Source organism: Arthrobacter sp. NPDC093125 (genome assembly GCF_044754225.1).
Classification (GTDB): Bacteria; Actinomycetota; Actinomycetes; order Actinomycetales; family Micrococcaceae; genus Arthrobacter.
This window is the reverse complement of record NZ_JBIVOQ010000003.1, coordinates 174,283-229,823: the sequence shown is the minus strand read 5'-3', so window position 1 is coordinate 229,823 and position 55,541 is coordinate 174,283. Positions and strand designations below refer to the sequence as shown.

Genomic DNA, 55,541 nt, shown 5'->3' with positions numbered 1-55,541 from the left:
CCTACGCCTGCCTCTGGCGTGAGCAGCGCACAGGCGTCGGACACTCGCCAATGCTGTTAGCGCACGACGGGGCAGCCACTAGCGATGAATTCCCCAGTGACATGGCGGAACCTCCCTATCAGGCAGATCGGCCTCCAGTTCCACCATTGGCACCTGTCGGCACCCATCTGAACGTGAGGCTCGCCGTACCGCGGTTCCGTGGAGAAACCGTCGCGCGTAAAGTGTTGCTATCCGCCGTGACCAGCTGCAGACGAGACGCCGAGCGGACGACGATTCGTCCTTCTGGACGTTCGGCCGTCACGGCGGCTGATCAATGCGTACTATCGGGATGCCACGGTAAGACAATGGAATCATCGAGCCCCACGCAGGGAAAGAAAGCTGAACAGCCGCACATTGCGATCCTGGGGGCTGGGCCGTCGGGACTGGTCTTGGCGATTGCACTTGCCCGCCGCGGACTGCACTCAACAGTCTTCGAACGTGACACACATCCCGGTGTTGCCCCGCGCTTCAACCCCGACCGCTCCTACACAATCGACATCTCCGGCCACGGGTTGAAGGCTCTCCGCTACATTGATGCGTGCTCCGAGTTCGACGAAAGAATGATCCGGTTCAAGGGCTTGAAGATCCCAGGGAGGGGAACCGAAGAATGGACCCTTCCGGGATGGACTGGATCAAGGGGGGACATTCTCCGGGCGCTCATGGCGGCTATTGAAGAAAAGCACGGCCGCTGGGTGGACATGGAGTTTGAAAGCCACGTCGACGTCGCTGACGCGCAAGCGGGAACCCTCACTGTTTCGGCGAGGTCCGGACCCGCGACCACTAGAAAGTTCGACCTCATCATCGGTGCAGACGGCGCCGGTTCCACGATACGCACCGCGCTGCAGGAGCAAGTGCCGGGATTCAGCGTCGAGGCCAAGTCCTTCCCCAACTACTGCACCATGATCGAACTGGACAGGGTGGGTGACCGGCTGGACAGGAACTACCTGCACGGATTATCCACCCGCCCGTTCTGCGTTGCTGGAGCCATCAAGGGAGACGCCGGACCCGAATCGTCCAGGTGGTTCTGCGCCGTCGGAACCAAGGACCCCCTGACATTCGCTTCAGCTCAAGAGGCCCGGCAGTTCCTCCAGGAACGCTGCCCGCGGGTGTTGGAGTTCGCCGGCGACGAACAGGTGGATGCCTTCGCCAAACGTACGTGCTACCACATCGGCCGCAGCCTGAACTGCTCACAGTTCCACGGCGGAAAGGCGGTACTGATTGGAGATGCGGCCGCCCCGTATCCACCGATTGGCCAGGGGGTAAACGGTGCCATGGAATCAGCCATGACACTCGACCGGTGCATCGGCGAAGCCGGCAACCAGCCGGGCCAGCTGGCGGAGGCGGCGCGACGCTACAGCGCGACTTGGAAGCCCGAGGCGGACGCCGTGTCATGGATCAGCGAACGAAGCCTCTTTGAAAACCGCTTCCACACAATCCGTGCCCTGGCGACGTCGAGGCTTGGCCTGAGCATCTTCGATCAGGCCAAAAGCGCGGACGTTCCCTACTCGGAGGTCAGACGCAAAGCTGAACGCCTCTGGCCGTTATGGGCCCGTTAGTGCACGGAGGTAGTCCAAGGGGCAGGAACCTACGCGATTTCGAAACTTCCCTCTTCGTGCAGACCGGAACGATTGACCGAACCTGGACTGCTCCAATGCCCACCACAAACCGAACTGGACGGTTGGCGCCCAGTTCAGATTGTGTCCCCGGCCCTGGCCGGTACTAGCGGAAGATGTTGTAGGGACTCCAGCCTGAGCCGACGATGGCCCGGGGACCCCAGATGCCCCGGCTGAAGGGGTAGTGGGCCAGCCGGCCGTCGCTGAGCCGGCTCATGAGCCCGGAGCTTCCCGCCGTGAATCCCGCCATGCTGGTGATGCTGGTGACGATGTTCCAGCCGTTGCCCACCCTGCGCCTGGATTCGGGGACGAAGCCGCCGGCCCCCGTGGAGCGGTACAGCACCATGCTGCCGTCGGTGCGCTTGGCCAGGATGTCCTGTGCCCCGTCCTGGTCGAAATCGACCATGGTGTTGTACAAGCCTCCCCAGCCGACACCGGTCTTGATGCGGGGCGAAAGCGATGATCCGCTGCCGTTGCCGTAGTACCAGAGCGTCCCGGCGCCGTCGTAGGCCAGAATGCCCGGGTACCTGTCCGTCTTGCGCCAACGGCCCACCGTCACGTGGTAGCTGCCCCAGCCGATGCCGATGGCCCGGGCGGCGGCGAAGCCGCCTCCAGAGCTTCCGGCGTAGTAGCTCAGGCGGCCGTCCCGCCACTGGGCGATGAGGTCGAAGACACCGTCGCTGTTCCAGTCCGTTACAAACCCCCGAGCCAGGGCGGACCAGCCGGAGCCGATCTTCTCCCGGGGCTGGAACCCGCCCCTGCCGTTTGCCGGGTAGTTCCACAGCACGCCGTCGGATGCGGCAGCGACCACATCGGCCCCACTGTGGATGGACGGCCTGGAGACGGGCGGAGTGGAGATGGGTGGAGTGGTAGTGGTGAAGGTCCATGTCTCGTCCGACGCCAAGGCGTTCCCGGCAACATCCTTCACCCCGTCGGAGCCGCCCTTGATCGTCGCCGTGTACGTCGTATCCGCCGCCAGGTCCGCATCGGGGTTCAACGTCGCGACCCTGTCAGAGCTGTTGTACGCCACAGATGCCGGCACCGTCGTCGTCCCCGCCGTTGTCCCCTCCGTCAGCGTGAACGTGCCCGGCGTGAGCGTCGAGGCATCCATTGCCTCCGAGAACGACCCCGTCACATTCGCCGTCACCGCCACATCAGTCGCATCAGCAGCCGGAGACGTATCGGTCACCTCCGGAGCCGTCGTATCAGCATCGTCGTCATCATCGCCGCCGCCGCCGCTGGGGTCGTGAAAGTGCCAGTACCGGCTTGTGGCGTTCACATCGGCGAGCACCAGTAATCCGCTGTTGGCCGTGCCCCGCGCCGCACTGTTGAGGTTCTGCTTTGTCGACGTCACGTTGTGGACATATTGGTCGGCGTCCACGATTTGCGCCGTCTTCGTGGTGGTGAAGCTGATGTCATCCAACGGCGTGGACTTCTCGTAGATCGCACCCCCCGAGTTACTGCAGACATCCGCGTCCGTCGTGCCGCTGGGCTTCGGATAGGTCGCGAAGGTACGCAGCCTCTGCGTGCTCTCGTCAATCATGACGATCACCCGGTTCGGGCACTCCGCCACGGTCGCGATCGTGTGCGTCGACCAGTTCGACGTCGCACCATCCAATGCCAACAGCTGGATCAGCGGCTGGGACGCCGACGTGAACGACGTCTTAATAGCGGCGAAAACCCGGCCACCCGAGGAGTCCAGCCACTTCAGGTTCATATGGTCATCACCGCTGCGCTGCCCGTCCACCGCGGCCACTGGAGCAGTCCACTCGGTGTCCGACGCTCCATCAACGTGGTAGCTCCAGTACATGCCGTCGGTGGCGTCACCAACCTGCCGGCTCCACATCACACCGATCTTGCCTGGTCCGAACGCGAGCACAGCCGAATTGTCGTCCACAGACACGTTGCTCAACGACGCAGGATGCGGGAACGGCGTCCCCCACGTCTCGCCATCCTCCTCAGTGGCGTTCAGATAGATCTGGTTATCCTGCTGCCACGTGGCCCATACCCGGCCAGTCGAGTCCTTGTCGATGGACAGGGCCTCAACGCGTTGGTTGTTGATGGTTTCAGAATCCAGCAGCGAGTAGGTCTCCTGATCCGAGTCGTAGCTGTAACGCCGCATCGTCGTCGGGAAGTTCGGCTCAGCCGGCAGGCCGTCGTTGACGAACCGGTAGCTCGCCACATGCAGCGTGGTCCCGTCCCACAGCACGTCATGATGGGTGTTCGCCCGCGTGTCCGTCGCCACACCGGTATCGGCCCACGAGCTCGTGGCGGCATCGAACCGGAAGATATGAAATTCCGAGCTGGCAGTGTCCCACAGGTTCCCCCACCAGACACCGTCGTTGAACCACAACGCACTTGTCGCGCGCTTCGAACCCGTCGGCGTCCCCGTCCCCTCATGCGACGGGCCCTCAACCCCAACATCGCCCTCAGCAGCCGAAGCCGTAACCGGCACCACCAGAACACCACTCAGCGCCAGCAGCAACGCTGTCAGCAGTGCAGGGAGCCGCAGATTCCGCGACCCCCGGAGTTGAACGTGCGTCTGTATAGGGTTGGTCACTAGCCTCACCACTCTTTGAAGTTGTTTGCCTATGCCAGTCCCGAGCAACCTTCCGGCTGAATACGAGAAACCAAAGCGCATGCTGCTGCAGTCCTGACAACCTGCGTACACTCCCCCACCGGAACATGTTCGGCTGAACAACTTGCAAAAAGGTTGCTGGGATTTTTTGAGCTGGCCCCAGTTTTAGGGGTTTAGGACTGTGATCCTTGAGACCGCTTACGGTTCGGTGAGCCCGGTGCGGATGGCAAACCTTGTGAGGTCCAGCCGGTCTCGCAGCCCGAGCTTCTGCAGGACATTGGCCCGGTGGCGATCGACGGTCTTCACGCTGATCCTGAGGATCTCGGCGATCTCCTTGGCGGAGTTCCCCTCTGCGATTAGCTTCGTAATCTGCTCCTCGCGGGGTGTGAGGATGCTGTCCGGCATCCGGTCGCCTCGGCGGTCGCGCTCCAGATAGTCGCGGATGAGCGCGGTGACGGCGCCGGGGTAGAGGAACGACTCCCCTCGCATCGCTGCGCGGCACGCCTCGATGAGGTCGCGGTCGGCGACCGACTTGAGCACATACCCGGAAGCTCCTGCGCGCAGCGACTCGAAGAAGTACTGCTCGTTGTCGTACATCGACAGGATGAGGATCCGCACGGCGGGTGCGCTTCGCGATATCTGCCACGCCGCCTGGATACCGGTCATCTGGGGCATTGCGATGTCGAGGACAGCGAGGTCCACCCCGCCCGCGGTCGCGGCGGCGACGGCCTCTGTGCCGTTAGCGGCCTCGGCCACGACGGTGAGGTCGGGTTCCGCATCGAGAATCAGGCGAAGGCCTCGGCGGACCAGGGCGTGATCGTCGGCGAGCAGGATGCGCGTGGGTTCGGCCACGGGCTCAGCTCTCTGCCGCGGTGCCGGGAACGACGAGGCAAACGTCGGTCCCACCGCTCGGCCGGGCTGCGACCGTCAGGTTGGCATCGATGAGCAGGGCGCGTTCGCGCATCCCGCGGATGCCCGCGCCCTCACGGAGGTCACCGCCCCGGCCGTCGTCGAGAATCCGCAGAGTCAGCCCAGTCGTTGACGAGGTGAGCGCGAAATCGACTCGTGTCGCATGCGCATGGCGGGCGACATTGGTGAGCGCCTCCTGCGCGATGCGGTAAAGCACCAGCTCGACCTCCCCGCGGAGCTCGGGGAGTTCGTCATCGAGCTCCCAAATCACCGGGACCCCGCTGGAGCGGGAGAACTCCAAACCCAGTGAACTCAGTGCGCTCAGCAGGCCGAGGTCGGCGAGCACACCCGGGCGCAGGCGCTGCGCCACCTGGCGGACCTCCTCCAAGCTCGCGCGGACAGCCTCCTGGGCGAGGAGGCTCTCCTCGCGGAGATCGTCGGGAGATCGGTCGACGACTCGCTTGAGACTGAGGAGAGCGACGGTCAGGCTCTGGCCTATTTGGTCGTGGAGTTCCCGCGAGATCCGTTGGCGTTCCCCCTCCTGAGCGGCCAGCGCTAGAGCGCTGCTCGCGCTGTTCTCTGCCTCCAGCCGGTCGAGCATCTCATTGAACGTGCGGATGAGGTGCTTGAGGTCGCCGTTGCCGGCCTCGGTGGCCCGATCACCACCGCGTCGCAGCAGGCCCACCCGGCGCATCACGGTCGTCATCGCGTCGAGCGGCGCCAAACTGGCCCGCACCAGGGCGGCGTTCGCGGCGAGGATGAGGGTCAGTCCGATGAGCAGGACCGGCACCTCGGTGAGCAGGACGGGCGACGACACGGTCGCCGGTGAGAGCGCCAGCACGAGCGTGCCGATCGCGAAGAGCAATCCGTTGATGATGAACAGTCGCCAGAACAGCAACTGCGCCGGTCCTTTCGGAGGCAGGCCGGGTGTGGTTCCGGCGGCCCTGGTTTCGGGCGGGGTCCGCATCCGACTAGCCTTACGCGCCCCGCGTCCTTTGTCCATGAGGGCTGGCCCCCATGGGCGGCACCGGCCCCGGGGCACGGCGCTCCGGAAATGGGTGCCATCCCCGATGGCACCTCTTTAACCGCGGACGGAGACTGAATGTACACCCGAGAATCTACGGAACGGAGGGCCCGATGGAGATTACCCAGTCCACCGTTGTCGGTGCCGGGGTGCTGCACGATTGCCTGACCCGCGACGGTCAGCAATTCCGGATCTTCGTCGCGCGTCCCTGCGGACGCGAAATCTTCGTTTACGGCTCCGCGGAACCCGATCGGGCTGTGGCGACGATCGTGCTCGAGGAGGACGAGGCCGATCAGATCGCCGAGCTCCTGCACAGCCGGCCGATCACCGATCGGATCGCCGAACTTGAACGCCGGGTCGCGCAGCTCGCGGGGAGCGGGCGATGACGATCGGGTACGTCCCTCCACTCATTCGCGTGTCGTCGATTCACACCGGAGCCTCGGTTGGTAGATGCGACTGGGCTGGACCGGCAAACTGAAAGGCCAGGTACTCGCAGGATCATTCCGGGAGAGGACCCGATGGAGCACCTCCACCGATTCGCCAGCGAATTCCTTAAGGCGCTCAGGAACCTTCTGCCCATCGTTTTCGTCGTCGTGGTGTTCCAGCTGCTTGTGTTCCGCTCCATGCCCGATGACCCATTGGAGCTGGTGGCGGGGCTCCTGATCGTGGCTGTGGGCATTGCCCTGTTCCTGTATGGCCTGGATCTGAGTATCTTCCCGGTCGGCAAGAACCTGGCGAACCAGTTTGTCCGGAGCGGGGCCCTGGGGTTGTTGCTGCCCTTTGGGTTTGCCATCGGCTTCGCTGCCTCCGTCGCGGAGCCGGCGGTGATCGCTGTCGCGGAGCAGGCCCAATTAGTCAGCGATGGTCGGATCAATGCGCTGGTGCTGCGCTTCGTCATCGCTGTGTCGGTGGGGCTGGTCTTGATCCTGGGCATCCTGCGTGTCCTGCGGGGCTGGGCGGTGTACAAACTGCTGATCGCGGGCTACGCGGTGGCGCTGGGACTCACGTATATCGCCCCGCCGGAGATCATTGGTCTTGCCTACGATTCGGGCGGGGTCACCACCAACATTGTCAGTGTCCCGCTGATCGCGGCGATCGGTCTCGGCCTGGCCAATTCGATCCGGGGACGCAGCCTGCTGACGGACGGTTTTGGGCTGGTGGCCCTGTGCGTGATGGTGCCCATGATCGGGGTCCAGCTCTACGGCATCTGGGTCTACACCTTCGGCGACGCCTGGCCGGCGCCGCCGGTCACCGACGCAGGGGAGGACCCGACGGATTGGGTGGTCGGCATGATCCTTGGCCTCGCCTCAATGGTCCGGGAGGTCCTGCCTATTGTGGTCGTCGTCCTTTTCTTTCAATGGGTCGCTCTGCGGCGCAGGCTGCCCCACCCCCTGCGGGTCATCATCGGCTTCATCATGGTCCTGGTGGGGCTGTATGCCTTCGTCGTAGGGCTCAAGCTCGGGCTGTTCCCACTCGGGACCCTGATGGCGGAGCAGCTAATCGAGCAGGGAGTCCCGGCCCTGATCCTGCTCTTCGCGCTGCTCATCGGCTTCGCAGTCACCATGGCCGAACCTGCCTTGGTGGCCATCGGAGAACAGGCGCAGGACGCATCTCCGGGCAAGATCAGCGCATTCGCCGTCCGCGTCATTGTCGCCGTTGGTGTCGCCCTCGGGATCGGTTTCGGTGTCTACCGCATTCTGGTGGGAGGGCCGTTCCACTACTTCATCATGGTCGCCTACGCCGTCGCTATCGTGCTGGTGTTCTTCGCCCCGAAGTACATCATCGCGCTGGCCTTCGACCTGGGCGGGGTGACGACGTCGGAGGTCACCGTGCCGCTGGTGACCGCCCTGGGGATCGGCCTTGCGGCCGCCGTGGAGGGCAGGGACGTGCTGATCGACGGGTTTGGCCTGATCGCGTATGCCTCCATCTTCCCTGTCATCTCCGTCATCGTGTATGCCATGGTGATGGAGAGATTTCCCCTTCTGAGGAGGGAACCGGCATGAAATTCACAGCGGTTATAGTGATCGCCCCGGACGAGCTTGAAGACAAGGTGATCGACCATGCGCAGCGGGCAGGGGCCACGGGTGTGACCATCCTGCCGGGCAAGGGCATCGGGGGTGAGGCCAGGAAGACGTTTTTCGGCCTCACGTTCGAAGGGACGCAGTCGGTGCTGCTGATGGTCGTGGGGGCTCACCTGACCGCGCCGATCCTGAAGGAACTGCACCAAGTCCTGGTCAGGGGGACCGAATCCCGCGGCTTGGCCTTTGCGATCCCGATCGAGCACCTGACCGGGATCGACATGCGGCAGGTCGTCAGGTTCGAGGAGCATCTGCGCCGTGAGGGCTCCTGAAGCAGGCCCGGAAACGTTAGAAGGAGGAAAGAGATGCTCACCGTCAAAGATGTCATGGTCCCCCAGGTCGTCACGATATCCCCCTACAGCACGCTGCGTGAGGCGCTGTCCATGATGAAGGAGCGCCAGGTGAAGAGCCTGGTGGTGGAGCGGCAGCACGCCCACGACGCCTACGGCATGCTGAGCTACAGAGAACTCCTGGACACCGTCGTTGCGCAGGACGGCGACGTGGACCTGCTGAACGTCTATGACGCCGCCACCATTCCCGCAATCACCGTGAACCAGGACCTGTCGGTCCGGCAGGCCGCGGCCCTGATGAGTCGCTATCACCTCAGCCGGCTCGTCGTGGTGGAAGGCAATCAGCTCGTCGGGCTGCTCGCCATGAACGACATCCTCGCCCGGCTCATGGAGGAACTCACGTGACATTCACCCGGCAGCGCTGACCAGAACTCTTCGCCCGGCGCGTGGCACACTTCGTCACCGTCAAGCGCGCCGTCAAGGTGCTCAACGGGCAGGAAACGGCCACCTACGTGGTGGACGGCGAGCTCTTCTTCGCCTCGTCCAACGACCTCTACATACCCAGATGCGCGAACGCCTCGCCGGTAAACTCAGCGGCCACTAGGAAGCGAGCTCGTTAAGACGGCAAAGTTACAGATGGATGTCGGGCAATCACTGCCAAGCAGCTCGGGTCCTTCGCCGAAACCGTAGCGCCCCCGATAGCGGTGATCTTCTCGGCGCTACTTCATGGCGCGGAATGTCGTCGTCTTCTCTTTGGTTACCACCGAGCCGATCGTCGCGGAGAACGACGACATGCCCCGCGAAACTACTTTCTGGGCGCCAAGGGTCACAGTGCCGGTGGCAGAGACAGGCCGGCTCTTGGTACCTTGCGACGATACAAGGCGGATGCCCTCGGAAGGGAATCTGGACATTGCAAAAGTCGTGGTCGCTTTAGCCGTAGCCCGGAAAGACACGTCTGCCGTCATCGGCGAAACTACTGGGTTGTCGGGGTCGGCAAAGTTCGTAAATTCCATGGACATCCTTAGATGCCCTCTAGCCAACTCGTCCGGAACGGCCAAGTTCAGGGTGCTCGTAGTCTCCCCAAACCCGTTGATCAGTGTTGTGCCGGTGCATATGTCAACCTGTGTGACAGATACAAAGCCCAGCTTGTCGCGCGCAGTCGATCCGCGGCTGGTGAAGACGCTGCCGAACACGCTGACCGTGGTCTGGATGCACCCATCCGTACGGTCGAATTCGGCGGTCAACCCCTCGCCCCTCGTTACGGTTTTCGTTACGACGGGCCGCTCCGCCGCGGTGCTCGGTCCAGCGCCAGCGAGTTGAAAGAAAAGTGTTCCGGCTAGTGCCAGTCCTCCGAGTGCTGTCTTTTTCATGGCACTTCTCTCCTTCGTAGGGCCGCGAGTCCTCAAGGTCATCGGATCGTAAGCGGGCGAAGTTGGGAAAACGGTGGAACGGCCGCCTTGGGCGCAGCAGCCCTCCGCCGTCGACGTGTCCGCTGATGCGGCAGGTGGGAGCCGGACGAGCTTTCACCACCCGCTGATCGACAGTTCACAGGGCCCTAAACAGCGCCGGCCGGCTGCTTCTGAAGAGCAGCCGGCCGGCGGTTCTGGACAACCGGCCCGATGCGGGCCGGACGGGATGAAACTAGCCGAGGTCCGGTATCAGCAGTACCTTGCAGGCGTCCCCTGTCAGCAGTTCGATGGCTTCGTCGATCTGGCTCAGTTTCATGCGGTGGGTGATGAGCCAGTCGAGGTCCAGCCGGCCCGAGTCCAGCAGCAGCAGACTCTGCTCCCAGGTTTCCCAGAGCCGGCGGCCGAAGATTCCCCGCAGGGTGATGCCCTTTTTGTTGATGTGCGCGGCGATGTCGACTTCGGCCGGACGGCCGGGGTGGCCGACGGTGATGACGGTGGCTTCACGGCGGACGGCTTCGAAAAGTGTTGTAAGGGTGCCGGGGGCGCCGGAGCATTCGAAGGCGACGTCGAAGCCGCCGCGGCGGCCCGTCAGCTCGCGGCAGCGCTCGATGACGCCGTCGTCCGGGTGCAGGGCGATTGCGCCGAGCTTTTCGGCTTGCGCGCGCCGGTAGGGGTTGGGGTCGACGGCGATGACATGGCTGGCGCCCATGAGCAGAGCCAGGTTCACGACCACCAAGCCCACCGGCCCGGCGCCGCTGACCAGCACGGCCCGTCCTGCGACGGAGTAATCGGCGCGCTGGATGGCGTGAACGGCAACGCCGGCCGCTTCGAGCAGGGCCCCTGATTCGAGCGACAGGCCAGTGGGGAGCTTCACGCAAATGTCCTGCGGAACCGCCGCGTACTGGGCGAAGAGTCCGTCGATGTGCATGCCCAGGATCCCCGTGCGTTCGCAGGTGTGGGCGTCTCCGGTGCGGCAGGGGAAGCATTGCCCGCAGGTCAGATGGCTTTCAAGGGCGACCTGGTCGCCGACATGCAGTCCGGTGACGCCTGCACCGACCTCGACGACCGTGCCTGCGCCTTCGTGGCCGAGGATGACGGGGAGGTTGAGGTTGAAGGCCTGGGCGGAGGGGGTCCACTCATAGAGTTCACGGTCTGTACCGCAGAGGGATGCGGCGCCGACCTCGATGACAACTGCGCCTTCTGTTGCTTTAGGGTCCCCGGCGTCGGTGACGTATTCAACGCCTCGTTCGGCCGCTGTTTTCACTACTGCCCGCATGGGGGCCGCCTTTCGTTGGTTCTGGTGATGCTTGGTGGATGGATGTTGGGTGTCAGCCGGGGAGTTGGCCGGCGAAGCGGCGCAGGATGTCCGGAGGACCGACCTGTCCGCCCTTGAGCAGCAGTCGGCAACCGGCGACGGCGGAGCCGCCGTCCGCCCGCAGGATCGGACCTGCGGTGACGAACTGGTCAGAGACGCGCAGCTGGCGCACGCCCATGGCGATGAGTGCGTGGCTGGAGGTGTCCCCGCCGCAAACGGCGATGTCACGGGTGGTTCCGGCCCCGGCCATCCGGGCGGCGATGCCGCCGATCAGTGCACCGACGTAACCGGCGTCTGCCGGTTTCGAGGCTCCGTAACGCGGGTCGTCGGCGCCCCGGGTGGTGTGGACGACGACGTTGCGGCCCAGGCGCAGCGCCGCTGAAACACGCCGGTCGAGGGCGGCCACGGCCGTGACGTCATGACGCTGGAGCAGCTCCGCGGGTACGGGCACCTCTTCCCAGCCGTGGCCCACGGCATCGTTGATCTGTTCCGCGGTGGTGCTGGAGGCCGAGGCACTCACGGCCAGCACGGGTCCGGTTGGCTGTTGGGGTCCGGGTGCGCGCGGAGTCTGGTCCGAAATGGACCGGGCCAGCGCTGCCATGATGCCGCCGGATCCGATGACGATGGAGGGGCCGTGGACGTGTTCCTCGCGGGTCAGCGCCTCGGCTACGGCATCCAGGTGACGTTCGTCAACGGCGTCGACGACATAGGCCAGCGCTCCTGGTTCGCGACGCCGGTCAGCCCAGACGTCCTTGAACGTGCCGTCGTCGTAGGCGGGCAGGTGGATGGCCCCGGGTACCTGTCCAGTGCCGAGTTGCTCAGCCAGGACCTGGCGGAGGTCGGCCTCGGACATGGGGGTGGAGGGGTGCCGCGACATGATCGGATGGCGGTCCAGCCGGTGGATCTTGCCCGCGTGGGCAGCGTAGTGGTTGCTGAAGGCTGTGTACCGGCCGAAACCGGGCTGGGCGGGAACTACGGGGATCGACCCGTGGAGACCGAAGCGTTCATGCAGCAGCTGGATTCCGCGGCCGATGCTGCCAACCGTGACGGAGCTGTCGAACGTTGAGCAGACCTTGTAGAGCAATACCTCGGGGTTGAGTGCGGCGATGCCGGCCAGATCCCTGCGGACCAGGTCGTCGAACGCTTTCCCCTCCAGCGAGCGGGCCGGTCCGGCAAATCCGACGACGTCGGTATCGGTGGGCAGCGGCGCGTCCCCGATGACCAGGGCTGCTTCCAGGCCGTAGCGGTGGGATTGGGCGAGGACATCGGCGGCTCCGGTGAGGTCGTCGGCGACGAAACCGAAAGCTGGCATGCTAGGCACCCTTCCCGAAGGTCTGGACAGCGTGCAGCAGTGACGCGTCGCCGGCTTGTGCCTTTTGCTGTGCAGCCGCGTTCAGCGGCACGCCAGCCACCGCGGCTTCCCAGGCCTGGCGCAGGCTGCGCACTCCGGCGCCAGGCCCGTCGGGGTGTGCCGCCACTCCCCCGCCGGCGAGCATCATCAGATCGGTTGAGCCCACAGCCTCGAAGGTGGGGCCGGGCGTGGTGACGTTCTGTCCCGAGGAGAGGACCGGAAGCGGTGTGGCCGTCTGCCCGAGCGGTTCGAGCAGGCTGCGGATGTTGGCGGCGACCTCACCATCCAGTTCGTAGAACTTGCTGCCCAGTCCGCTCGCGTGCAGCTGGTCGGCACCGGCCAGACGGGCCAGCTGCTGCCAGACCCGGTAGTCCATGCCCAGCGCCTTGGAGCGCATGGACGCTGCCAGGCCGGCGCGGTGGCCGTGGATTGGTACCTCGGCGAAGCTGCGCAGCCAAGCGAGGGCGGGCAGTCCCATGACGGGAATATTGAGCATGACGCATCGTCCCCCGGCTTCAACGACCAGGTCGTGGCGCTTCTGCAGGCCCGCCAGGTCGCCGGTGATGTTGAAGGCGTACATGGTGGGGTGGCCCGTGATTTGCTCGGCGGCCCGGATTTCCTCGGAGGCGACGGCGACCCGGCGTTCGAGGGGCAGGTACTCGGGGTCGGTCATCAGTTCGTCGTCTTTGATGAGGTCGATGGAGGCCATCGCCAGGTCACGGACCACCAGCCGGAATTCCTCTTCCGAGAGTCCGACATTGGGCTTTACGATGGTGCCGACCATCACGCCTTGGACGTCCCCGATGAGTTTGCGGGTTCCCTCGATTCCGAAGGCCGGCCCGGGGTGGGCGGCGAGGAACTCCTCCGGCAAGACCAGATCCTGCAACCGGCAGGCATAGAGTTCGCCCAGCTCGAACAGGTTTCCTGCGATGGCGGTCTGCAGGGTGGCCAGGTCCGTGCCGATGTTCTCCATCGGGAAATCAACGGTGACCAGAGCCGCGCGGACCTTTTCCGGGTTTGCGCGGGAGGGAAGGGAGGGCCTGCAGGCGCCCAGTTCCTGGACGTCCACAACGTGGGCTGCGTGCCGCTCCCGGATCCGGGCGGATTCGCCAGGCACCGGCAGGAAGGTGCCGCTGGACTGCTCGCCCGCCATGATGGCTGCGGCCTTTTCAGGGTCAATCTCGGACTCTAGGTAGTAGGTGCAACGCACCGAGCGCGGGTCGCGCATGGTTTCTCCGTCCATGAAGGGGATGTAAGGGCTGGTTCAGATTGTGCTGGGAACGACCGGATCGGCCGGCTGGAGGCCTCCGGCCCGCTTCAGTGCCCAGGAGGCGACGATTGGGGCGAGTATTGCTGTTACCAGGACGGCTGTTGCGGCCTGCGCCGAGGCGGATGCGACGAACGGCTCAAATCTCGGATCGGCCACCGCCACGACCGCGGGTACGGCTACGGCGTTGCCGGCCGTGGTGCCCGCTGCGAACCCGATGCCGCTCTTGGATCCGCGTTTCAGGACGTACCGGTATCCCAGGTAGGTCAGGCCGCCGGTGAAGCAGACCACGCCCAGGCCAAGGAAGATGCCGGCGAATCCGCCGGTGAGCACCGTGTTCAGATTGATTCCGGTTCCGACGGCGAAGGACATGAAGGGGATAACGATGTTCGGCACGTGGTCCAGGGCTTTGGTCCACTCGCGGTCGACCGCGCCGATGATGAGGCCGAGGATGAACGGGATCAGTGCCGCGGCGAAGGCAAGCACCGGAATGCTTCCCAAGCCTGATGCGCCGAGGAAGATGAGGGCAAGGAACGGCCCATCGTCGAATGCGCTGGCGACATAGGCGCCTGTATCCCGCTCGTCACCGTACTGGCCGGCGAACGCGAGCCACAGGGCGCCGTTGCTGTTCCCGAAAATGGCCAGCAGCGCGAGGATGGATACCCCTGCGATGCCTTCGATGCCCACCACCAGCCCAAGGACCACCGCGACCGAAGCGGGGATCAGGGTCTTGCACACCAGCACCACCGTCGTCGTCGAGGCTGCCGCCTTGCCGCTGTGGCTGCCGGTGATCTGGGCGCCGGTGGCCAGGATCAGCACGGCGATCAGCGTCAGAGCGCCCTCCTTGAACAACGCGGTGGTGAAGCCGCCGATCTTCAAGGCTTCGGGGGCGAAGGTGTTCATGAGCACCCCCAGCATCAGCGGGATCAGCATCATGCCTGCGGGAACCTTCTGGAGGAAGGCAAACGCCGGGATACGGGACGGGCTAGTCCTCAACTGCATCTGTGTCATCAACCTGACCTTTCATACGCCTTTGTATCTTTCAGTCGCCGGACTTAGTCCGTACAATTAGTACGTACATTACTTGTGTTGCCCGTCACCCGTCAAGCATGAGTTGCAGCAGCAGCGGGCTATGATGTGCAGGAAACGGCAAAGGAGTCAGCGTGAGTGTGCAGCCAGTTGCGGCGGAGCCCCCGGAGCGGACGCCCCGTGTAAACCGGGAGGAGGGGCGGCCGCTTCACGCCCAGATCCGGGACATCCTGCACCGGCAGATCCTGGAACTCCCCCTCCACCCCGGTTCCTCCCTGCCGACCGAGGAGGAACTCCAAAAACAGTTCGGCGTCTCCCGCAGCGTCGTACGGCAGGCTCTGTCCGGGCTGGCCGACCTCGGACTGATTCGCCGCCAGCGCGGCCGGGGCAGCGTCGTCGCCGCCACCCCAGTCCTCCGCCGGCATGTCCAGCGCGCCGGCGGACTGGACGAACAGGTCGCGGCGCACGGTCAGCGCCTGCGGACCCACGTCCTCACCGTTGAACCAGCCTCCCCGCCCGAGGCGGCGGTCGAGGCCCTGAACACCACCAACACCTGGAAGATTGAACGGATCCGCTACCTGGAAAAGCTCCCGGTGGCCTTCATGCGGACCTGGGTACCGCGCGACCTGTTTCCGCACTTCACCACAGAACTGCTTGAAAACGCCTCGCTGCTCGGCCTCATGCGGGAGCACGGGTACCATCCGGCAGGCGGCCCGAGGCAGGTTCAGGCCGTTGCCGCAGATCCAGACCTGGCGCAAAAACTGAACACAAACAATCGCGAGCCCCTGCTCCTGCTGCAGGGCGTAACCCGTGACGCGCTGGGCCACGGTCTCGAATGGTTCAACGTCTGGCACAGCCCCAACACCGTCTTCGACGTTGACGCGCAGGTTACGTCACAACCCGCACCTGTCTCCGAGGAACACATCCGGCGCCTGCGAACGCTGACACAGCAACTCGAATCAGAACTAGCGGCCCTCGACAACAGCAGTCGCTAGCAGCCGCCGGTCACGGTGGACGGCTTCCTACTTCTCCCAGGCTTCGAACGAGACGGCGTCGTTCGCCTTGTTGCGGCAGATGATGTCGGCCTGCCCGTTCTGGCTCTCCACGGCGCCTGCGTAGAAACAGACGTAGTCATTCGTCTGGTAGTTGCGGGCGCCGTATCCCGTCCCGGTCGCTTGCACACGGGCAAGGACGGCGATCGCTTCGTCGCAGCTGAGCCCGGCGATTTTGTCGTACCGGTAGCGGGCGCCGAGGCACCCTGCCTGCACGGCCTTCGCCGGGTTGAGCCGCAGGGAGGTGATCACCCTGGCTGTTTCCTTGAATTCGGCGGAGCCTGCAAACGCGGCAGCAGCGGCGAAGAGTTCCTCCTTGCTGGGCGTCGGCACGTCGCGCCGCAGCGGAACGAAGCCACTGAAGCCGACGTAGTAGCCGCCCTGGCTTACTTCCACGGCAGCGCGCCCAACGGGCTCCTGATCTCCGACGGTGTTGATGGCATAGATAGCGCCCTGGCCGCCGGGGGCCTGTCCGTAAACACCGTGCAACACAAGCTCGACGTCCCTGCCACCCGGGCCCTCAACTCCGGGGACGTCAGCCCGAAATCCACTGTCCAGGCCGGTGGGGATGCTGAGGGTCGGGCGGCTTTTAAGTTGGGCCCTCAGGGTTGCCCGTGTGGCCCCAGCCGCGTCAATTACGGCGTACGTATCGTCCTGTCCCTCGACGGGCGTGACTTTCCACGCCGGCGGGTACGTGAAACTCAAGGAGCCGTCCGGGGTCGTGAACGTTGCCAAGCCGGCCGAGGGCTTTGGCGCCGGGTCCGACGCCGGTGACGTTGCCGGCGTCGTTGTTTCTGCTGGTGCGGGAGCCGCGGAAGAAGCGCTGGCCGCGGCAGTCTCCCCCGCCGTCGGGCGGCTGGGCGACTGGCTTACCGAGGGTGAACCGGGTGGCTGCGAAGCGCCGCCCTCGGCAGGTCCGCCGGAACTGCACCCGGCCGCCGACAGCAGCAACAGCAAACCGACCCCAATGGCCCCCAATTTAGTCATCAGGGCAGTCTAACCGGTCAATTTTTATGACATGTCACGCAGACTTCATTTCGATGGAGAAAACCCCTTGTACAAGATCTGGAAAGTGCCGATCAAAGGCTTGTCCAAGATTGGGATAGGACACGCATTTTGCCATTCCGGGCCAAAAACGGAAGTCATAGTCTGACCTCGGTCGACGGGACAAAAACTCAATAGGGAGTCTTGCGATGCCAGCCGCGAGGAGAATCCGATGAACGTCAAGAGGTTACAACCAAGCTTGAAATTCCGATCAGCGGCAGCGGCCGCCGCCCTGGCAGCTTCGGCCGTGGGCTTCGTCGCGGTGTCCGCGCCCGCCCAGGCAGCATCCTCGAAGGGATGCGTGGGCGGCGGGTTCCAGGTCCTGGGCCAGGCCGGCGAATTCGACGGCACCGTGGCAGCGCCAGGAAGCCGTTTCCTGGTCCAGGGCAAGTACGTCGGGTTCGAGGTGGACCCGGCCAACTTCGCCATCCACAACTACGCCTTCACCGGTGCGGCCAACGAGCTGGACATCACCGGCGGCCGCGCAACCCCCGTCTTCGCGAGCAAGATCCCGGACCACCGCGGCCTGGTCCTGAACAGCGCGATCACGCTGGAGGTGAAGGACGAGGAGGTGGCGCTCCTCAGGAACGGGACCGGCGGGCTGACCATGAAGATCCAGGCGAAGGACTGCGCCCAGGGCGGCATCTTCCAGATGGAACCCGAGCGCGGCGATGCCGCCGCAACCCGCATCGTGCACCGGCTGGCCGCCGGGGCCTTCTACTTCGACAACGCCGACTTCCGGGCCAGGCTGGGGCAGTTCCTCGGCTCGGCATGCACCAGTGTTGAAACCGGCCCGCCCAGCCAGTTCTGCGTCCAGGTCAGGCCGCGCGTGAACATCGGCAATAACGTGTCCGCCGAGTTCGTGGTCCGCGACAGCGCCCAGGTGGCCGAACGGGTCCCCCAACCCGCGTGCGGCCCCGACTTCAGCAACAACCTCGGCCTCCCCGAAACCCGGGACCACTGCGGCGGCATGTCCGTCTGGGATGTGGCCAGCGGCGGGCGCATGGGCTTTGTCACCGGTGAGGACTCCGTGGAAGTAGCCAACCCGCCCACCGACTGCGTGCAGGACTGCCAGGCCGAGAACCAGGTCCGCGGACGGCTCGCCGTGCTCGGCTTCCCGTTCCCCGTGCCGGATGGCAGCCGCCTGGCGCCGCGCACCTCCACCGACGGTCTCGACGCCCCGCTGACGCCGCTGCCGTAAGTGCCGCTCTTGATTGCGTTGACGGAGTGCCGGCACTTGTCCGGCACTCCTGAACGGCGTCGAGATCTGGGGCCCGAAGACGTCGTCTACGTCGGCGAAGGCGAAACCATGCGTCTCAATTGCGGGGCGGGTCCCCCACATTAGGGGCTGCCGTTGAACGGCCCTCAAGACCAGGAGCGCGTCTTTCCCGTGGCCTTCAGGGGATAGCTTTTCCGCATTCATCCCGCGGTTCTGACGTCAGCCTCCCAACCTGCGCCCGAGGACATGCAGCAGTTTTGCGGGTGGGCAGGCAGCAGGATGCCCCCGCTGATCGGGCGGTTACAGGTCCGGAAACACACAGCGTTTCCTCAAGGTGGACTACACACCCTGTGATCAATGCGCGGGATCGTCTCGCGCACCTAGGGTCAATGGAGTCATCATGAAATCTGCACAATGCAAGCCGGACGGGCGTTCCGCGCTCCTTGCCGGCAATCGTCGGGCCGGGATCATCGCTACCGTTTCGGCCGTGGTCTGCGCGTCCTCCCTGCTCGCCATCCAGCCCGCCAGCGCCGCTGTCCCCTCCTTTCCGGACAACATCGTTGTCTTCCCCGACCGCGACTTCGTCACCATCGAGGGCTACCAGGACCACATCGGTGAGACCGCAACAGTGGAGGTCGCACGCGGAGGGAAGGTTGTCGGCTCAGCGCAGTCGGTAGTGGCTGCAGGCGATGTCGCCTTCGAAATCAACCACCCCGGCGGTGTCTGCTGGGGTGACGGAACGGGCCTGAAGGTTACCCCGGACATTCTTCCCGGCGACGTCGTCTCCATGAAGTTCGGCTCTACAGCCGCCGGCGAAACCACGGTCCAGGACACGTACGTGACGGAGGCGTCCACCCGCAGCGGCAACACCGTCACGGTCAAGGGCCACCTGGGCAGCAGCGTCAACCCCGCCCAGATGGAACAGCGCATCATCGAGCCAGCCCTGAACGACACCAGCATCGGCCGCCGCGACGTCCGTGCCCTGCCCGGCCCCGTGACCCTCTCGGATAAAGGCGGCTACTCATCCGGCCTGGCAATTACAGGAAACACCTTCACCGCCACGTACGTCTTCGATGAACCGGCCGCAGCCGAACTCGCCGCGAACGCGGCGGGCGCCCGGTCCATGGCCTGGCAGGTTGCAGACGCGGACGACAACCGCCAGGGCCTGACCATCTCGGAGTACGGCGAACCCGGCGGTCCGGGCATGGGCGGCTGCCCCAACGGGCCCCTGCAGTCCGGTCCTCCGGCCCCATCCGGGATCACCGCAGCCAAGGTATCGGGCGGTCTCAAGCTGAACTGGACGCCGGCCGAGGCCATCCCCGGAACCCCCGCCGTCACCGGCTACCGGGCCGTGGCAGTGGGCAAGACGGAAACGAAGAACGAGCGCGTGGAGATCGGCAAGCGCATCTCCAGCCAGAGCGCCGCCGGCACCACAATCACGGGTCTTTCCGCAAGTGAAGAGTACGACGTCTACGTGGTCGGCGTCAGCAGTGTCGGCGAGACCTTCCCCGCGGCGCACGCCGTCCCGGTTACCGACACCACGGCCCCAACGGTGTCCGCCTCGCCGAACGGCGGCACCGATCCGATCGGCCATGAGGTCACCCTCGGCGCCAGCGAAACCGGCAGCGACATCTACTACACCACCGACGGCAGTGACCCTCTGGACGAGGCCGGCGATCCCTCCACGGACTCAACCCGCTACACCACCCCGATCAAGATCACATCGACCACGACCCTCCGGTTCGTAGCCTTTGATCCCACCGGGAATACGTCCGAAAGGGGACAAGCAACGTTCACCGTCACGAACGATCCTGTTCCGGCGGCGCCGGAGGCCCCGTCCGCTGTGGCCGGCAAGGGCAGTTCAACGCTCTCCTGGACCGCCCCGAATCCGGGGGCAGAAGGCCTTTCCATCACCGAATACTCCGTCCAGGCCTACACCTCCGACGGCGCAACGTTCGGCGCAGCAAGGTCCGCCGGCACGAACACCACGTTCACCTTTGAAGGTCTGGGCGCAGACGCTGCCTACCAGTTCACGGTGAAAGCCAGGAACACCAACGGCTGGGGCAAGGAGTCCCCGAAGAGCATGAGTGTGACCGCTGAAGGCGACGTCGTGGCAAAGGCTGGCCCCGACCAGTCCGTTGCCCGCCGCACCACTGCCACTACGGTAACCCTGGACGGCACGGGCTCGACGGCCACCGGGGCCACGTATCAGTGGGAGCAGGTCCCGAACGGAATCAACGATCCGAACAAGGTCTCGTTGAGCGGTGCCACAACCCTGAAGCCGACCTTCAGCCTTCCGGTCTTCAAACACCCCATGACCAACAGCCCCCTCACCTTCAAGCTCACGGTCACGGCAGGCGGCGTCACACGGACCGACGAAGTCAAAGTCACTCCGGTTCCGGACCGCGTCACCATCGGCAGCGCCACCTGGAAGAGCCGCGACTTCAGGATCTCCGGCACCAGTTCCGCCGTCGGCAGCGTCATAACCATTCACGCAGGCAGCCTCGACGGCCACGTACTCGGCCAGGCGACCGTCACCGCCGCGGCCGCGCCAGCAACCGGGGGCGAATACACCCTCAGGCTACGCAACGCCGCCGCCGGCACCAACCCCGGCACCATCTGGATTGAATCCACCGCAGGAGGAACAGCCGGGCCTGCAACCGTCACCAACAAGTAGACCGCAAACAGGCCCACCACACCTCTGGTGGCTCCCGGGCATTACGCTCGGGGGCCACCAGAGGCCGTTAACGGCCACGTCTTAGACTTATGCAAAATGGAAAAAAACAAAGCGTAGAAAGCGAAAGCTTATCGTTTCTGCAAGAAAATTCGACAATGACCTACCGATGCATTTTGGAGCATAAGGCTAGGCCTTAAGCTGAAGCTCAGGGCAAATCAATCTGTTGGACTCGAGCCAGAACAGCAGAAGGTCCGCGTCTTTGGCTTTTGGTTCCAATTTCTTCGCCCCTTCCAAGAATTTCGTTGAATCAGCATTGGTTTCCATATACATGCAGGAAAGCAGTCCGAGGCGGGCGATCCGGTCATCCGGAAGCTTCGCTGAGCCGCCCTTGCCGAGCGTTCCAAGCCGGTCCGAGTTCGCGAACCCTTCCAGCTTGTCTCCCCATTTGTTGAAGGCGTCCGTAACGCCCTGGTCGCAGGCATTCTCGGACAGGTCAGAGCAGGCGTATCCCTTCCCGTTGATTTGAATGGTCTTTGGACCAGAGGTCTGTTCGGTCGCTGCGGGAGAGTCCGTTGGCGTTCCGGCGTCGATTTCTGTGCCGGTCGGGGACTCTGTTGCCGTTGCAGTTGCTGACCCCGTATCGGTCGTCGCTGGCGTGGCTGTCGTCGTTCCTGCCGCGGTGCTCGTACCGGTTGCCGTAGTGGCATCGGGGACGGGTGTCGTGGGCAGGAGTCCCGGCTCGGTCTGCGTTTCCGTGGGAGTCACGGTTACCGTCTGCGTGGCGGTTGTGGCAGGCGCGGCCGGTTCACCACCGCCGCAGGCTGACAGGAAAGGAATAAGGCAAAGCCCGACAAAGATGGGGGATCGTTTTCTGTGCATGGGTTGTTCCGATGGTTGCTTAGCCCGTGGGGCGAGCGGTTTTTGTGGAGCAGCGGAGCAGCTGCGGTTCCGTGATGAGACGACAAGCGGACAATCGAACCCCTTGATCACGACTTCAGGCGCCAGATACATCCTCGTACCCGGCGCCTCACAAGTCTCACCGGCCATTCCCGGCCGGGGCCGGAAGTCACCAGTGAGCAATCAAAGTACGCCGCAGCATTAGAGGTGTCAAGAACGCTTTGGTACCTCTCCAGAGGCATCAAATGACACAGTGCAGTCACCAAGAATTGATCGCCGGCAATTGACCAAACTCGGCTTTATGCTCGGTGGAAACAAATGACTGCAAGACGTCCCGGGAATAAAAGCTGGCCGTGCTTTCCCTAAAGTCTTTCAAGAGCCAGTGGCCCCATTTAAATGCGGGTCAGATCTTCAGCTCAGGCCCCGTGGCCGCCGTCAAGGAATGACTCAACGGACGCAACCTGCTCTTTGGTCAGCCCCTCCTCCGGCGACGTCTTCTCCAGCAGCACCGGCTGGCCGAACCCGTCCGCCCACTCGTGCGCATCCGGGCCGAGCACGTCATCGATCCACACCACCGCGTCCCAGTCAGCTTCTCCGGCCGACGCCTTTTCGGCCAGCCACTCGGTCACCGCCCGCAGCTTCGGTGTCGGCTCCTCAACGTCGCTCTCACGCATCGCCAACTCCACCCGCAAGGGTTCCATCTCGAGCTGCAGCTGTGACTCCAACTCCGCGGTCAGGTCCTCCGGAGAGGTCGACACCCAGGCGATCCGCCCGCACCTGGAGAGTCTGCGGACCAGCGACACCTTCGCATCTGACAGAGCCACGTCCGGTCCATCTCCCCCACCGTTTGGATGAGCCACCGGGTTCAATACTCCGTCAATGTCCAGCAGGATCAGCGGTTTCATGTACGCGACACTAGCCTGCGTCCCGGTCCGGCGATAGCCGCAAACCCCATCCCGCCTGCTGCGCCGGCCTGGCTGGAACGCGCAGCCGGGGCGGCGGGCTACAGGCGCGGACCCGGCCCGGACGCGCAGCCGGGCTGCGGGCTACAGCCGCGGACCTGGCATTAGGCGCGGAGCCGCGCTACTGCCCCCGGCGGCCCGCTTCCCGGCGCTTGTTCGACGCGACAACCGGCGCCGGCGCCGGACGCTTCGGGTGCAGCACCTCTTCTGCCTGGCGGGTGTAGAGCCGCCGGATGACGGGAGGCTGCTGCTGCAGCCACCGCAGCACCCATGGCAGGAAGTAGGTCCTCGCCCAGACCAAGTCCCCGGCACCGGCCTGCCGCCAGCCCTGTTCCGGCAGCTCCCGGGGCTCCAGGGGCTGCAGCGTGTGCGGCACATGCAGGGTGTCCAGCACCATCATGGCAATGGTGTGGTGGCCAAGCGGCGAGAAATGCAGCCGGTCCGGGTCCCACATGCGCGGATCCCGCAGCTCGCGCAGTGACCACAGATCAGCGACGATGCAGTGGTGGCGGTAGGCGATGGCGCGGATGTTCTCGTTGAAGATCGCCACCTTGGCCCGGTTCCGGCCCAGCACCGGCGTGTGCCACCAGTCCGGCCCGGTGAAGAGCACGATCGTGGCTCCGGTGGTGCTCAGGCGTTCGACGCCGGCGTCGAGCCTCGCGGCGAGTTTGTCCGGGTTGCTGTTGTGGAAGACCATGTCGTTCCCGCCCGCGGACAGGGTTATCAGGTCCGGTTTCAGGGCCAGCGCCGGCTCCGTCTGCCGGTCCAGGATTTCCTGGAGCAGCAGTCCGCGCACGGCGAGGTTGGCGTACGAGAAGTCCTCGCGGCCCGCGCTCAGCTCTTCAGCCACGCGGTCCGCCCAGCCGCGCAGCCCGTTCGGGCTGCGCTCCTCGGGGTCGCCCACGCCTTCCGTGAACGAGTCACCCAATGCCACGTACCGGCTCCAGGGGTGCGGAGCCTGTCCCTTGCCGGAACCGCCAGGGGTAGAGCGGCCGACGGCGTCCATCGCCTATTCCTTTCACTCGCCGCCCGCAGGCCCCCCAGCAGCTTTGGGGCGTTACTCAGTCAACGCTTTCGGTTGCTCGAAGATTCCGCAAGATCTGAAGAATTCCGCGAAGCGGCAGAGCCTCCACTGGCCCTTCGCTCCTTTCACAGCCGACCATCGCCGCTTGGCCTGGCGTGAGGGCTGTGGCTAAGGTGACAATTGTGGCAGGAGAGTACTTAATGGGATAGTGCCTTCTTCCCCTCCGCCTCGCCGCGCCGTCGTCATTGAAGACGATCCCGACATCCGCGGACTGCTGGCCCGCATCCTGGTAAAAGAGGGCTTCGAGGTTACGGAAACAGCCGCAGGCTTGCCCGGCATTGAGGCAGTCCGGGCCGTGCAGGCGGACCTGGTCACCCTGGACCTTAACCTCCCCGACATGGACGGGGTTGAGGTCTGCAAGAAGCTGCGCGAATTCTCGGATGCCTACATCATCATGCTCACCGCCCGCGTGGATGAGCTGGACAGGCTGACCGGTCTGGACAACGGCGCGGACGACTATATCAACAAGCCGTTCAGCCCGCGCGAACTCCGATCCCGTGTTAACGCCCTGTTCCGCCGCTCGCGGACTTCCTCGCCAGATGCTGAAGCACAGGATGACCTGGTCCACGCCGGCAAGGTGCAGCAGAGCCTGCTGCCCACGGAAAAAGTGCAGCTGGACGGCTACGAGGTGGCCGGAGTCTTCCGCCCGTGTCGCAGCGTGGGCGGCGACTTTTATGATTGGTACCAGACTCCTGACGGCCTGCACCTGACATTCGCCGACGCCATGGGCAAAGGAATGGGTGCGGCCCTTATCGCCGCCACCACCCGCGCAGTGATGCGCTCAGTGCGTTACATGGACGGGCTGGAGGCCGCCTTCTCGGCTGCGAGCAGCACCATCGAGGCGGATCTGGATGGCACGGGTTCCTTCGTCACCATGTTCCACGCCCGTCTGGATGCCGACTCCGGCCGGGTCAGCTACATTGATGCCGGCCACGGCCTGGCCCTGCATGTCAGGAGTGACGGCGGTGCGGCGCGGCTGCGTCCGGCTGGCCCTCCGGTGGGGGCCTGGGCCGGAACGCTCTGGCACGAAGCGGAACTGGACCTTTGCCCCGGTGATGCTCTCGTCGTCGTAAGCGACGGCGTCCTGGACGTCTTTCCCTCCGTGGAGGAATTGACTGCAGCCGTGCTGCAGGCGACCCTCGGCCACTCCAGCGCGCAAGCGGTATGCGACGCGCTGCTTGCGCTGGCACCGGCGGGCTCCGCCGAGGATGACGTCACCGCCGTTGTAGTTCGGCGTCTGGCCGACCGGTCCCGGCCCGCCGAGGTTGGGCCGGGCGCGGGGAGAACGGCACCGTGACGCGTTTTTGGACCCGGCTGCTAGTTGTCCTGACGGTCATCCTGGGCGTGAATTACATCGCGTGGCGCTGGCTGGCCTCGCTGAACTGGGACGCCTGGTGGATCGCGGTGCCGCTGGTGGCCGCCGAAACGTACAGCCTCATCGACGTCATGCTGTTCGGCATGACGGTGTGGCGGCTGAAGATCCGCAAAGGCGCGCCGCCTGCTCCTGCGGGCGCCACAGTGGACGTCTTCATCACCACCTATAACGAGCCGCTGGACCTGGTGATGACGACGGCGCTGGCCGCCCAGCGGATCCGGCACCCGCACAGCACGTGGATTCTCGACGACGGCGCGCGTCCCGAGCTGCGCGTTCTCGCCGCCGAGCACGGGCTTGGGTACGTCACGCGCGGCGAGGACTGGAAGGACATGCCCCGGCACGCCAAGGCCGGCAACCTCAACAACGCGTTGATGGTCACCGAGGGCGAGTTCCTGCTGATTCTCGATGCCGACCAGATCCCCGAGCCGGATATCCTCGACAAAACACTGGGCTACTTCAACAACCGCCGCGTTGCGCTGGTGCAGACTCCACAGTTCTTCAGCAACGTCCCCGCCGACGATCCGCTCGGCAGCCAGGCGCCGCTGTTTTACGGACCCATCCAGCAGGGCAAGGACGGCTGGAACGCCGCCTTCTTCTGCGGCTCCAACGCCGTTCTCCGCCGAGAGGCTCTCATGCAGCTGGGCCTGGTGGGCTACGTCAAGGAAACGGAAAAGAGCATCCGGCGTGCCCTTGCCGCATCCCAGGCCGCCCTTCGCAAGGCCCGTAAGTCCGCCGACTCGGACAACCCCCTCGTGTCGCAGATGCTCGACGAGGTGGAGGCCGCCACCAAGGAAGCCCGGCGCCGGCTCGACGACGGCGAATCCCTTAGCGAAATCACCTACCGCGTCCGCCGCAAGGTGGACCAGGCCGTCCAGGCACTCGTCCAGGCGGAGGTTTCCGCGCTGCAGGCCGATCTCGAAGAGATCGCCGCCATGGAACTCGCCCACGTGGGGGAATCCGGCGTGCCCGTGGTGGCCGACGACGCCGTGCGACGCATGTCCGCCCGCGACTGGTCCCCGCTGGGCGCCCTCGAATCGGTGCAGGCGGTGCTGGACGCCTTGTCCGTGGAACGCAGCGGCGAAGCACAGCCGGTGATGCCCCTGGCCACCATCTCAGTGACCGAGGACATGGCCACCGCCATGCGCATCCACGGCATGGGATGGCACAGCGTGTACCACCACGAAGTCCTCGCCTACGGCCTCGCCCCCGAGGACCTCGCCACCATGCTGACGCAGCGGCTGCGCTGGGCGCAGGGCACCATCCAGGTGATGCTGCGCGAGAACCCGCTGGTGCAGCGCGGCCTGAAACTGGGCCAGCGGCTCATGTACTTCGCCACCATGTGGACATACCTGAGCGGGTTCGCCGCGGTGGTCTACTTTGCCGCCCCCATCGTCTACCTGCTCCTCGGGATCCTGCCGGTCACCAGCCTCAGCACCGACTTCTTCATCCGCTTCATTCCGTTCATGGTGGCCAACCAGCTGCTGTTCGCCGTCGCCGGCCGCGGCATCCCCACCTGGCGCGGGCAGCAGTACAGCCTCGCCCTGTTCCCCACCTGGATCAAGGCGTGCACGACGGCGGCCCGTAACGTTTGGTTCGGACGCCCCCTTGGGTTCGCCGTCACCCCGAAGGACCGCCAGACCGGCGGCCCCAGCTGGAGCTTGATCCGACCGCAGATCGTGGTGTCCGTCCTGCTCGTGATTGCGGCTGTGGTGGGCATGGCGCGCCTTGCCGCCGGGCTTTTGGAACCCATCGGTACGCTGGTCAACGTGGTCTGGGTGGTGTTCGACATCGTGGTGATGAGCATCCTGGTCCGGGCCGTCCTGTACAAGGGATATGAGCCGGCCACGTCAGCGGCAGAAGGTTTTATCGTAGAGAGGAAGCCCAGTGGAACTTAGCTATGAGGTCAAGGACTCGTACGCCGAAATCAAAGCCGAGGGCCGGCTGAACATGGTCTCGGCGCCGAAGCTGCGGGAGTTCGTGGCGGACGTCGTCTCGTCTGGCTCCAACCGCATCGTGGTCAACCTGGGCGGGACCGCCTTCATGGACTCCTCGGGTCTCGGCGCCCTCATCGGCTGCCTTAAGGCTGCCCGCCAGGCAGGCGGAGACCTCCGTATCGCCGCCGTCCAGCCACAGGTGAAGATGGTGCTGGAGCTGACCAGCATGGACCGGGTGCTCACCTCCTACCCCTCCTCCGATGCGGCCTTTGCCGATGACTAGCGTCCTCGCCCGCCGGAGCTTCCGCGACCGTGCCACCCCCGAAGCCATCGACGCCGTCCATGGGGAGCTCGACGGCCTGTGGGAGGATGCACCGTTCGTCCCGGAGATGGACCGCATGACTTTTGCCACGGCAGTGATTGAGGCAGCGTCCAACGTGGTGCAGCATGCCGTGCCGGAAACCGCCGCGCCCGTTGAACTTGGCGTGGACATCTGCGTCCGCCAGACGAGCCTGAAGGCGCAGATCAGTGCCTTCGGCGCCGTCCAACCCGAATTCACCGGTGCGGACGCGGGCATGCCCTGCGAGGACGCCGAGTCCGGGCGCGGCCTGGCACTCATCCGCGCCCTGGTGAGCACCGTGACGTTCACCCGCCAGGACGGAACCAACATTTGGGTTCTGTCGAGGGACGCCACCCTGCCTTGATGCTGTCCTGCGGCAGGGGGCGCAGGCGCGGCTAATCGCAGAACTTTCCTCTAGGCAGCAGGGAACGTGACCACGGCAGTGGTTCCGCCGCCCGGAGTCTCAGTGAGCGTCAGCTCGCCGTCGTGCGCTTGAGCGATCCGCCGGCAGATGGCCAGTCCCAGACCGGACCCGTCGCCGTCGCCATTCCGGTGGAGCCGGACCAATGGCTCCAGGACGCGCAGCCGGTCCCCGGGAGCGATTCCCTTGCCGTTGTCTGCCACGAGCACGGTGGCTCCGTGGTAGTTCGTGACGCCGCTGATGCGCACGACCGGTTCCCGGTCCGGGCTCCGGTAGTTCAGGGCATTGGCCACGAGGTTCTGCAGCAGGGTGCGCAGCTGTCCCGGGTCCGCGTAGAGCTGCAGGTCCTCGCAGTCCAGGACTGCACCGGGCCCGAACCCGATGCCCAGATCCCTGGCGACTTCCTCGGCGGCAGTGTGCAGGGAGGTCTGCTGGGCGCGCAGGCCTCCGCCCACCTTGGAGTAGTTCAGGACGTCCTCGAGCATCCCGACCATGCGGCGGCCACTGGCACCGATGAGCTGAAAGTACTCCACGGCCGGGTGATCGGGGCCGATGTCCGGATCGTCCTCGCCCAGCTCCACATAGCCCAGGATGGTGGTGAGGGGAATGCGCAGGTCGTGGCTGACCCGGCCAGCGAATTCCCCGAGCTTTGCATTGCTTTGGCGCAGGTCCTCGAGGGCCTTGTTCAGCTGGAGCGTGCGGCGCTGGAGCTCCAGCAGCTCCACCACCTGGCGGGCCAGGATTTCCAGCATGCCGATCTGCCCGGCGTTCGGCGCGGCAGAGGTGTCGGAGAAAACGCACAGTGAACCGAGGACAAACCCCGAGTCTGTCTCCAGGGGCACCGAGGCATAGAAGCGGACACTGGCAATGTCCCCGGTGACGAACGGGCTGGAGACAAACCGGGGATCCCGTGACGCGTCCCGCACCACCGTGGTTTGCCCACTGAGGAACACCTTCGCGCACATGGAATCCTCACGCGAGCAGAGGTCCGCCTCTATGCCGGCGGCTGCGATCTGGCGCTGCTGGTCGGAGGTGACAACGTTGACCACACCAAACGGGACACCGCAGAGTTTGGCCGCGAGCTCCACAACGTTCTGCAGCGGCTCCAGAGACTTCCCGGCCAGGATGGCCGGCTCTGCATCGCCGGTGCCCGGTACGAGCCCGTCCTCGCGCAAGGATGCGTCGCGCTGATCGGCTTGGCTGTACGTGGCCATGCCCGAGGTAATGCCTGCCATTGGTCCCTCCCAGTACCAACCCCCAACAGGGTCTTGGCAGATAGCACCTGTCCGTCGCCCTGAACACCGCGCTGACCAGCGGGAGTTCCGCCTGTTCTACTGGATCCGCTGCCAGGTCTCCCGCATGCCTCCGCGCACCGAAGGACGCATGTCACCTCACGTCCGCACTAGCAGTCAGGCCCGGGATCTGAGCGGCTCGTGCCTTGTTGTCTCCGGCTCCTTATCAACGTGGTCCTCCCGCTGCTTCCGGGACTTGGCGAACCTCAGGTAGAGCGACGGCACCACGAAGAGATTAAGCAGCGTGGACGTCACCAGTCCGCCAAGAATCACCATAGCCATGGGATGCTCGATCTCGTGGCCCGGAATTTCGCCCAGGACCACCAGCGGAACGAGGGCCAGCCCGGTGGCAAGGGTGGTCATCAGGATCGGTGAAAGCCGCTCACCTGCGCCGCGGAGCACCAGCTCAGGCCCGAACTTCATGCCCTCATGTTTCTCCAGGTGCTGGCAGTGGTTGATGAGCAGGATGCCGTTCCTTGCCGCGATGCCCATAACTGTCAGGAAGCCCACAATCGAGCCCAGTGACAGGACACCACCTCCCAGGAAGGCGGCGAACACGCCGCCGACGAGGGCGATTGGCAGGGTGAGGATGACCAGCGTGGCCAGCCGCCAGCTTGAGAAGGCCACCTGCAGCAGCAGGTAAATCACTGCCAACGCCACGGTGGCGAGGGTCAGCAGCGTGCTGGTTGCCTGCTGGCGTTCCTGGTATTCGCCGAGAACTTCCGTACGGAAGCCCGGAGGCAGCTCCACACGCTGGAGCCCTTCGTCCATCGCCGCAACGACGGTCCCCAGAGATCCTTCTGTCACGTTTGCCTCGATGTCGATCCGCCTCGAGTGTGCGTCGCGTTCGATGACATTGGGCGTTGGTTTCACGTCGACGCTTGCGACGTCGGACAACATGATTTTCTCTCCGCTGGGCGTATCAATGGGAAGACTCCTGATGCTCGTGACGTCCGAACGCATGCTGGGGGAACTCCAGACACGGACGTCGTAAGTTTTTCCATCCCGGTAAAGGTCGCCTACTTCTTCGCTGCCGACCAGTGTCGCGACCGCACGCCGAACGTCTCCTGGCTTCAGCCTGTACTGCTGGGCTTTGTTCAGGTCGACCTCGATATTGAGCTGTGGGATGTCCTTTTGGAGCTCCGTGTGGACGTCAATGGCCCCCTCGGTCCTGTCAAAGATCGCCTGGATTTCGGCGGCCTTTGAACGCAGCAGCTCCAGGTCGTCCCCGTAGAGCCTGACGACGACGGCGTTGCTGGCGCCCGTCAGGACCTCACGGATTCTCTCCTTCAGGTAGGTTTGAACGTCCCGCACGATACCGGGATAGCCTTCGACCACTTCATGGACTTTGGCCAATGTCTCGTCATAGTCCACAGCAGGGTCGATGCTGATCCAGTTCTCACCGAAGTACACGCCCACCACTTCGTCGGCGTTGAATGCCTGCCCGATGTGGGCGCCGCAGTTCCGCACCCCCGGAATGGTCAGCAGTTCTGCGCAGGCTTTCTGGCTGATGCGGTACTCCTCTTCCAGGGAGGTGCCCGGCTGGGTCAGCCAGTGCATCAGGAAGTCGCGTTCCTTGAAGTCCGGCAGCAGAGACTGTCCCAGCAGCGGCGCGGTGAGGGCACCGACGGCCGCCATCGCGCCAAACGTCGCGTAGCCGGCCGCCGGACGGCGGACGATCGGGCGCAGGATCCGGTGGTATCCGCGCTTGAGCACCCGGACCAAGGGCGGCTCCTGCTCCTTCAGCGGGACTTTGCGCATGAAGATCAGCGCGAGGGCCGGGGTCACTGTCAAGGCCACAACCATTGAGGCCAGCACCGCGAGAGTGTAGGAGATGGCGAGTGGTCTGAAGAAAGCGCCCGTGAGCCCCTGCAGGAAGAAGATCGGCACAGCCGCGGCGATGATAATCAGCGTGGCGTAGACGATCGGGCCACGGACCTCCAGGGAGGCCTCCAGCACCACCGAAGCGGTGGAACGTGTTCCGCCCTGCGCCCGGTGCTGCCGGAGTCTTCGGATGATGTTCTCAATATCGATGATCGCATCATCCACCACCACCCCGACGGCAATCACCAACCCCGCGAGGACCATGGTGTTCACCGCAGTGCCCGTTAGATAGAGGACGGACGCCGCCGTCACCAGCGACAGCGGAATGGCTATCAGGCTGATCAGCGCGGTCCGCCACTGGAAGAGAAACGCCCCCAGCACCAGCACCACGAGGATGCAGCCCAGCAGCAACGCGCGGCTGAGGTTGTCCAGGGACTCCTCGATGAAGGTCGCGGGCCGGAAGATCTCCGTATCGATGGTGATGCCGCTGAGTCCCGGCTCCATCTGCTTAAGAGCCGCTTCCACACCCTTGGTGACTTCCAGGGTGTTGCCCCATGGAAGCTTCTCAACGATGAGCATCAGCCCCGGACCCTGGTTGATCACCGCGTCACCAATGAGCGGCTGATGATCCGTCACCACATTCGCAACATCACCCAGGCGGAGCGGCTTCCCGTTCCGTTCCTCGATCACGACCTCCGCGAGGTCCTGGGGCGTAACGATCGGAAGCACGTGCTGGATGCTGAGCCGCTGGTTCGGCGTCTCAACATGGCCGCCGGTGCCTACGACTGCCCCCGGCGTGTACTGCAGCAGGCCAGCGTCCAGGGCGTTGGCGGTGACATCCATGACCTGGTTCAAGGTGACGTCGTGGGCCTTCAGCTTCTCCGGAAGCGCGTTCACAAACAGCATTTCTTTTCGTTGACCCCAGATGGCGATGTTGGCCACACCCGGGACCCGCAGCAGGTGCTGCCGGATCTTCCAGTAGGAGATCATCGACAATTCGATCAGTGACCGGTCCTCCGACGTCAGGCCAATTTTCATGACCCGGCTGGTGGAGGACAGCGGCTGCAGCATTACCGGCGGCGTTGCCCAGCTGGGCAGCGACGGCGTGACGGTGGCGATGCGCTCCGAGACCAGCTGGCGGGCCTTCAGGAGATCCGCCCCCGGGGCGAAAAGGAGCACGATCGAGGACAGCTGTTCCACGGACTTGGAGCGGATATCGTTCAGTCCCTCGACGCCGTTGAGGGCGTCCTCGAGCGGAACGGTCACCAGCTGCTCCACCTCGGCAGCGGTCAGACCGATGCAGCTCGTCTGAATCTCCACCTTCGGCGGCGCAAATTCAGGAAAGACGTCTACAGAGGCCGTACTGAGCTGGACGCCCCCGAACGCCATCATTGCCACCGCGACGGCCACCACCAAGGCACGGAATTTCAGGCTGAACCCGACAATGCGGCGCATCTCAACGGCCCGCCGTCCCGGACCCGGCTCCGAACAGCCCTGCGGCTCCCACGGTGAAAACTTCTATTCCAGGCGGCGGACCGGACCGGAATCGAACTACGTGAACAACGGACAAACATGATGTAGAACTTCGGCGGATAAACCAGGCGGCCATTACCCTCAGCCCCTCGTATTTGACGTCGACAGCGCTGTCGGCGTCAATTACTCGTTCGACTATGCAAGAACGCTCGCAGCGCCGCGAAGCAGCGAGCGAAATGCAGGGTGGCCCCTCCGATTACCCTGACGCCCCCTAACCACAGGACGTTGCTCGGCCCGGCGTCAGACTCTATTCGAGTCCAGGATGGTCCAGCGAGCCGGGGGCAAGGAGTTTTGTTGTTCACTTTCAAATCATTTTTGACACCTGCTGTCACGCTTGATGAGCGGATTTCCAAGGCAGCGTGCGATAAAGATTCGTTTGATTAAGCCTACGACAACGCAGTCAGAAGCGTAATGCACGGCAAGAATTTTTGTGACAAGAGACTACCCCCAACAGGGTCTCTGGCAGACGGTACCCCTCAGTCTCGCCCTGACGGCTTCCCCCCTAACAGGTGGGATTCGGCGCCAGGAAGGCATGAGGTCCTAGGGAAATCCCAATGCCCGTGCGGAAAGTTAGCGCGGGGGCCCACTTACACCACTTGCACCAATGCCCCCACCAGCAAATTTGCCGACAGGGGGGGCACAACATGAGACTTGTCCATCAAGACCAGACCACGCGGTCCAAGCACCGCCACGTCAGGTTCCGCCGGGCGGTGGGGGCAGCGGCCGTGGGGGCCGTCCTCCTGTCCGGGCTGACTGTCCTGCCGCCGGCCGTCGCCGCGCTGCCGGCGGGAGGCTCGGGGCTGTCGCACGCTGTGCTGGCGGGAATGCTGCCGGCAGCGCTGCCCACCGGCCCGGCCGGTGTGGGCCCGATCGATCCCGCCAACGGCTATCCGTACTGGTACGCCGACGGCGGGGACGAAGCCAAGGGGCTGGACCCCGTCCGGCTGGAACTGTGCACCGACGCCCAGGACTGCCCGATCATCGGCGCCGACTACGACCCTGCACAGCCGCTGGCCATCCCCGGGAACTTCCCGGGAGAGTCCTTCTGGTGGTCCGCCGAAACATCGCTGACCATGCCAGGCGGGGAATCAGCCCGCCTGATCATGGCCCAGGAAGCGGCCTTTTCCGGCGTCGGAGAAGTGGCCCAGGGACAGCAGAACGGATTTGCCCGGCTGCGGCTACGGCTCGACGACGGCGTGCCGGGCCAGCAGTACACCTTCACCCACCCGTACGGGGTTGAGGTTCTGACCGCCGACGACAGAGGCAGGATCCGCTACACCGAAGACATCGGCTGCCTGCAGCAGCCGTGCACCTGGGACGAGCCGTCGAAGGGGCGTATCGGCCCCTTCCTGCGGTGGGACCCGGCCGTGGCACCCGCCCCGCCGGAGGGCTTCATCGGCGACCCGAACGTCGAACACACGGTGGTGGGCAGCCCCCACGACACGGACTACTTCGAGGTATCAGGGGGCGGGGCCGGCAACGCCGGGAGCGCCCGGACCGATCTGTTCGCCGTGCAGGGCAAAATCGCCACGCTTAAAGCAGGGGTCGACAAGCCCGGGGGCATCTACAACGCCAAGCAAACGGTCAAGATCCAGGCGTCCCTGCCCGACAAGGCGAAGATCATCTACACAACGGACGGCACCGATCCGGGCTTCAACGAAGACGGCACCGTCAACGGCACGGAATTCGTTCCTGCCAAGGGCGACATGTCCGCGGCAGCCGCCGTCGAACTGGCCACACCGGGGCTGACAACCCTGAAGTACATCGCCGTCGACCTCGAGAACAGCGAGAAGGCCACCGCCATCTACACCGAAGAGTACGAGCTTGACGCCACCCGGCCCTGGCTGGAGGCCACTCCGGACGCGGGCGCGGGCCCCCTCGCGGGACCGCAGACCATCACCCTCACGGGAACCACGAACGACCCGTCCGTCGCGCCGGACATCTACTACACCACCGACGGAACGGCCCCGGGCCTGGCGGAGGAAGGGAGACCGGCCGGCTCCACCCGTGAATACACGGGTCCCATCCCTCTCAGCACGTCCACTACCCTCCGGGCCGTCGCCGTCGACCCGGCCACCGGCACCGCGGGCGAAATCCGATCCTTCCCATTCAAGGTCCGCAACCTCTCCGAAATCGGCCCGGCAGGCGAGCACGGTTTCCCGATGTGGCTGAAGGACAACGGCTGGGCAGGCCAGGAGCCGGTCCAGCTGGACCTGTGCCTGGATGATCCGCTGTGCCCGGTGGTCGATGACCGGCCCGACCCGGCGCAGCCCACTTCCTGGCCCGACAATTTCCCGGGAGAGGCGTTCTGGTTCGCCTCGGACGCGGTGGTCACGGTCGACGGCGAGGACGTCCGGCTGACTCTGGCCTCCGAGGCGGCGTTCGGGGCGGACTCCGTCCAGGACAACACGCAAATCGGCTTCGGCCGGGTCCGGGTCCGCGGCGACGCGGTCTTCGAGCCCGGCGCCACCTACCGGTTCACGCACCCCTACGGGGTCCTGGACCTGACCGCGGACGTCGACGGCAACATCAACTACACCGAAGACCTGGGCGCCTTGAACGCCACCGGCGACTTCTCCGGACTGCTGGAGGCCAGGATCGGGCCCTTCCTTCGCTGGACCGAAGGTGCACCCGAAGGCTACCTCGGCGACGGCGCCACGCCGCACGCCGTGACCGGCAGCCCGCATGACACCAATTTCTTCAAGATCGAGAAGATTGGCGGGGCCGGCGGCGACGCACTGGGCGACCCGGAAGTGCTCGGCGAGACCGACCAGTTCGTGGTCCAGGGACGCATGACCGGCGCGACCCCTCCGGAGCCCACACCCACGGCGACTACGGCCGGCGGCGTGTTCGCCACTGACCAACTCGTCACGCTGGCCGCCACTCCGGAGAATGCCCAGATCTTCTTCACCACCGACGGCACGGACCCGACGACGGCCAGCACGCTGTATACGGAACCGATCCCCATCACCACCGAGGGCGTGACCACACTGAAGTTCATCGCCGTCACCTTTGGAATCGCCTCCGCAGTGAAGACGGAGACGTTCACCGTGGACAAGACCGCACCGGCCCTCACCGCGAATGTTGCGGGCAGCGAGGTCCCGGCGGGCACCGCAGTGACCCTGTCGGCCAATGAGACCGCGTCCGTCTTCTTCACCCTGGACGGCACCGAGCCGACAGCCGGCAGCACCCGGTACTCGGCTCCGGTGCAGCTCGCTGCGGGCCAGACCCTGCGTGCCCTGGCGATCGATGCCGCCGGCAACGCCAGCAGCATCGGCAGCTGGACCGCTGCCGCAGGTGGTGGAGACAACACCGGCGGCGAGACGCCCGGCGGTGAGACGCCTGGCGGTGGGACGCCGGTTGAGCAGCCCTCAATCGCGGACTCCACCCCGCGCGACTTCACGGGCGACTCCAAGGCTGACCTCATCTCCACGGACACGTCCGGCAGGTTGTGGCTGTACCCGGGCAACGGCAAGGGCGGCTTCGCCGCTAAGAAGCAGATCGGGTCGGGCTGGACCAGCATGACCAGCGTGGTCAGCGCCGGTGACACCAACAGCGACGGCAAGGCGGACATCGTGGCCCGTGACAAGGCCGGCAACCTGTGGCACTACGCAGGGACCGGTACCGGTCGCTTCACCGCGAAGAAGCAGGTCGGGTGGGGCTGGAACAGCATGACCAGCATCGTGGCTCCGGGCGACGCCAGCGGCGACGGCAAGGCAGACCTGGTGGCCCGCGACAAGGCCGGCTACCTCTGGATCTACCCGGGCGACGGACGCGGCCGGTACACGACGAAGCAAAAGCTCGGCGGGGGCTGGAACAGCATGACCAGTATCGTCAGCGCCGGCGACACCACCAGTGACGGCAAGCCGGATCTCGTAGCCCGTGACAAGGCCGGCGACCTCTGGCTCTACGCCGGCGACGGCAAGGGCAGCTACGCTCCGAGGAAAAAGATCGGCATGGGCTGGAACATCATGAGCCTGCTGATGGGACCCGGCGACTTCAGCGGCGACGGCAAGAAGGACCTGATCGCCCGGGACAAGTCCGGCAACCTGTGGCTCTACGCGGGCAAGGGCGACGGACATGTGCAGCCGAAGAAGAAGATCGGCCTGGGCTGGAACATCATGAAGGACATCTTCTGATCCGTTCCTGGCCACGCTGATTCGAATAAGCACAGCGGCCCCCTGCCGGTTATCCGGCAGGGGGCCGCTGTTTCGTGCTACGCCCTGGTGCCGCCAAGGGTGCTGTAGAGCTGCTGGACGCGGTCTTTGATGTCGTCACGTACCAGCCGCATGCGTTTCATGCCGTCGATGCCGCGCTCGGAGGGCTCGTCGGTTTCCCAGAGTTCGAACCTGGTTCCGTCGCGGGGTTCGAGTTTCGCTTCCGTGCCCAGTACGACGACGACGTCGACTGCGCCGAGGACGTCGTCCGTCACCGGTTTGGGGTGTTCGCCCGTGACGTCGACGCCGAGTTCGGCCAGGGATTCCACGGCGAGGGGGTTCAGGTCCTTGCCGGGCTTGGTGCCCGCCGAATACACATCCACGCTATCGCCGGCGAGCTGCCGCATGAGCCCGGCGGCAAGCTGGGACTTGCCGCCGTTCTTGCTGCAGACGAACAGGACGGCAGGATTCTTTTCGCCGGTTCGAGAAGTGGCGCTGTCGGTCATGAGGTGGATTCTTCCTTGGTTGATTTCAGTTTTCGGCGGAGCGGCCGTGGGCGAGTCCGGTCGGAAAACCGACGAGTACGGGCTCGGGCGCCGCGCAGCAGGCGGCATCAGCGTCGGTGCCTGCGGGGACCGCGGCGGGGACGTCACAGCTGGTGCCGCCGTCGGTGGAGCAGACGCCGGTCTCCGGGAGCTCAAGGTGGACGGCGTCCGCGGCGTCACGGTCACCGGCAAGGGCTGCGGTGACGGAGCGGACCTGCTCGTAGCCGGTGGCGAGCAGGAAGGTCGGGGCCCGTCCGTAGGACTTCATGCCGACGATGTAGAAGTCCCTGTCCGGGTGGGCCAGGAGTTTGGCGCCGTGCGGCGGGACGGTGCCGCAGGAGTGGAATTCGGGATCGATCAGCGGGCCCAGCTCGGTGGGCGCCTCGACGGCGGGGTCCAGATCGAGTCGGATTTCACGCAGGATGTCCAGGTCCGGGCGGAATCCCGTGCAGGGCACCACGATGTCCGCGTCCAGGGTGCGCCCATCGACGGCGGTGACGGTGACGGCGGAGTCCAGGGACTTGAAGGAGCTGATGCCGAAGCCGGTGTGCAGCTGGATCTTGCCGGCCTCGACCAGCCGGCGGAGGCGGGCGCCGAGCTGGCCCCGGGCGGGCAGTCCGTCGGCGTTCCCGCCGCCGTAGACCTTCTCGGCAGAGGCGCCGCGGACGGCCCAGAGGATGCGGGTACTGGGCTCGCCCTTCGCCAGGTCGGCGAGACTGATGAGGGTGTTCGCCGCGGAGTGTCCGGCGCCGACCACCAGGACGCGGCGGCCGGCAAAGGAAGCCCGGTCCCGGCCGCCGACGTCGGGGAGAGGCGCCGAGATCCGCGCTGCCGCGGCATCCTCGCCAATCGCGGGGAGCCCGGAGGTGCCCAGCGGGTTGCGGATGGACCAGGTGCCCGAGGCGTCGATGACCCCTGCCACCGTATGGTCGCGGGTCTCGCCGTCCCGGTGCTCGACGCGGATGGTGAACGGTGTGGTGTCCCGGTCCCGCACGTGGGTTTTGTCCAGTCCCTGCCGCGTGACAGCGGTGACCCGGGCACCGGTCTGCAGCCGGGAAGCGATCGCCGGAAGTGCGGCCAGGGGCGACAGGTACCTCTCGATGAGTTCCCCGCCGTACGGGAGGGCGGTGAGGCGGGGCGGGTCCCAGCCGGCGGACTCCAGCAGGCGGACGGCGGCGGCGTCGATGTTGTACCGCCACGGTGAGAACAAACGGATGTGGCGCCATTGCTCGACGGCGGCGCCCGCCGTCGGCCCTGCCTCGAAGATCAGCGGCTCCAGGCCGCGTTCGAGCAGGTGTGCCGCGGCGGCGAGCCCCACCGGGCCGGCGCCAATCACGGCGACGGGAAGCTTCTTCGCTGAATCCAAGGTGTCCTCTGTTCTGTCGGCTGGGGGCTGTCGGGCAGGGCTTTCGGGCAGGGTTGTCTGGCGGGGCGGGCAGCGCTGTCGGCTGTCTGGAGTGGCGTTCCGCCCAAGAAAGTAGCAGCACCGGCCGTTCTCAGAGCTCAGAACGGCCTTAGCTGCTACTTAGTTGGGTGCGCGGGGCGGGGGTGCTTAGCAGCAGTCCTGATCGTCGTCGTCGCAGCAGCCTGAATCGCCGCAGCATCCTGTGTTCATTCAGCTCACCCCCTTCCCTGCTCAGGGTTTTAGGCGTGCGTGGGTTCCTCGACCAGAGCCATGGCGATGCTGTCGGCGTCGTCCAGCGCGGCGAGGTAGCGTTCGGCGTCGAGCGCGGCGGCACAGCCGGTGCCGGCGGCGGTGATGGCCTGGCGGTAGCGGTGGTCCACGGCGTCGCCGCACGCGAAGACGCCGGAGAGGTTGGTGCAGGTGGTGGGCGAATCCACCTTGATGTAGCCCTCGGCGTCCAGCTCCACCTGCCCGGCCACCAGTTCGGTCCGCGGCACGTGCCCGATCGCCACGAAGATGCCAGTGGCGGGCTGTTCCCGGGTTTCGCCGGTGCGGGTGTCCTTCAGCGTCACGCCGCTGACCTTGCCGTCGCCGTGGATCCCGGTCACCGCGGAGTGCCAGGCGAAGCTGATCTTGGGGTTGTCCTTGGCGCGCTGGGCCATGATGCGGGAGGCGCGCAGCTCGCCCTTCCGGACCACGATGGTCACGGTCTTGCCGAAGCGGGTGAGGAAGGTGGCTTCCTCCATGGCGGAGTCGCCGCCTCCCACCACGATGATGTCCTGGTCGCGGAAGAAGAACCCGTCGCAGGTTGCGCACCAGGAGACGCCGTGGCCGCTGAACCTCTTCTCTTCCGGCAGTCCGAGTTCCTTGTAGGCGGAGCCGGTGGCCAGGATGACGGCGGGTGCCTCGTGGACGTCGCCGGAGCCGGTGACCACACGCTTGAGGTGCCCCTTGAGCTGAACTGAAGTGGCGTCGTCGAAAACCACCTGCGCGCCGAAGCGTTCCGCCTGCTGCTGCAGGCCGTCCATAAGCTCTGGCCCCTGGATGCCTTCCGGGAAACCCGGGAAGTTCTCCACCTCGGTGGTGTTCATCAGGGCACCGCCGGCGGTGACGGAGCCGGCGATCACCAGGGGCGCGAGGCCGGCGCGGGCGGCGTAGACGGCGGCGGTGTACCCGGCCGGGCCGGAACCGATGATGATCAGCTGGTGGGTGGTCACGTTGTCCTGCTTGGCATTCTTGGTGCTCACGGGGTGTTCCTTTTCCTCAGGCTCGGTCACGGGAGGCGGTTACTGTGCGTCGGCGTGCCGGGCGGGGAGCAGCTCGGTGACCAGGGCCTCGATGCGGGTCTTGATCTCATCGCGGATGGGGCGCACGGATTCAACGCCCTTGCCTGCGGGGTCTTCCAGGACCCAGTCCTCGTAGCGCTTGCCGGGGAAGTACGGGCACTCGTCGCCGCAGCCCATGGTGATCACGACGTCGGATTCCTTCACGGCCTCGGTGGTGAGGACCTTGGGCACCTCGGCGGACATGTCGATTCCAAGCTCGGCCATGGCCTCGACCGCGGAAGGGTTGATCTTGTCAGCCGGCTGGGAACCGGCGGACCGGACCTCGATCTCCCCCTTGCTGAGGGTGGTCAGGAACGCGGCAGCCATCTGGGAACGGCCGGCGTTGTGTACGCAGACGAACAGGACGGACGGCTTCTTGGCTGTTTCGGTGGTCACGGCGGGAGCTCCTGGGTTGGTTGTGGTGACGAACGGGTCATGCTAATTGTGCTGATCTCACCTGCCCGCCACCAGCTTCTGAAAAGATTGATGATCGTCGATATACGGAGTATCGCCTCCAATATTGACCGATGTCAATATTTGGTTACTTGGCGCTTCAATGCCCACACTTGGTGACATGACTCCATCTTTGCCGCCGTTGTGGCGCCGTGCGGTCGCCGAGCTGCTCGGCACCTGCCTTCTCGTCTCCATCGTCGTCGGCTCCGGGATCGCGGCCGAGCAGCTGTCCCCCGGCGACGTCGGCCTGCAGCTGCTCCAGAACAGCACCGCGACGGTGTTCGGCCTGACCGTGCTGATCCTGATGCTCGGGCCGGTGAGCGGAGCCCATTTCAACCCCGTGGTCTCCCTGGCTGACTGGCTTCTTGGGCGGCGCAGCGGCGCCGGGCTGACCCTGCCCGAAGTCGGCGTTTACGTCGCGGCCCAGGTGGCCGGAGGCATCGGCGGCAGCATTCTGGCCAACGCCATGTTCGACGTCGGAACCTCCATCTCCACGAAGGAGCGCCTGACCGGCGGGCACGTCCTGGGCGAGGTCGTCGCCACTGCCGGGCTGATCCTGCTGATCTTCGCCCTGGCCCGGACCTCCCGTGGCGTCCTGGCTGCCCCCGCCGTCGGCGCGTACATCGGCGCAGCCTACTGGTTCACGTCGTCGACGTCGTTCGCCAACCCTGCCGTGACGGTGGGGCGGATATTCAGTGACACCTTCGCCGGCATCGCTCCCGGATCCGTCCCCGGCTTCGTCCTGGCGCAGCTGGCCGGCGCCGCCGTCGGGATGGGTCTTCTGCTCGTCCTGTTCCCCTCTGCGGGCCGCTCCGCCGACGACGTCGTCATCCCCCACCACGCCGACAAGGCCGACTCGTGACCGCACGCGGGGGCAAGCAAATCATCCTGTTCCTGTGTGAACACAACGCTGGCCGCTCCCAGCTCGCGGCTGCGCTTTTGGCACACCGGACCGGAGACCGGTTTGAGATCCGCTGCGCGGGGACGGACCCCGCCGAACACGCCAGCGACGCAGTGGCCGCGTCCCTGGCTGAACTCGGGATCGACATCGGAGGCCGGCTCCCGCGGCGCGTCACCAAAGAAGACCTCCGGGAAGCCGACGTCGTGGTCACCATGAAGCCGGGCCTTGCGCTTCCGGCACAGCCGACCGGGAAACGCGTTGGCTGGTCTTTCCCCGATCCACTGGGCTGGGACGCTGAGGGTATCAGGCCGCTGCGGGACCAGATCGACTCAGCCGTCCGGGAACTCGCCGACAACCTCTGACCCGCGCGCGGCCATTTGAATATTGATGATCGTCGATGTGGATGCATAATGGGTGCATGACCTCTCCGCAAACACTCGAACCAACGGTGGACGCCTCCTGCTGCACCCCGTCCGAGGGTGCGGGGCTGGGCGCGGAGGAAGCAAAGCAGCGGGCCCTCATCTTCAAGGCGCTGTCCGACCCGAACCGGCTGCGCCTGCTCTCCATTGTCAAGGCCAATGAATCCGGAGAGTCGTGTGTCTGCGACCTGACAGATCCGCTGGATCTGAGCCAGCCCACCGTCTCGCACCACCTGAAGATGCTGGTCGACGCGGGCCTGCTGCACCGTGAAAAGCGCGGCACCTGGGCGTACTACTCGCTGGTCCCGGGCGCACTCGAGCGGACAGCCGGCCTCCTCACAGGCCTCTGACCGCCTCCGGAGGCAGTCCTGTTCCGAAGACCGGACCGGGCACGGGCCGCTTGGCCCGCAGCTCCTCCTCGGTCTGGTGCCGGATCCGTTTCAGCACCCAGGGGACCAGGTACTTGCGCGCCCACACGAGGTCCTCTGCCCGGGCATGGCGCCAGCTGCTCTCGGGCAGGTCCTTCGGCTGGTAGGGCTGCAGGGTGTGCGGGACGTTGAGGGTGTCCAGCACCATCTTGGCAATGGTGTGGTAGCCCAGCGGCGAGAAATGCAGCCGGTCCGGATCCCACATCCGGGGATCGGCGAGCTCCTGCATCGCCCAGAGATCGGCAATCACGGCGTCGTACCGGTTGGCCACTGTGCGGATGTTCTCGTTGAAGATGGCGATCTTGGCCCTGTTGTGCCCGATGACCGGCGTTCCACCCCAGTCCGGCCCGGCGAACAGCATGATCGTCGCTCCCGTGGAACTCAGCAGCTCCATGCCGGCATCCAGCCTGACCGCCAGCTTGTCCGGGTCGCTGCCCCGGAAGACCAGATCGTTCCCGCCACCGGAGAGGGTGATCAGGTCCGGCTGCAGGGCCAGTGCCGGTTCCGCCTGCTGGTCAAGGATCTGGCCGAGCAGCAGTCCCCGCACGGCCAGGTTCGCGTAGGCAAAGTCCTCATGGCCCACGCTCAGTTCCTCGGCCACCCGGTCAGCCCAGCCGCGCAACCCCCCAGGGACGCGCGGCTCGGGGTCCCCCACGCCTTCGGTAAACGAATCCCCCAGCGCCACGTATCTGCTCCACGGGTGCGGGGCTCCTGTTGCGATGATCGGTCCGAGGCGCTCAGGGCTGACCGCGTTGGTGCCGCCTTCAACCTCGCCGTCGACGTCGTCCAGGGACAGACGCACGACGCCGGTTCGGTCACCGTGGGAGGTGACCGAACCGGCGTCGTACTTCTTGAAAGGGCGGTGCATGGGACTGCCTGGTTTCTGCTTAGGCTTTCCAGTGATTGGCATTCATCATGAACCCGAGCACCCATAAAAACCTTGGAAAAACCTTGAGCCCCTCCCCGCCCGGTCTGGGCAGCCCTGAGGATTACGCCAGACTAGTTGCCCGCGGTTTTCCGGGTCCGGAGAAGGGCAGCGACTCCGGCTGCCAGCCCCAGCAGTCCTGCAACCAGACCCGCCCACCCGAGGACGTTGGAGTCGCCGGCAGCGGGGGACGTTGCTGAAGCGGGGGTTGCCTCAGCAGCAGGGGTCTCCGCGGCGGCGCCGTGGGCGCCGTGCTCGCCCGCCGGGGCCGTGGTGACGAACGAGGGGGCTGGCTTGTCGGGCTCCGCCTGGCCCTCAACTGCCGGCTGGTTCCAGTTCACGACAGTCCCGTCCGTGTAGGCCTGGGCTGCGGGCAGCGTCACCGTGGTTCCGGCCTTCGGCAGCCGGCCTACGGAGATGGAGAACGTCTGGTATTCGTGCTGGGACAGCTGGTGGGCGGCGTCGGCGGTCCACGTTACCGATGCGGCGGCCTTGGTGATCGTTGCCCCCTCGACTTCAACGGGCTTGGGAAGCGTGGCTTCCTTGATCTCGGCCTTCCAGCCGTCCATCGGCTTGACTGAGACGGACGTAAACGGCGTCTCCGTGGGGAGGGTGACCGTGATTTTGGACGTCTTGGCCGTCTCGGATTCATTGGGGACCCGGAAGGTCAGCTGCGAGAAGCCGCCTTCGGAGGTCGAGGCAGGGTCCACGCTGACATGGGCGGACGCTGCACCGGCGCCAAGGATGGTCAGGCCGGCTGCCGCGGCGAGGGCGGTGGTGGTCTTGAGGGTACGGGCGATGGAAGTCTTCATGGTGTTGTGCCTTTCGCGGGCGCTTGCCTCGGGCCTCTGATTTGCCGGGCGCGCGTTGGGTGAGGAGAAGCTTTTTCCGCGCACCCGCCCGCAGGGCCCCGGGACGGGGTCAGCAGAATGCGGCGCGCAGGAGGGCTGCGGCAGGCGGACCGCGGAGGCTGTGCCGGCGAAGGTTGCGCCAGGGCGCGGGGATGAGAATGGGGTCGTGCGCGAAGGTCCGGGGGCCGGCAACAGGGACGACGGCCGCGCGGGGAAGAACGGCAAGGGGCCGGAGCCACGCCAGCAGCTGCCACAGGGCCGCTTCGCCCTGGCGCAAAAGCCAGGCGGTGGCCAGCACGGCGAGCGCGTGGCCGGACAGCATGGCTAGCGGATCGATGCCGGGTCCGCTGTGCGCGTTGAGTTCAGCCGGGCTGGCCGGGAGGCAGTGCAGACTGGAGGTTGCCGCGTGATGGGAGCCGCGGCCGGTTGCCGGAGCCTGGCAGACGGCGCTGACGGACAGCGTACTGAGCGCCTCGTGCAGCAGCATTTGGCCCGCCCCGAGCAGACCGAGGAGTACCGGAAAGGACAGTTCGCGCTTCGACAGCCACGTCACCGGGACCATCAGAAGGGCGGTCAGCGCCAGGGTGATGATTGGGGCGGGAAGGGTGCCGCCGCCAATGACGTGACCTCCGGCGGCCAGTCCGACTATTGTGCCGGTGAAAACCAGGGAACGGAACAGGCGCAACGGTCCGTGATGTTGCACGTGCCCCTCCTGTCCCTGACTAAACGGCGCTCCAGCGTGTCCTCACGCTAAGAAGCGGAGGATGGAAAAACCCTGCGCCCGAGGGTCCCGGAGCACGGCTTTCCAAGCGGCAAGGCTGACTGGTGCCGCACCCGGACGATCTGAGACGCCCGATAAGCATATCGGCGCCCTACGTCCGGGCGTTATTCCCGGCAGTGTTTCCTGCTGTCACCGCGAGCCGCGTCACGGTGTCCCATTTGGCGATCAGGAGAACGGCCAACAAGGCGGCTGCAGTGTGCGCGTACAGCAGCAGTTCGACTGTGTGGTCAGGCGCCGCGGACGCTGCAGGCGGCTGCTGCGGCTGCCAGGTCAGGATCCCGTGCCCATGACCGGTGGAACCAAATCCGCCGCCAGAACCCGAAAACACGCTGAACGCCAGGTGCAGGACCTGCTGGACCAGCCCCGCGAGCAACAGCAACATCCAGCCCGGCATCCCGCTGCGGGCTGTCACCGAGGCAGCGAGGCTCAGCAGAGCGGTCAGTGCCACAAGGAGGGACAGCGCCGGGACCGGCTGTCCCACGGCCGAGTGGGCGGCCACACCGAGGGCAACCATCAGGGGACCGCACAGCCAGGCCGCACCCGGCCGCCGTCGAAACCCGTCGCGGTTCATGCACCCCAGCCTGCCCCACCCAGGGACGTGATGCAACGAAGCCGCCCGGACGCAACGAAGCCGCCCTGCCGGGCGAACCCGCCCTGCCGGGGCCAAGCCTTTGCCGCCGAGCCTCCTGCTGCAAGACGCCCGGTCAATGCTAGGTTCGGGAGAATAGATTGTCCGCTCCACTCCCACTGGAAAGAGCACCAACTGTGGAATCGCCAGAGCCTGTCCGGATATTGACCGTCTGCACAGGAAACGTCTGCCGCTCCCCCGTGGCGGAACGGCTCCTGCAGGCGGGGCTCAACCAGGTGCTGCCCGGCGGCTTCGAGGTCCGCAGCGCCGGCACCCGGGCCCTGGTGGGCGACCCCGTGCAGCCGCTGTCCGCTGACATCATTTACATGTTCGGCGGCACCGCCGAAGGGTTCGCTGCCCGCCAGCTCACGGGCAGGATCCTGCGCCCGGCGGACCTGGTCCTCACCATGAGCTCGTCGCACCGCGGGGAAGTCCTGCAGCTCGACGCCTCGCTGCTCAAGCGCACCTTCACCATCCGCGAGTTCGCCCGGATGCTCGACGTCCTCCAGGAACGGGAAAGCACGACGGCGGGCGGCGGCTACCAGTTCGACGGCCGCCGTTACGCTGACCCCATCAGCGCCAACACCGCGCTGTGGCGCAGCCTCCCGGCCCGCGCTGCCTCGGTGCGCCACCTGTCCCTGGCCGCCGAAGCCGCCGACAACGACGTCATCGACCCTTACCGCCGCAGCGCCGACTACTACCGCCAGATGGAAGACGAACTGGCCCCGGCCATCATCTCGGTCCTCCGCTTCGCGCGCCTGAACGCCCCCGCCCACTCATCGCAGTAACTCCCACCCGACGCTCCCTCACATCCTGCAGCTTTCCCACCGACGCTCCCTCACATCCTGCAGGTTATCCACCGACGCCCCTTCACATCCCGAAGGTTTCTGAACGACGCTCCCTCACTTCCTGCCGCCCCAACCCACCCCTCTTTCACTTGGCTGAGAGCCCCGGGTCTAGCCTGCGAAAGGTGAGGAAGCGTCCAGGGCTTACCTGCCAAAGGTGAGGAAGCGTCCGGGGCTTACCTGCGAAAAGTGAGGGAGCGTCCCGGTCTAAAACTTCGCCGACTATTCACGCTTCGTTCAGCCCGTTCCCTCCGCGTCCTTCTACTCTTCAGGTGGGGCATCGCGATACAAACAGCCGTGGGGCCCCCTTGGGGGGAGCCCCGCACCCGCCTCAGCCGGTGCGGGGTTTCTCGCGTACGCCGCAGTAAGGTGCGCTTCGATGGACGCCGGGATCGAAGCCGGCCGGCGACAATGAACATTTCATGAAGCCTCCGGCCGGCGCGGCCGCATTCACGATGCACGTCGCTACTCTTGGGCCATGGGTCCCCACGAGCCGCTCCACGAGCCGAAGGGGCTGATCAACGCGGCGCGGACTGGCGCTGCACCCGGGAACGCGGTGGATGCCCATCCGGAGTGGACCCTGATGTACCGCAAGGGCCTGTCCCGGAAGGAAATCGCGCAACTGGCCAAGGTGGGGTTTTCCGCTGTTGCCTACCACCTCGCCGGGGGCAAAGCTCTGGATCCGGGCCTGCGGGCCGAGCACCGGGCTGCGGCAGCGATGATTCCGCCCACGCCCGGGATCAAGCGCCTGTATCAGCTGCTCGCCATGGTCGAGTCAAGAGGTCGCTACCCCTCTCGGGACGCCGAGGACCCGGCGGAGCGGGAACTCGCCCAATGGCTGCGGCGCCGCCGGCGCGACGCGGAGGCCGGCCTCCTGAACCGGGTTATCGGCGAAGGCCTGGCAGTCCTACCCGACTGGCAGCGCAAGCCCGGCGAGGCCCGCCGGGAGCAAAAATGGCAGGGCCGCCTGCAGCAGCTGACCGCTTATCGCGCCGCGGGAGGACGTCCCTGGCCCCGCGCAAACTCTGCCACCACGGAGCTGGAACGTGAACTCGGCCGGTGGCTGAGCACCCAGAGGCACAAGTTCCGCCAGGGGGAGCTGTCCCCGGCGAGGTCCGAGGCGTTGGACGCTGCCCTGCCGGGATGGCTCACGGGCCGTAAAGGCGCAAATCCAAAAGCCGGGCGCCTGCCCGCGCTATCAGAATGAGGGGGACCGGCCCTGCAGCTGGATCAAATTTCCGCGCACTCCTGTTCCTCGCCGTTTCACTGAGCTGATCCCAGCCTGGAGCCAGGCTTGTTTTCGAGGTCCCGCCACCACGCGACAGTGGCTGCGGCAGCTTCCGGCAGGGGTGTAGGCCGCAGCCCCAGCCGCTGCTCGCTGCGGGTCGAATCCATCACGAACGGCCGCTCGAACTGATAAAGCATCTCCGCCACTTCTCGCATGTCCGTCGAGAAGACGCCCAGCAGCCGTAGCAGCCAGCCCGGCACTGCACTGAGTTTGGGCTGGGACAAGCCTGCCGCCGTCGTATGCGCAGAGGCCAGTTCCCGCATCGTGACAGGCGGCGCCGTGGGTGCGTGCAGAACGGAGTTCCAAAGCTTCGGCTCCCGGGCGGCCGCAATCATGGCAGCCGCCAGGTCCGGGACGTAGGTGAACGAGTGCGGCTGGTCGGCGCTGCCGACGACCTGGACGGCCTTGCCCTTGAGGATCGGCCGGACCAGCCGCTCGCCCGCATGCGCCATCCGCACCCGCGGACCGAAGAAGTCTCCCGCCACGACGCTGACCGTATCGGCCGCATGCGCTTGACGCGCCTTCAGCAGCGCGGTCCTGACGCCGCGCTTGCCCCCGCTTGCTTCGCGCGGCCCCGCTTCCGTCATGACCCGGTCCGATTCGCTGTAGGAGTACAGGCTCTCCGGAAAGACGACGACGGCGCCCGCGGCCGCCGCTGCATCCGTCACCGCTTGCTCCGCCTGGGGAAGTTCGGCCTCCCACGTCCTGGCCCTGTACGCCGAGCCGTGGATGCAGTGGAAGATGGCGGCGGCGCCAGCGACGTGGCTCTTGAGTTGCTCCGGATCGGACACGTCCGCGCGGATCCGTTCAACACCCTCACGATCGGGACCGCTGCCGGAGCGGGTGAGAATGCGGACACGGTGGCCGCGTTCCGCAAGCTGTTCTGCGATGGTCCATCCGACGGGACCTGCTCCGGTGACGACATAGAGCTCAGACATGGATTCACTTTCGGGTTGCAGGACTGGAGCGAGAGCACCGCTCTCGGAACCATCGTGAACCACCATGCGACTGCAAGTCAAGAGCACTGCTCACATTTGGCGCCACTGCTCTCGGACGTGGCATAGTGAAGCCATGCCTTCACCCTTTCCGGCGACAACAGGACAGACACCGCGTGAACGGGCGCGCGCGCAGACGTTGGCGGACATTGTCCGGCTCGGCCGGCAGCATCTGGCCTCCGACGGCGCCGCCGCACTGTCCCTGCGCGCCGTCGCCAGAGACCTCGGAGTGGTGTCGTCAGCGGTGTACCGCTACGTGCAGAACCGCGACGAACTGCTCACGCTGCTGCTGGTCGACGCCTACAACGAGCTGGGCGACGAGGTGGATGCCGCCGTCGAACGCGTTCCGAGTGACGATTTCCGCGGACAGTTCCGTGCGTTGGCGTGGGCAGTGCGGGCCTGGGCCCTGCGCGAGCCGGCCAGCTATTCGCTCCTCTTCGGCAGCCCGGTGCCGGGCTACCGCGCCCCCGCCGAGCGCACCACGGAGCCAGGCACCCGCGTCATCTACCGGCTGGTGGGAATCTTTGACGCCGCTTTCCGGGCAGGGGCGCTGCAGGTTCCTGGTCCTCCCGGGGCGGGCATACCCAAAAAGCTGCGCCCGGACCTCCAAGCCATCCAGGAAGGCCTCAGCCTGGCCGTGCCCGAGGAAGCGGTGGCCCGCGGCGTCCTGGTGTGGACCTCGCTGTTCGGCGCCGTCAGCTTCGAGGTGTTCGGACAGTACGGCCCGGACACCTTCTCCGCACCGGATGCGCTGTTCGAGCACCAACTGGACGTGCTCCAGGGAGTGGTGGGGCTGTAGCCGGCGCGCCGACAGGGGTCAGGACGGCGCGGGCAGCATCAGCGCGGCGGCCCCAGCCACCGTGAGGACTGCACGGACGTGGTTGGCCCGGGTCCAGGATCGGTCGAAGGCCGGCCAATGCCCGATACCGTTTGCTGCAAGCCGGTTGTTGTGCGGAACGTTGACCGCCATGGTCAGAACCCATCCGGCCAGATAGGCAGCCGACCCGGCCAGCCTCAGCAGCGCGTTGGCCTGTGGGTTCACGATGGCCGCGACCGCGGTGTCTGCGCAGGCCGCAGCGGTGCCGAAGAACACCAGCATGAACGGCGGGCGTAAGGCCTGGTTGTTGATCGCCACCATGGTGGCGGCTGCCTCGTGAGACGGCCGACGGCGGAGGGCCGGGATCACCACGGCGGAGAAAGCGAAATAAAACCCGCCCGCCACGGCCGAACCCACCCCTGCGGCCAACGGCAGCCATTCGGAGAGTTCCATTGGCTTCTCCTTCCATCCATAAAGCGGTTGCTCACGCGCAACGGTCCCGGCCAAGCCCGCGTGGGGCTTTGCCGGGACCGTTCCCGCCGAAAGGGTCCTGTAGGACTCGAGGTTATCCTGCGACCTGGAAGGTCAGGGTCTCAGTGAATGTCCGGCCGTAGACGTCGGTGGACGTGACCGTGGCGGTGTGTTCACCTGCCGCCAGGTCGGAGGGCAGCTGCAGCCGCCACAGGTGCATCATGCGGTCGGCCAGGCTGCCGCCGTTAACCAGCTGCTCCTGTACGGCTACGGGATCGGACCACTCGGCGCCGACGACCTGTCCCTCGCCCCGCATCTGCTGCGTGCGGACAGCCTCAACAGCCTGGCCGCCGTCGATCTGCACCTTGACCGTGGATCCTGTGCTGCCCATCCAAAAGTTGGTGGTCAACCACGTGGTGTTGGCCAGATCATCCCGGGAGACCGTCAGCGGGTCAGTGAACTCAGGGGCCTTGCCCTTGTTCGCGAAGTTCTGGGCGTACCACTCGCGATAGCGCGGCGTGTTCAGGCCAAGGGACATCTGCAGGGAGTCATCTTCCCCGCGGACGGTGAAACGCTCCTGGAACTCGGTGTTCTTGATGTCCAGGGTGAGCACGCCCGGCAGGCCGCCGTCGCGCTGGTAGGCGAGCGGATAACCTTCGGAGGTTTGACGTCCGGAGTACCAGTCGCCGGAGATGGCTCCGGCGGTGATGTGGGTGAAGGGCAGGGCGTCGACACCGAACACTTCGGACCAGCCCGCCAGGGAATCTCCTTCCCGCAGGTTCTCGATGCTGTGGGTGTGCCCGCCCAGGGCCACGACCTTCCGGCCTTCGAGGATCTTGTAGATCTCCTTGACCTGCTCCACCTGGTGCTTGCTGCTGCCCTGGTCGGCGTAGTCGAGCAGAGGGATATGGGCGGCCAGGACAATCAGCTGGTTTTCCGGCACCTGGGCGATGTCCTGCCGCAGCCATTCAAGCTGCCGGTCGTCCAGGGAACCGGTGTAGTCACCCTTGGCGGCCGGCAGCTTGGTGGGGAATTCCACGGTGTTCAGGGCCACGACGTGGGCCTTTCCGGCGTCGTACGAGTAGTACTCGGGACCGAGGTTGGCCCGGTACGTGTCGAAGGTGTGCTCGCTGCTGGTGGCATCGAAGTCCAGGTCGTGGTTGCCGGGGAGGAAACGGGCCGGGCCGTTCAGCATTCCGCTCAGTTCCCGGGTCTGCGGGTACAGCGAAAGGTCGTCACCCACGACGTCTCCGATGAACAAGGCGCCGCAGCCTGCGTAGTCCTTGCGGGCGGCCAGATCAGCGAAGGCGCCGGAGCGGGCGTACTCCACTTCGTCCTGGTCATAGGTCTGGACGTCGCCGCCGATGACACAGTGCTGCTCGGGCGACTGCGTCAGGGTGCTCTTGGCCAGCGGGAAGTTCACCTGGTCCGGCAGCGCACCGGTCGGCTTGATGCCTCCGAAGCGCAGTTCCGGCGAACCCGCCGGCAGGTGGTGGTAGAAGAACTGGGCGACGTTGTCCTCATCCACCGGAACCTGGTAGCCACGGGGCTGGGTCACGAACACGGTCATGTTGTCGAACGCCGGCAGCTTGTAGCGGCCCTGGCTGTCCGTCTTCGTAACGTCACGCCCGTTGGATACGGTCACTCCGGCAAGGCCGCGCTCGTTGCCGTCCTGCACGGAGTCCTGGTCCTCATCGACGAAGGCGATGCCATCGATGACCTGCTGGTCCTCGTCCGGTCCTTCAACCACGTTGACGCTTCCACGGTAGGCCGTGGCGGGCCAGTCAGTGGCCTCGGCGGCGTTGCCGGCGGCGGGGTTCAGCAGGGACGCGGCGGCAATGACGGCCAGGGTACTGGCGGTCAAGGCCAATGGCCGGGCGGGGTACAACTTGGACGGTCTGGCAATCGGGTACACGAAGATCCTCCGGTCGAGTGAATGCTGCCGGCCGTTTCAGCCGGCGCGTCCACCCTCACAGGAGCGGGTGAACAACTACCCACGGGTAGGTCACGGGAAGCGGACGTATACGTAACCACTCGCCTGACTGGAAGTGGCCGCCCGGTTCAGTGACAGGCAGGGCCAGTTTCGAGAGCCTCAACCAGCGGGTCCGTTAACCGGGAGTTTGCTTGCATACGATTTCGCGCCGGATGTATAGTCGCTCATCCCCCGCAACGAGGCGGGCCGGAGAGTCAGGACTGGTGTCAGGGATGAAGAAGATCATGTGGACCGTAGCAGCCGTGGCAGTGGTTTTTCTCATCATCGGTGCAATGGTCGAGACCGTTAGCTTTTTGCTCTGGGTGGCGCCTATCCTCCTGGTTGGGGCTGTCCTGCTGTTCTTCATGAGCCGCTCCGGCGGCCGCCGCATCCCCTGACATCCCTGTGACGTTGGAGGCCTCCAATGCTGCCTGGAATCAACACCTATTCCTACCCGCCGGACGCCGAAGGGCAGAACCTGGCCGGGACCTTCTATCTTGATGTTGCGACCGGCCGTATTGAATGGTCCGAGGAACTGTTTCAGATCCACGGCTACTCCCCGGGCGAGGTGGTTCCCACCCTTGACCTGCTCTTGGCGCACAAGCACCCGCAGGACAGGGAGCACATCCGGCGGATCTTTGCCGACCTCTGTTCCGGCGGCGGCCGGCAAACAATGTTCCACCGCGTGATCGACAGCCGCGGGCACCAGCATCAAGTGCTCACGGCTGTCGAGGCATGTGAGGAGTCGGGAACGATCACGGGGATGCGCGGGTTCACGGTGGACCTGAGCCGGTCCGTCGAATCGGCCAACCGCCGGGCCGCCGACGAAGCCATCCGCGGTACCTACGCGAGCCGGGAGGTCATCGAGCAGGCCAAGGGGATCATTATGGGGCTGCGCGGCGGAACCCCCGAACAGGCCTTCAGCTTCCTGGCCGCCCGCAGCCAAGACTCCAACATCAAGCTCGCCACGCTGGCGGCGCAGCTCGTAGTGGCTGCCGGGCAGGGCAAGGCGCGTGAGGTGCTCGGGGGCTGGCAGGCACGGAAGCGGCAGCTGGACCGGACGCCGTAGGCGTTGCTTTCCTGGAACCCACCACGCAAAACCCACCACACAAAAGGAATATCCATGGAGGAATGGCCGGAGGGCCCTCTCCTGCTCGGGGTCGGCTGGGATTTCTCCGAGCGTCTGGTTCGCACAGCCGCGGACCTCGCGGACGCCCTGAGAGAGCACCTGGTCTGCGCCTTCGTAGACCCCGCCAGCTACCTGACCGAGTGGGAGCCGGACGGCACGCGGACCGCCCATTCACTGGACCCCGTGATCAACGACGAGGCCGCTTTCCCGTCCGGGGAACTGCTTGACGGTCTCGAATCGATCCTCGGGGAACCCGGTGAGGCGTGGTCCTTCCGGGTGCTCAACGGCGACGTGGCGAAGTCCCTGAAACGGCTCGCCGAGAGCACAGGCGCATCGCTGCTCATTGTCGGCGCGGACCGGCCGGGAGCCCTCGCGTGGGTGGATCGGCTTCTTGAGGGGTCTGTCTGGGGAAACCTGACGAGCGGCGGACGGCTGCCCGTGATGGTGGTTCCGGAAGAGGGCTAAATGGGTCTGGCGTGGTTTTCGGGCCGGGTCTACATTGCTGGGTGAGGACGCTGCAGCCGCGGCTCCCGGAACAATGACTGGTCCAGGAGGAAACGATGAGCCCCACCCCCAAGCAGCCCGTGACCGACGACAGCATCAAGGTCCGCCAGGTCAGCCACTACCAGTTCAGCTGGGTGGCGGGAGAGGCCGGAAGGCCCGGAACGTGGACCCTTCAGCTGGTCCTTGACCAGGGTGCCTGGGAGGAAGTCCTCACCCTGGACTCGCAGGACGCCGACAACCTCCAGCACCTGCTGTCGACGTCGGAAACGGTGTTCTACGACGTGCCGCGCCGGACCCTGATGTTCGGCACTACCAGCGCCGGGCACATCTGACGACGGCGGTGCTGCCGCCGCTGAGCGGGCACCCGCCGGGGCGCTTATTCACAAGCCGGGCGCCCGCCGTCGGACGCCTGAAAACGGCGCCGAAATAGCCATCCTGCGTACACCGTGCCGACACCTTCGGGGAGCAAACTGAGACCGGATGCCGGTTACCTGAAGGGGAATCCACGATGACGACGCAGGAAGAATTCCCTGCCGCCTTGGGCGAAGCCTTTACGCTTGCCTTGCCGGAAGATCTCAGGCCCGGTGAGCTGGTTGAAGGGCGCCGCGGCGGGCGCCTCCTGCACCGGGGCCGGGTCACGGACATAGCCCCGAACCAGGGGCTGCTCTGGATCCTGGATACGGTCTCGGGAAGCCGCAGGCTGCTTGACCACTCCGAACTGGAGATCACCCGCGTGCCGGAACCGGGACTGTCCCTGCACTCATGACTTCTGCTGGCCGGAGTCAGAGGGACTGAGACCGGCAAGCTTCTCGATGACCTGCAGTCCGGCCGGCGTTCCAGGCCAATGGCGGCGGAAGGCTTCGGGTCCAGCGGAGCGGATCACGGAGCGAAGGACCAAGGCCACGATGACGACGTCGTCGGCGTACCCGATGACGGGGAGGAAGTCCGGGACGAGGTCCACAGGCATCACCAGGTACGCCAAAAGCAGCAACAGCCTGATCCGGACACCCCGCGAAACGGTCCTGTCAGCTGCCATCCGCCGGATCAAACGCAACAGATCCGGCAGCAGACGCAGGGCATCCCGCATGCCGACGGTGTCCGGATGGCGCCGCGCATAGACCCACAGGCCTGCCAAAAGAACCACGTACACGCCGGCCAATCCCAAGAGGATTCCCAGAACGGCTTCCCACCACTGCATTGCCCCTGCTCCAGCCTTCCTCCGGCTTCCGGCGAGCGCACGCGCACCGTGGCCGGGCCCTGCCCGTCCGGTCCCACAGTACGCCTCCCGCAGGCCTGCAGCGCAGTCGCCCTGAGGCGGGAAGAATGGAGGCATGGTAGGAGGAAATCTGCGCATCTTCCTGGGGGCTGCGCCCGGGGCGGGAAAGACGTTCGCCATGCTGGAGGAGGGGCAGCGGCTGCGGCTGCAGGGAGCACATGTGGTGGTGGGCGCGCTTTCTTCCAAGGCCAGACGCGAAACCTTGGCCCTGGCTGAGGGCCTCGAGCGCTGTCCGCTGCCGGAAGGGAAAGCAGACGAAGCAGACCTCGACGTCGAGGCGGTCCTGGCGAGGGAACCCGGCGTCGTACTGGTGGATGACTACGCCAGGCGGAGCGGGTCCGGAGTTCCACGGTGGGAGGGCGTCGCTGTCCTGCTGGACGCGGGGATTGACGTCATCTCCACGCTGGACATCCGGAACCTGGAGTCTGTTTCCGACGTCGTTCTGAGCATCACCGGTGCCCGGGAGCCGGAGACGGTTCCTGATACGGCGGTCCGCGGGGCTAACCAGATCGAACTGGTGGATGCCTCCCCCGAACTGCTGCGGCAGCGTCTGGGGGAAGGCAAGATCTACGCAAGCCAGGAAGAAGCCGACCGTGCCCTGGCCGGTGACTTCCGGACGGGCACGCTGACCGCGCTGCGGGAACTTGCCTTGCTGTGGCTGGCGGAACGGATTGATGCGGGTTTATCTGATTACCGGGCGCAGCACAATATCAGGGACAGCTGGCAGACCCGGGAAAAGATCGTCATCGGCCTTAGCGGACAGGCGGAGGGCCAAGCCCTGATCCGCCGGGCGGCCAGGATGCTGGCGGGTGTACCTGGCGGTGAGCTCCATGCCGTGCATGTCCGGACGGGCACCGATGCCAATGAGAT

At 65.7% G+C, this 55,541-nt stretch carries 53 protein-coding genes (1 of these 53 running past the window's edge); 27 read left to right on the top strand and 26 right to left on the bottom strand.

Annotation, left to right across the window (positions count from 1 at the left end):
• The first annotated feature begins 344 nt into the window (after positions 1–344).
• The gene (locus ACIP9X_RS08320) at positions 345–1,595 is read left to right on the top strand and encodes an FAD-dependent oxidoreductase (protein WP_400479247.1); all 1,251 of its coding nucleotides are present in this window, start codon (positions 345–347) and stop codon (positions 1,593–1,595) included.
• Positions 1,596–1,758: 163 nt separating this feature from the next.
• On the opposite strand, the gene ACIP9X_RS08315 is transcribed toward ACIP9X_RS08320, so the two are convergent.
• The 3 genes from ACIP9X_RS08315 to ACIP9X_RS08305 form a co-directional block, all read right to left on the bottom strand.
• Positions 1,759–4,212 carry an Ig-like domain-containing protein gene (locus ACIP9X_RS08315; RefSeq protein ID WP_400479246.1) on the bottom strand — a complete coding sequence of 818 codons (2,454 nt, stop codon included), beginning with the start codon at positions 4,210–4,212 and terminating at the stop codon, positions 1,759–1,761.
• Positions 4,213–4,428: 216 nt separating this feature from the next.
• Complete coding sequence (locus tag ACIP9X_RS08310) at positions 4,429–5,082, bottom strand: response regulator (RefSeq protein WP_400479245.1); 654 nt, start codon at positions 5,080–5,082, stop codon at positions 4,429–4,431.
• 4 nt (positions 5,083–5,086) lie between these two features.
• Entirely contained in the window at positions 5,087–6,106 is a 1,020-nt protein-coding gene (locus ACIP9X_RS08305) for a histidine kinase (protein ID WP_400479244.1), read from the bottom strand.
• Positions 6,107–6,276: 170 nt separating this feature from the next.
• Between ACIP9X_RS08305 and ACIP9X_RS08300 the strand changes: the two genes are divergently transcribed.
• The 5 genes from ACIP9X_RS08300 (at position 6,277) to ACIP9X_RS08280 (ending at position 9,151) form a co-directional block, all read left to right on the top strand.
• Positions 6,277–6,549, top strand: coding sequence for a hypothetical protein (locus ACIP9X_RS08300; protein WP_400479243.1), 273 nt, complete (start codon positions 6,277–6,279; stop codon positions 6,547–6,549).
• A gap of 132 nt (positions 6,550–6,681) precedes the next feature.
• Complete coding sequence (locus ACIP9X_RS08295; RefSeq protein ID WP_400479242.1) at positions 6,682–8,166, top strand: DUF1538 domain-containing protein; 1,485 nt, start codon at positions 6,682–6,684, stop codon at positions 8,164–8,166.
• The gene (locus ACIP9X_RS08290) at positions 8,163–8,513 is read left to right on the top strand and encodes a P-II family nitrogen regulator (protein WP_400479241.1); all 351 of its coding nucleotides are present in this window, start codon (positions 8,163–8,165) and stop codon (positions 8,511–8,513) included. The genes ACIP9X_RS08295 and ACIP9X_RS08290 overlap by 4 nt, the downstream gene beginning before the upstream one ends.
• Positions 8,514–8,546: 33 nt before the next feature.
• Positions 8,547–8,936: a CBS domain-containing protein gene (locus ACIP9X_RS08285; protein WP_400479240.1), complete on the top strand. Its 390-nt coding sequence runs from the start codon at positions 8,547–8,549 to the stop codon at positions 8,934–8,936.
• 41 nt (positions 8,937–8,977) lie between these two features.
• Positions 8,978–9,151: a hypothetical protein gene (locus ACIP9X_RS08280; protein ID WP_400479239.1), complete on the top strand. Its 174-nt coding sequence runs from the start codon at positions 8,978–8,980 to the stop codon at positions 9,149–9,151.
• Between the two features lie 99 nt (positions 9,152–9,250).
• Here ACIP9X_RS08280 and ACIP9X_RS08275 read toward each other — a convergent pair whose 3' ends face one another.
• The 5 genes from ACIP9X_RS08275 to ACIP9X_RS08255 form a co-directional block, all read right to left on the bottom strand.
• Positions 9,251–9,901 carry a hypothetical protein gene (locus ACIP9X_RS08275; protein ID WP_400479238.1) on the bottom strand — a complete coding sequence of 217 codons (651 nt, stop codon included), beginning with the start codon at positions 9,899–9,901 and terminating at the stop codon, positions 9,251–9,253.
• 271 nt (positions 9,902–10,172) lie between these two features.
• Positions 10,173–11,216 carry an alcohol dehydrogenase catalytic domain-containing protein gene (locus ACIP9X_RS08270; RefSeq protein ID WP_400479237.1) on the bottom strand — a complete coding sequence of 348 codons (1,044 nt, stop codon included), beginning with the start codon at positions 11,214–11,216 and terminating at the stop codon, positions 10,173–10,175.
• A gap of 52 nt (positions 11,217–11,268) precedes the next feature.
• Positions 11,269–12,567, bottom strand: a complete 1,299-nt coding sequence (locus ACIP9X_RS08265; protein ID WP_400479236.1) for a four-carbon acid sugar kinase family protein — start codon at positions 12,565–12,567, stop codon at positions 11,269–11,271.
• Between the two features lies 1 nt (position 12,568).
• A complete protein-coding gene (locus ACIP9X_RS08260; RefSeq protein ID WP_400479496.1) occupies positions 12,569–13,834 on the bottom strand; it encodes a RuBisCO large subunit C-terminal-like domain-containing protein in 1,266 nt (421 codons plus the stop codon).
• Between the two features lie 36 nt (positions 13,835–13,870).
• Positions 13,871–14,884 carry a 2-keto-3-deoxygluconate permease gene (locus ACIP9X_RS08255; protein WP_400479235.1) on the bottom strand — a complete coding sequence of 338 codons (1,014 nt, stop codon included), beginning with the start codon at positions 14,882–14,884 and terminating at the stop codon, positions 13,871–13,873.
• A gap of 152 nt (positions 14,885–15,036) precedes the next feature.
• On the opposite strand from ACIP9X_RS08255, the gene ACIP9X_RS08250 reads away from it, so the two are divergent.
• Positions 15,037–15,897, top strand: coding sequence for a GntR family transcriptional regulator (locus ACIP9X_RS08250; RefSeq protein ID WP_400479234.1), 861 nt, complete (start codon positions 15,037–15,039; stop codon positions 15,895–15,897).
• Positions 15,898–15,924: 27 nt separating this feature from the next.
• Here the strand turns inward: ACIP9X_RS08250 and ACIP9X_RS08245 are convergent, their stop codons facing one another.
• Positions 15,925–16,659 (bottom strand): hypothetical protein, encoded by a 735-nt coding sequence (locus ACIP9X_RS08245; RefSeq protein WP_400479233.1) that lies wholly within the window; start codon positions 16,657–16,659, stop codon positions 15,925–15,927.
• Between the two features lie 16 nt (positions 16,660–16,675).
• On the opposite strand from ACIP9X_RS08245, the gene ACIP9X_RS08240 reads away from it, so the two are divergent.
• The 3 genes from ACIP9X_RS08240 to ACIP9X_RS08230 all read left to right on the top strand — a co-directional run bounded on the left by ACIP9X_RS08240 (position 16,676) and on the right by ACIP9X_RS08230 (position 20,894).
• The gene (locus ACIP9X_RS08240) at positions 16,676–16,954 is read left to right on the top strand and encodes a hypothetical protein (protein ID WP_400479232.1); all 279 of its coding nucleotides are present in this window, start codon (positions 16,676–16,678) and stop codon (positions 16,952–16,954) included.
• Positions 16,955–17,197: 243 nt separating this feature from the next.
• Entirely contained in the window at positions 17,198–18,199 is a 1,002-nt protein-coding gene (locus ACIP9X_RS08235) for a hypothetical protein (protein WP_400479231.1), read from the top strand.
• Between the two features lie 418 nt (positions 18,200–18,617).
• A complete protein-coding gene (locus ACIP9X_RS08230) occupies positions 18,618–20,894 on the top strand; it encodes a fibronectin type III domain-containing protein (RefSeq protein ID WP_400479230.1) in 2,277 nt (758 codons plus the stop codon).
• A gap of 186 nt (positions 20,895–21,080) precedes the next feature.
• On the opposite strand, the gene ACIP9X_RS08225 is transcribed toward ACIP9X_RS08230, so the two are convergent.
• The 3 genes from ACIP9X_RS08225 to ACIP9X_RS08215 form a co-directional block, all read right to left on the bottom strand.
• Positions 21,081–21,659: a hypothetical protein gene (locus ACIP9X_RS08225; protein ID WP_400479229.1), complete on the bottom strand. Its 579-nt coding sequence runs from the start codon at positions 21,657–21,659 to the stop codon at positions 21,081–21,083.
• Between the two features lie 548 nt (positions 21,660–22,207).
• The gene (locus ACIP9X_RS08220; protein WP_400479228.1) at positions 22,208–22,696 is read right to left on the bottom strand and encodes an HAD domain-containing protein; all 489 of its coding nucleotides are present in this window, start codon (positions 22,694–22,696) and stop codon (positions 22,208–22,210) included.
• Between the two features lie 178 nt (positions 22,697–22,874).
• Positions 22,875–23,759: an SGNH/GDSL hydrolase family protein gene (locus ACIP9X_RS08215; RefSeq protein WP_400479227.1), complete on the bottom strand. Its 885-nt coding sequence runs from the start codon at positions 23,757–23,759 to the stop codon at positions 22,875–22,877.
• Between the two features lie 226 nt (positions 23,760–23,985).
• On the opposite strand from ACIP9X_RS08215, the gene ACIP9X_RS08210 reads away from it, so the two are divergent.
• Genes ACIP9X_RS08210 through ACIP9X_RS08195 form a run of 4 tightly spaced genes read left to right on the top strand, consistent with a single transcriptional unit; the run spans position 23,986 to position 27,850 of the window.
• Complete coding sequence (locus ACIP9X_RS08210) at positions 23,986–25,134, top strand: PP2C family protein-serine/threonine phosphatase (protein ID WP_400479226.1); 1,149 nt, start codon at positions 23,986–23,988, stop codon at positions 25,132–25,134.
• A complete protein-coding gene (locus tag ACIP9X_RS08205; protein ID WP_400479225.1) occupies positions 25,131–27,107 on the top strand; it encodes a glycosyltransferase family 2 protein in 1,977 nt (658 codons plus the stop codon). The genes ACIP9X_RS08210 and ACIP9X_RS08205 overlap by 4 nt, the downstream gene beginning before the upstream one ends.
• Entirely contained in the window at positions 27,097–27,429 is a 333-nt protein-coding gene (locus tag ACIP9X_RS08200; RefSeq protein WP_400479224.1) for an STAS domain-containing protein, read from the top strand. Before ACIP9X_RS08205 ends, ACIP9X_RS08200 begins: the two co-directional genes overlap by 11 nt.
• Complete coding sequence (locus ACIP9X_RS08195) at positions 27,422–27,850, top strand: ATP-binding protein (protein WP_400479223.1); 429 nt, start codon at positions 27,422–27,424, stop codon at positions 27,848–27,850. Before ACIP9X_RS08200 ends, ACIP9X_RS08195 begins: the two co-directional genes overlap by 8 nt.
• Positions 27,851–27,900: 50 nt before the next feature.
• Here ACIP9X_RS08195 and ACIP9X_RS08190 read toward each other — a convergent pair whose 3' ends face one another.
• A complete protein-coding gene (locus ACIP9X_RS08190; protein WP_400479222.1) occupies positions 27,901–29,142 on the bottom strand; it encodes an ATP-binding protein in 1,242 nt (413 codons plus the stop codon).
• Positions 29,143–29,316: 174 nt separating this feature from the next.
• Positions 29,317–32,478, bottom strand: coding sequence for an efflux RND transporter permease subunit (locus ACIP9X_RS08185; RefSeq protein WP_400479221.1), 3,162 nt, complete (start codon positions 32,476–32,478; stop codon positions 29,317–29,319).
• A gap of 722 nt (positions 32,479–33,200) precedes the next feature.
• On the opposite strand from ACIP9X_RS08185, the gene ACIP9X_RS08180 reads away from it, so the two are divergent.
• On the top strand, positions 33,201–36,695 hold the full coding sequence (locus tag ACIP9X_RS08180; RefSeq protein WP_400479220.1) for a chitobiase/beta-hexosaminidase C-terminal domain-containing protein: 3,495 nt from the start codon (positions 33,201–33,203) through the stop codon (positions 36,693–36,695).
• Between the two features lie 77 nt (positions 36,696–36,772).
• Here the strand turns inward: ACIP9X_RS08180 and ACIP9X_RS08175 are convergent, their stop codons facing one another.
• From ACIP9X_RS08175 to ACIP9X_RS08160, 4 genes are all read right to left on the bottom strand, one after another.
• A complete protein-coding gene (locus ACIP9X_RS08175; RefSeq protein WP_400479219.1) occupies positions 36,773–37,219 on the bottom strand; it encodes a low molecular weight phosphatase family protein in 447 nt (148 codons plus the stop codon).
• 25 nt (positions 37,220–37,244) lie between these two features.
• Positions 37,245–38,624, bottom strand: a complete 1,380-nt coding sequence (locus ACIP9X_RS08170) for an FAD-dependent oxidoreductase (protein ID WP_400479218.1) — start codon at positions 38,622–38,624, stop codon at positions 37,245–37,247.
• A gap of 278 nt (positions 38,625–38,902) precedes the next feature.
• Positions 38,903–39,880, bottom strand: a complete 978-nt coding sequence (trxB, locus tag ACIP9X_RS08165; protein ID WP_400479495.1) for a thioredoxin-disulfide reductase — start codon at positions 39,878–39,880, stop codon at positions 38,903–38,905.
• 69 nt (positions 39,881–39,949) lie between these two features.
• On the bottom strand, positions 39,950–40,384 hold the full coding sequence (locus ACIP9X_RS08160; protein WP_400479217.1) for an arsenate reductase ArsC: 435 nt from the start codon (positions 40,382–40,384) through the stop codon (positions 39,950–39,952).
• A gap of 178 nt (positions 40,385–40,562) precedes the next feature.
• On the opposite strand from ACIP9X_RS08160, the gene ACIP9X_RS08155 reads away from it, so the two are divergent.
• From ACIP9X_RS08155 to ACIP9X_RS08145, 3 genes are read left to right on the top strand one after another with little or no spacing between them, the layout of a single operon-like run.
• On the top strand, positions 40,563–41,303 hold the full coding sequence (locus ACIP9X_RS08155) for an aquaporin (protein ID WP_400479216.1): 741 nt from the start codon (positions 40,563–40,565) through the stop codon (positions 41,301–41,303).
• Positions 41,300–41,704, top strand: a complete 405-nt coding sequence (locus tag ACIP9X_RS08150; RefSeq protein WP_400479215.1) for a low molecular weight phosphatase family protein — start codon at positions 41,300–41,302, stop codon at positions 41,702–41,704. Before ACIP9X_RS08155 ends, ACIP9X_RS08150 begins: the two co-directional genes overlap by 4 nt.
• Positions 41,705–41,760: 56 nt before the next feature.
• Entirely contained in the window at positions 41,761–42,111 is a 351-nt protein-coding gene (locus tag ACIP9X_RS08145; protein WP_400479214.1) for an ArsR/SmtB family transcription factor, read from the top strand.
• Here the strand turns inward: ACIP9X_RS08145 and ACIP9X_RS08140 are convergent.
• From ACIP9X_RS08140 to ACIP9X_RS08125, 4 genes are all read right to left on the bottom strand, one after another.
• Entirely contained in the window at positions 42,098–43,057 is a 960-nt protein-coding gene (locus ACIP9X_RS08140; RefSeq protein WP_400479213.1) for an SGNH/GDSL hydrolase family protein, read from the bottom strand. The genes ACIP9X_RS08145 and ACIP9X_RS08140 overlap by 14 nt on opposite strands.
• 131 nt (positions 43,058–43,188) lie before the next feature.
• On the bottom strand, positions 43,189–43,926 hold the full coding sequence (locus ACIP9X_RS08135; protein WP_400479212.1) for a YcnI family protein: 738 nt from the start codon (positions 43,924–43,926) through the stop codon (positions 43,189–43,191).
• A 109-nt stretch (positions 43,927–44,035) separates the two neighbouring features.
• Positions 44,036–44,668: a hypothetical protein gene (locus ACIP9X_RS08130; protein ID WP_400479211.1), complete on the bottom strand. Its 633-nt coding sequence runs from the start codon at positions 44,666–44,668 to the stop codon at positions 44,036–44,038.
• Between the two features lie 169 nt (positions 44,669–44,837).
• Complete coding sequence (locus ACIP9X_RS08125; RefSeq protein ID WP_400479210.1) at positions 44,838–45,317, bottom strand: hypothetical protein; 480 nt, start codon at positions 45,315–45,317, stop codon at positions 44,838–44,840.
• A gap of 194 nt (positions 45,318–45,511) precedes the next feature.
• Here ACIP9X_RS08125 and ACIP9X_RS08120 point away from each other — a divergent pair, with 194 nt between their 5' ends.
• Both ACIP9X_RS08120 and ACIP9X_RS08115 read left to right on the top strand, forming a co-directional pair.
• Positions 45,512–46,162, top strand: coding sequence for a low molecular weight phosphatase family protein (locus tag ACIP9X_RS08120; protein ID WP_400479209.1), 651 nt, complete (start codon positions 45,512–45,514; stop codon positions 46,160–46,162).
• Positions 46,163–46,697: 535 nt separating this feature from the next.
• Entirely contained in the window at positions 46,698–47,426 is a 729-nt protein-coding gene (locus ACIP9X_RS08115; RefSeq protein WP_400479208.1) for a helicase associated domain-containing protein, read from the top strand.
• A 56-nt stretch (positions 47,427–47,482) separates the two neighbouring features.
• Here ACIP9X_RS08115 and ACIP9X_RS08110 read toward each other — a convergent pair whose 3' ends face one another.
• A complete protein-coding gene (locus tag ACIP9X_RS08110; RefSeq protein WP_400479207.1) occupies positions 47,483–48,445 on the bottom strand; it encodes an NAD-dependent epimerase/dehydratase family protein in 963 nt (320 codons plus the stop codon).
• Positions 48,446–48,578: 133 nt separating this feature from the next.
• Here ACIP9X_RS08110 and ACIP9X_RS08105 point away from each other — a divergent pair, with 133 nt between their 5' ends.
• Positions 48,579–49,301, top strand: a complete 723-nt coding sequence (locus tag ACIP9X_RS08105) for a TetR/AcrR family transcriptional regulator (protein ID WP_400479206.1) — start codon at positions 48,579–48,581, stop codon at positions 49,299–49,301.
• Between the two features lie 18 nt (positions 49,302–49,319).
• On the opposite strand, the gene ACIP9X_RS08100 is transcribed toward ACIP9X_RS08105, so the two are convergent.
• Both ACIP9X_RS08100 and ACIP9X_RS08095 read right to left on the bottom strand, forming a co-directional pair.
• Complete coding sequence (locus ACIP9X_RS08100) at positions 49,320–49,772, bottom strand: DUF1772 domain-containing protein (protein WP_400479205.1); 453 nt, start codon at positions 49,770–49,772, stop codon at positions 49,320–49,322.
• A 112-nt stretch (positions 49,773–49,884) separates the two neighbouring features.
• Positions 49,885–51,705, bottom strand: coding sequence for a calcineurin-like phosphoesterase C-terminal domain-containing protein (locus ACIP9X_RS08095; RefSeq protein ID WP_400479204.1), 1,821 nt, complete (start codon positions 51,703–51,705; stop codon positions 49,885–49,887).
• A 302-nt stretch (positions 51,706–52,007) separates the two neighbouring features.
• Here ACIP9X_RS08095 and ACIP9X_RS08090 point away from each other — a divergent pair, with 302 nt between their 5' ends.
• The 5 genes from ACIP9X_RS08090 to ACIP9X_RS08070 all read left to right on the top strand — a co-directional run bounded on the left by ACIP9X_RS08090 (position 52,008) and on the right by ACIP9X_RS08070 (position 54,161).
• On the top strand, positions 52,008–52,160 hold the full coding sequence (locus tag ACIP9X_RS08090) for a hypothetical protein (protein ID WP_400479203.1): 153 nt from the start codon (positions 52,008–52,010) through the stop codon (positions 52,158–52,160).
• Between the two features lie 26 nt (positions 52,161–52,186).
• Entirely contained in the window at positions 52,187–52,831 is a 645-nt protein-coding gene (locus ACIP9X_RS08085; RefSeq protein ID WP_400479202.1) for a PAS and ANTAR domain-containing protein, read from the top strand.
• A 54-nt stretch (positions 52,832–52,885) separates the two neighbouring features.
• Positions 52,886–53,356, top strand: coding sequence for a universal stress protein (locus ACIP9X_RS08080; RefSeq protein ID WP_400479201.1), 471 nt, complete (start codon positions 52,886–52,888; stop codon positions 53,354–53,356).
• 95 nt (positions 53,357–53,451) lie between these two features.
• On the top strand, positions 53,452–53,727 hold the full coding sequence (locus tag ACIP9X_RS08075) for a hypothetical protein (protein WP_400479200.1): 276 nt from the start codon (positions 53,452–53,454) through the stop codon (positions 53,725–53,727).
• A 176-nt stretch (positions 53,728–53,903) separates the two neighbouring features.
• Entirely contained in the window at positions 53,904–54,161 is a 258-nt protein-coding gene (locus ACIP9X_RS08070) for a hypothetical protein (RefSeq protein ID WP_400479199.1), read from the top strand.
• Here the strand turns inward: ACIP9X_RS08070 and ACIP9X_RS08065 are convergent.
• On the bottom strand, positions 54,156–54,593 hold the full coding sequence (locus ACIP9X_RS08065; RefSeq protein WP_400479198.1) for a YkvA family protein: 438 nt from the start codon (positions 54,591–54,593) through the stop codon (positions 54,156–54,158). The genes ACIP9X_RS08070 and ACIP9X_RS08065 overlap by 6 nt on opposite strands.
• 133 nt (positions 54,594–54,726) lie before the next feature.
• Here ACIP9X_RS08065 and ACIP9X_RS08060 point away from each other — a divergent pair, with 133 nt between their 5' ends.
• A protein-coding gene (locus tag ACIP9X_RS08060; protein WP_400479197.1) for a DUF4118 domain-containing protein crosses the window boundary here: on the top strand, positions 54,727–55,541 show its 5' end (the start). It continues 1,750 nt past the right edge of the window; 815 of the gene's 2,565 nt are visible here — the first part of the coding sequence; the start codon lies at positions 54,727–54,729; its stop codon lies off the right edge, out of view.

Excerpts from the sequence above, each read along its gene's own strand:
- ACIP9X_RS08215 (WP_400479227.1), bottom strand. The coding sequence starts at position 23,759 with ATGGACGCCGTCGGCCGCTCTACCCCTGGCGGTTCCGGCAAGGGACAG.
- ACIP9X_RS08100 (WP_400479205.1), bottom strand. The coding sequence starts at position 49,772 with ATGGAACTCTCCGAATGGCTGCCGTTGGCCGCAGGGGTGGGTTCGGCC.
- ACIP9X_RS08285 (WP_400479240.1), top strand. The coding sequence starts at position 8,547 with ATGCTCACCGTCAAAGATGTCATGGTCCCCCAGGTCGTCACGATATCC.
- ACIP9X_RS08115 (WP_400479208.1), top strand. The coding sequence starts at position 46,698 with ATGGGTCCCCACGAGCCGCTCCACGAGCCGAAGGGGCTGATCAACGCG.
- ACIP9X_RS08140 (WP_400479213.1), bottom strand. The coding sequence starts at position 43,057 with ATGCACCGCCCTTTCAAGAAGTACGACGCCGGTTCGGTCACCTCCCAC.
- ACIP9X_RS08180 (WP_400479220.1), top strand. The coding sequence starts at position 33,201 with ATGAGACTTGTCCATCAAGACCAGACCACGCGGTCCAAGCACCGCCAC.
- ACIP9X_RS08300 (WP_400479243.1), top strand. The coding sequence starts at position 6,277 with ATGGAGATTACCCAGTCCACCGTTGTCGGTGCCGGGGTGCTGCACGAT.
- ACIP9X_RS08290 (WP_400479241.1), top strand. The coding sequence starts at position 8,163 with ATGAAATTCACAGCGGTTATAGTGATCGCCCCGGACGAGCTTGAAGAC.
- ACIP9X_RS08145 (WP_400479214.1), top strand. The coding sequence starts at position 41,761 with ATGACCTCTCCGCAAACACTCGAACCAACGGTGGACGCCTCCTGCTGC.
- ACIP9X_RS08320 (WP_400479247.1), top strand. The coding sequence starts at position 345 with ATGGAATCATCGAGCCCCACGCAGGGAAAGAAAGCTGAACAGCCGCAC.
- ACIP9X_RS08220 (WP_400479228.1), bottom strand. The coding sequence starts at position 22,696 with ATGAAACCGCTGATCCTGCTGGACATTGACGGAGTATTGAACCCGGTG.
- ACIP9X_RS08090 (WP_400479203.1), top strand. The coding sequence starts at position 52,008 with ATGTGGACCGTAGCAGCCGTGGCAGTGGTTTTTCTCATCATCGGTGCA.
- ACIP9X_RS08085 (WP_400479202.1), top strand. The coding sequence starts at position 52,187 with ATGCTGCCTGGAATCAACACCTATTCCTACCCGCCGGACGCCGAAGGG.
- ACIP9X_RS08075 (WP_400479200.1), top strand. The coding sequence starts at position 53,452 with ATGAGCCCCACCCCCAAGCAGCCCGTGACCGACGACAGCATCAAGGTC.
- ACIP9X_RS08255 (WP_400479235.1), bottom strand. The coding sequence starts at position 14,884 with ATGACACAGATGCAGTTGAGGACTAGCCCGTCCCGTATCCCGGCGTTT.
- ACIP9X_RS08190 (WP_400479222.1), bottom strand. The coding sequence starts at position 29,142 with ATGGCAGGCATTACCTCGGGCATGGCCACGTACAGCCAAGCCGATCAG.
- ACIP9X_RS08265 (WP_400479236.1), bottom strand. The coding sequence starts at position 12,567 with ATGCCAGCTTTCGGTTTCGTCGCCGACGACCTCACCGGAGCCGCCGAT.
- ACIP9X_RS08275 (WP_400479238.1), bottom strand. The coding sequence starts at position 9,901 with ATGAAAAAGACAGCACTCGGAGGACTGGCACTAGCCGGAACACTTTTC.
- ACIP9X_RS08270 (WP_400479237.1), bottom strand. The coding sequence starts at position 11,216 with ATGCGGGCAGTAGTGAAAACAGCGGCCGAACGAGGCGTTGAATACGTC.
- ACIP9X_RS08230 (WP_400479230.1), top strand. The coding sequence starts at position 18,618 with ATGAAATCTGCACAATGCAAGCCGGACGGGCGTTCCGCGCTCCTTGCC.
- ACIP9X_RS08260 (WP_400479496.1), bottom strand. The coding sequence starts at position 13,834 with ATGCGCGACCCGCGCTCGGTGCGTTGCACCTACTACCTAGAGTCCGAG.
- ACIP9X_RS08155 (WP_400479216.1), top strand. The coding sequence starts at position 40,563 with ATGACTCCATCTTTGCCGCCGTTGTGGCGCCGTGCGGTCGCCGAGCTG.
- ACIP9X_RS08080 (WP_400479201.1), top strand. The coding sequence starts at position 52,886 with ATGGAGGAATGGCCGGAGGGCCCTCTCCTGCTCGGGGTCGGCTGGGAT.
- ACIP9X_RS08185 (WP_400479221.1), bottom strand. The coding sequence starts at position 32,478 with ATGCGCCGCATTGTCGGGTTCAGCCTGAAATTCCGTGCCTTGGTGGTG.
- ACIP9X_RS08175 (WP_400479219.1), bottom strand. The coding sequence starts at position 37,219 with ATGACCGACAGCGCCACTTCTCGAACCGGCGAAAAGAATCCTGCCGTC.
- ACIP9X_RS08110 (WP_400479207.1), bottom strand. The coding sequence starts at position 48,445 with ATGTCTGAGCTCTATGTCGTCACCGGAGCAGGTCCCGTCGGATGGACC.
- ACIP9X_RS08295 (WP_400479242.1), top strand. The coding sequence starts at position 6,682 with ATGGAGCACCTCCACCGATTCGCCAGCGAATTCCTTAAGGCGCTCAGG.
- ACIP9X_RS08065 (WP_400479198.1), bottom strand. The coding sequence starts at position 54,593 with ATGCAGTGGTGGGAAGCCGTTCTGGGAATCCTCTTGGGATTGGCCGGC.
- ACIP9X_RS08070 (WP_400479199.1), top strand. The coding sequence starts at position 53,904 with ATGACGACGCAGGAAGAATTCCCTGCCGCCTTGGGCGAAGCCTTTACG.
- ACIP9X_RS08135 (WP_400479212.1), bottom strand. The coding sequence starts at position 43,926 with ATGAAGACTTCCATCGCCCGTACCCTCAAGACCACCACCGCCCTCGCC.
- ACIP9X_RS08305 (WP_400479244.1), bottom strand. The coding sequence starts at position 6,106 with ATGCGGACCCCGCCCGAAACCAGGGCCGCCGGAACCACACCCGGCCTG.
- ACIP9X_RS08195 (WP_400479223.1), top strand. The coding sequence starts at position 27,422 with ATGACTAGCGTCCTCGCCCGCCGGAGCTTCCGCGACCGTGCCACCCCC.
- ACIP9X_RS08125 (WP_400479210.1), bottom strand. The coding sequence starts at position 45,317 with ATGAACCGCGACGGGTTTCGACGGCGGCCGGGTGCGGCCTGGCTGTGC.
- ACIP9X_RS08105 (WP_400479206.1), top strand. The coding sequence starts at position 48,579 with ATGCCTTCACCCTTTCCGGCGACAACAGGACAGACACCGCGTGAACGG.